At 73.4% G+C, this 56,771-nt stretch carries 48 protein-coding genes (1 of these 48 running past the window's edge); 14 read left to right on the top strand and 34 right to left on the bottom strand.

Annotated elements, in window-relative coordinates; all coding sequences use genetic code 11:
* The 4 genes from IE124_RS21250 to IE124_RS21265 form a co-directional block, all read right to left on the bottom strand.
* Positions 1–768: the 5' portion of a YlbL family protein gene (locus IE124_RS21250; protein WP_189509468.1), read on the bottom strand. Its footprint begins 321 nt before the window's first position; the window shows 768 of its 1,089 coding nt (coding positions 1–768); its start codon is at positions 766–768; its stop codon lies beyond the left edge, outside the window.
* A gap of 87 nt (positions 769–855) precedes the next feature.
* The gene (locus IE124_RS36020; protein WP_268246746.1) at positions 856–987 is read right to left on the bottom strand and encodes a hypothetical protein; all 132 of its coding nucleotides are present in this window, start codon (positions 985–987) and stop codon (positions 856–858) included.
* 245 nt (positions 988–1,232) lie between these two features.
* Positions 1,233–1,694 carry a molybdenum cofactor biosynthesis protein MoaE gene (locus IE124_RS21260; RefSeq protein WP_189509470.1) on the bottom strand — a complete coding sequence of 154 codons (462 nt, stop codon included), beginning with the start codon at positions 1,692–1,694 and terminating at the stop codon, positions 1,233–1,235.
* Between the two features lie 116 nt (positions 1,695–1,810).
* Complete coding sequence (locus IE124_RS21265; protein ID WP_150266262.1) at positions 1,811–2,920, bottom strand: SDR family oxidoreductase; 1,110 nt, start codon at positions 2,918–2,920, stop codon at positions 1,811–1,813.
* Positions 2,921–3,133: 213 nt separating this feature from the next.
* Here IE124_RS21265 and IE124_RS21270 point away from each other — a divergent pair, with 213 nt between their 5' ends.
* Positions 3,134–4,561: a zinc-dependent metalloprotease gene (locus IE124_RS21270; protein ID WP_189509471.1), complete on the top strand. Its 1,428-nt coding sequence runs from the start codon at positions 3,134–3,136 to the stop codon at positions 4,559–4,561.
* The gene (locus IE124_RS21275; RefSeq protein WP_189509472.1) at positions 4,558–5,082 is read left to right on the top strand and encodes an NUDIX hydrolase; all 525 of its coding nucleotides are present in this window, start codon (positions 4,558–4,560) and stop codon (positions 5,080–5,082) included. The genes IE124_RS21270 and IE124_RS21275 overlap by 4 nt, the downstream gene beginning before the upstream one ends.
* Before the next feature lie 58 nt (positions 5,083–5,140).
* On the opposite strand, the gene IE124_RS21280 is transcribed toward IE124_RS21275, so the two are convergent.
* The 4 genes from IE124_RS21280 to IE124_RS21295 form a co-directional block, all read right to left on the bottom strand.
* A complete protein-coding gene (locus IE124_RS21280) occupies positions 5,141–5,896 on the bottom strand; it encodes an AIM24 family protein (RefSeq protein WP_189509473.1) in 756 nt (251 codons plus the stop codon).
* Positions 5,897–5,913: 17 nt separating this feature from the next.
* Positions 5,914–6,594, bottom strand: coding sequence for an AIM24 family protein (locus IE124_RS21285; RefSeq protein WP_189509474.1), 681 nt, complete (start codon positions 6,592–6,594; stop codon positions 5,914–5,916).
* Between the two features lie 11 nt (positions 6,595–6,605).
* The gene (locus tag IE124_RS21290) at positions 6,606–8,258 is read right to left on the bottom strand and encodes a TerD family protein (RefSeq protein ID WP_189509475.1); all 1,653 of its coding nucleotides are present in this window, start codon (positions 8,256–8,258) and stop codon (positions 6,606–6,608) included.
* Positions 8,259–8,389: 131 nt separating this feature from the next.
* A complete protein-coding gene (locus IE124_RS21295) occupies positions 8,390–8,965 on the bottom strand; it encodes a M48 metallopeptidase family protein (protein WP_189509476.1) in 576 nt (191 codons plus the stop codon).
* 214 nt (positions 8,966–9,179) lie between these two features.
* On the opposite strand from IE124_RS21295, the gene IE124_RS21300 reads away from it, so the two are divergent.
* Positions 9,180–10,328 carry a TOMM precursor leader peptide-binding protein gene (locus tag IE124_RS21300; RefSeq protein WP_189509477.1) on the top strand — a complete coding sequence of 383 codons (1,149 nt, stop codon included), beginning with the start codon at positions 9,180–9,182 and terminating at the stop codon, positions 10,326–10,328.
* A gap of 41 nt (positions 10,329–10,369) precedes the next feature.
* Complete coding sequence (locus tag IE124_RS21305; RefSeq protein WP_189509478.1) at positions 10,370–11,731, top strand: ABC1 kinase family protein; 1,362 nt, start codon at positions 10,370–10,372, stop codon at positions 11,729–11,731.
* Between the two features lie 21 nt (positions 11,732–11,752).
* Here IE124_RS21305 and IE124_RS21310 read toward each other — a convergent pair whose 3' ends face one another.
* From IE124_RS21310 to IE124_RS21330, 5 genes are all read right to left on the bottom strand, one after another.
* On the bottom strand, positions 11,753–11,935 hold the full coding sequence (locus tag IE124_RS21310; RefSeq protein WP_189509479.1) for a hypothetical protein: 183 nt from the start codon (positions 11,933–11,935) through the stop codon (positions 11,753–11,755).
* Between the two features lie 114 nt (positions 11,936–12,049).
* Positions 12,050–12,373, bottom strand: coding sequence for a putative WhiB-interacting protein (locus IE124_RS21315; protein ID WP_189509480.1), 324 nt, complete (start codon positions 12,371–12,373; stop codon positions 12,050–12,052).
* A complete protein-coding gene (locus IE124_RS21320; protein WP_189509481.1) occupies positions 12,370–12,738 on the bottom strand; it encodes a WhiB family transcriptional regulator in 369 nt (122 codons plus the stop codon). The genes IE124_RS21315 and IE124_RS21320 overlap by 4 nt, the downstream gene beginning before the upstream one ends.
* 172 nt (positions 12,739–12,910) lie before the next feature.
* Positions 12,911–13,237 carry a hypothetical protein gene (locus tag IE124_RS21325; protein ID WP_229832667.1) on the bottom strand — a complete coding sequence of 109 codons (327 nt, stop codon included), beginning with the start codon at positions 13,235–13,237 and terminating at the stop codon, positions 12,911–12,913.
* A 176-nt stretch (positions 13,238–13,413) separates the two neighbouring features.
* Positions 13,414–15,591, bottom strand: a complete 2,178-nt coding sequence (locus IE124_RS21330) for an ATP-dependent DNA helicase UvrD2 (RefSeq protein ID WP_189509482.1) — start codon at positions 15,589–15,591, stop codon at positions 13,414–13,416.
* Between the two features lie 147 nt (positions 15,592–15,738).
* Between IE124_RS21330 and IE124_RS21335 the strand changes: the two genes are divergently transcribed.
* Positions 15,739–15,981, top strand: coding sequence for a mycoredoxin (locus tag IE124_RS21335; RefSeq protein WP_189509483.1), 243 nt, complete (start codon positions 15,739–15,741; stop codon positions 15,979–15,981).
* Positions 15,982–16,065: 84 nt separating this feature from the next.
* On the opposite strand, the gene nudC is transcribed toward IE124_RS21335, so the two are convergent.
* The 7 genes from nudC to IE124_RS21370 all read right to left on the bottom strand — a co-directional run bounded on the left by nudC (position 16,066) and on the right by IE124_RS21370 (position 28,099).
* Positions 16,066–17,031 (bottom strand): NAD(+) diphosphatase, encoded by a 966-nt coding sequence (gene nudC / locus IE124_RS21340; protein ID WP_229832649.1) that lies wholly within the window; start codon positions 17,029–17,031, stop codon positions 16,066–16,068.
* A gap of 35 nt (positions 17,032–17,066) precedes the next feature.
* The gene (locus tag IE124_RS21345) at positions 17,067–18,485 is read right to left on the bottom strand and encodes a dipeptidase (RefSeq protein WP_189509484.1); all 1,419 of its coding nucleotides are present in this window, start codon (positions 18,483–18,485) and stop codon (positions 17,067–17,069) included.
* Positions 18,486–18,495: 10 nt separating this feature from the next.
* Positions 18,496–21,906 (bottom strand): ATP-dependent helicase, encoded by a 3,411-nt coding sequence (locus IE124_RS21350; RefSeq protein ID WP_189509485.1) that lies wholly within the window; start codon positions 21,904–21,906, stop codon positions 18,496–18,498.
* Positions 21,907–21,992: 86 nt separating this feature from the next.
* Positions 21,993–22,859 (bottom strand): hypothetical protein, encoded by an 867-nt coding sequence (locus IE124_RS21355; protein WP_189509486.1) that lies wholly within the window; start codon positions 22,857–22,859, stop codon positions 21,993–21,995.
* 79 nt (positions 22,860–22,938) lie between these two features.
* Positions 22,939–23,694, bottom strand: a complete 756-nt coding sequence (locus tag IE124_RS21360; protein WP_189509487.1) for a hypothetical protein — start codon at positions 23,692–23,694, stop codon at positions 22,939–22,941.
* 140 nt (positions 23,695–23,834) lie between these two features.
* Positions 23,835–27,482, bottom strand: coding sequence for an ATP-dependent helicase (locus tag IE124_RS21365; protein WP_189509488.1), 3,648 nt, complete (start codon positions 27,480–27,482; stop codon positions 23,835–23,837).
* 251 nt (positions 27,483–27,733) lie between these two features.
* On the bottom strand, positions 27,734–28,099 hold the full coding sequence (locus IE124_RS21370; protein WP_189509489.1) for an MGMT family protein: 366 nt from the start codon (positions 28,097–28,099) through the stop codon (positions 27,734–27,736).
* 180 nt (positions 28,100–28,279) lie between these two features.
* Between IE124_RS21370 and IE124_RS21375 the strand changes: the two genes are divergently transcribed.
* The 3 genes from IE124_RS21375 to IE124_RS21385 all read left to right on the top strand — a co-directional run bounded on the left by IE124_RS21375 (position 28,280) and on the right by IE124_RS21385 (position 34,346).
* On the top strand, positions 28,280–30,988 hold the full coding sequence (locus IE124_RS21375; protein ID WP_189509490.1) for a lysylphosphatidylglycerol synthase transmembrane domain-containing protein: 2,709 nt from the start codon (positions 28,280–28,282) through the stop codon (positions 30,986–30,988).
* Positions 30,989–31,049: 61 nt separating this feature from the next.
* Positions 31,050–32,624 (top strand): alpha/beta hydrolase, encoded by a 1,575-nt coding sequence (locus IE124_RS21380; protein ID WP_189509491.1) that lies wholly within the window; start codon positions 31,050–31,052, stop codon positions 32,622–32,624.
* A gap of 123 nt (positions 32,625–32,747) precedes the next feature.
* Positions 32,748–34,346 carry an alpha/beta hydrolase gene (locus IE124_RS21385; RefSeq protein WP_189509492.1) on the top strand — a complete coding sequence of 533 codons (1,599 nt, stop codon included), beginning with the start codon at positions 32,748–32,750 and terminating at the stop codon, positions 34,344–34,346.
* An 83-nt stretch (positions 34,347–34,429) separates the two neighbouring features.
* On the opposite strand, the gene moeZ is transcribed toward IE124_RS21385, so the two are convergent.
* The 13 genes from moeZ to IE124_RS21445 form a co-directional block, all read right to left on the bottom strand.
* Complete coding sequence (gene moeZ, locus IE124_RS21390) at positions 34,430–35,608, bottom strand: adenylyltransferase/sulfurtransferase MoeZ (protein WP_150266301.1); 1,179 nt, start codon at positions 35,606–35,608, stop codon at positions 34,430–34,432.
* A gap of 63 nt (positions 35,609–35,671) precedes the next feature.
* A complete protein-coding gene (locus IE124_RS21395; protein ID WP_189509493.1) occupies positions 35,672–36,418 on the bottom strand; it encodes a spherulation-specific family 4 protein in 747 nt (248 codons plus the stop codon).
* Complete coding sequence (locus tag IE124_RS21400) at positions 36,406–37,377, bottom strand: NAD-dependent epimerase/dehydratase family protein (RefSeq protein ID WP_189509494.1); 972 nt, start codon at positions 37,375–37,377, stop codon at positions 36,406–36,408. Before IE124_RS21400 ends, IE124_RS21395 begins: the two co-directional genes overlap by 13 nt.
* A gap of 143 nt (positions 37,378–37,520) precedes the next feature.
* The gene (locus IE124_RS36025; protein WP_370468793.1) at positions 37,521–39,284 is read right to left on the bottom strand and encodes a hypothetical protein; all 1,764 of its coding nucleotides are present in this window, start codon (positions 39,282–39,284) and stop codon (positions 37,521–37,523) included.
* Positions 39,277–40,935: a glycosyltransferase gene (locus IE124_RS21410; RefSeq protein ID WP_189509495.1), complete on the bottom strand. Its 1,659-nt coding sequence runs from the start codon at positions 40,933–40,935 to the stop codon at positions 39,277–39,279. Before IE124_RS21410 ends, IE124_RS36025 begins: the two co-directional genes overlap by 8 nt.
* Before the next feature lie 190 nt (positions 40,936–41,125).
* Positions 41,126–42,778, bottom strand: a complete 1,653-nt coding sequence (locus IE124_RS21415) for a dipeptide ABC transporter ATP-binding protein (protein ID WP_229832651.1) — start codon at positions 42,776–42,778, stop codon at positions 41,126–41,128.
* Positions 42,775–43,764: an ABC transporter permease gene (locus IE124_RS21420; RefSeq protein WP_189509496.1), complete on the bottom strand. Its 990-nt coding sequence runs from the start codon at positions 43,762–43,764 to the stop codon at positions 42,775–42,777. The genes IE124_RS21415 and IE124_RS21420 overlap by 4 nt, the downstream gene beginning before the upstream one ends.
* A complete protein-coding gene (locus tag IE124_RS21425) occupies positions 43,761–43,934 on the bottom strand; it encodes a hypothetical protein (RefSeq protein WP_189509497.1) in 174 nt (57 codons plus the stop codon). Before IE124_RS21425 ends, IE124_RS21420 begins: the two co-directional genes overlap by 4 nt.
* Positions 43,934–44,914 (bottom strand): ABC transporter permease, encoded by a 981-nt coding sequence (locus IE124_RS21430; protein ID WP_370468796.1) that lies wholly within the window; start codon positions 44,912–44,914, stop codon positions 43,934–43,936. Before IE124_RS21430 ends, IE124_RS21425 begins: the two co-directional genes overlap by 1 nt.
* A 5-nt stretch (positions 44,915–44,919) precedes the next feature.
* On the bottom strand, positions 44,920–46,653 hold the full coding sequence (locus IE124_RS21435) for an ABC transporter substrate-binding protein (protein WP_189509499.1): 1,734 nt from the start codon (positions 46,651–46,653) through the stop codon (positions 44,920–44,922).
* A gap of 240 nt (positions 46,654–46,893) precedes the next feature.
* A complete protein-coding gene (locus tag IE124_RS35640) occupies positions 46,894–46,989 on the bottom strand; it encodes an Ms4533A family Cys-rich leader peptide (RefSeq protein WP_317598890.1) in 96 nt (31 codons plus the stop codon).
* A gap of 147 nt (positions 46,990–47,136) precedes the next feature.
* On the bottom strand, positions 47,137–48,666 hold the full coding sequence (locus IE124_RS21440) for a DUF3152 domain-containing protein (RefSeq protein WP_189509500.1): 1,530 nt from the start codon (positions 48,664–48,666) through the stop codon (positions 47,137–47,139).
* A gap of 8 nt (positions 48,667–48,674) precedes the next feature.
* The gene (locus tag IE124_RS21445; protein WP_189509501.1) at positions 48,675–49,640 is read right to left on the bottom strand and encodes an alpha/beta fold hydrolase; all 966 of its coding nucleotides are present in this window, start codon (positions 49,638–49,640) and stop codon (positions 48,675–48,677) included.
* Between the two features lie 142 nt (positions 49,641–49,782).
* Between IE124_RS21445 and IE124_RS21450 the strand changes: the two genes are divergently transcribed.
* From IE124_RS21450 to IE124_RS21465, 4 genes are all read left to right on the top strand, one after another.
* Positions 49,783–49,998, top strand: a complete 216-nt coding sequence (locus IE124_RS21450) for an Rv3202a family protein (protein WP_189509502.1) — start codon at positions 49,783–49,785, stop codon at positions 49,996–49,998.
* A 146-nt stretch (positions 49,999–50,144) separates the two neighbouring features.
* Positions 50,145–50,804, top strand: a complete 660-nt coding sequence (locus IE124_RS21455; protein WP_189509503.1) for a TetR/AcrR family transcriptional regulator — start codon at positions 50,145–50,147, stop codon at positions 50,802–50,804.
* A gap of 162 nt (positions 50,805–50,966) precedes the next feature.
* Entirely contained in the window at positions 50,967–51,194 is a 228-nt protein-coding gene (locus IE124_RS21460; protein ID WP_055641459.1) for a DUF3107 domain-containing protein, read from the top strand.
* 177 nt (positions 51,195–51,371) lie between these two features.
* Positions 51,372–51,641: a hypothetical protein gene (locus tag IE124_RS21465; protein WP_055641460.1), complete on the top strand. Its 270-nt coding sequence runs from the start codon at positions 51,372–51,374 to the stop codon at positions 51,639–51,641.
* 49 nt (positions 51,642–51,690) lie between these two features.
* Here IE124_RS21465 and IE124_RS21470 read toward each other — a convergent pair whose 3' ends face one another.
* On the bottom strand, positions 51,691–52,413 hold the full coding sequence (locus tag IE124_RS21470) for a ferritin-like fold-containing protein (RefSeq protein WP_189509504.1): 723 nt from the start codon (positions 52,411–52,413) through the stop codon (positions 51,691–51,693).
* 486 nt (positions 52,414–52,899) lie between these two features.
* On the opposite strand from IE124_RS21470, the gene IE124_RS21475 reads away from it, so the two are divergent.
* Both IE124_RS21475 and IE124_RS21480 read left to right on the top strand, forming a co-directional pair.
* A complete protein-coding gene (locus IE124_RS21475; RefSeq protein ID WP_189509505.1) occupies positions 52,900–55,680 on the top strand; it encodes a DEAD/DEAH box helicase in 2,781 nt (926 codons plus the stop codon).
* Positions 55,681–55,816: 136 nt separating this feature from the next.
* Positions 55,817–56,707 (top strand): alpha/beta fold hydrolase, encoded by an 891-nt coding sequence (locus IE124_RS21480; RefSeq protein WP_189509506.1) that lies wholly within the window; start codon positions 55,817–55,819, stop codon positions 56,705–56,707.
* Positions 56,708–56,771 lie beyond the last annotated feature (64 nt).

A 56,771-nucleotide genomic window follows, 5' to 3' on the forward strand; every position in this document is an offset into this window, starting at 1 on the left:
GGCACTGGGGCCGCCGACGTCGGCGAGGTTGATGTCGATGGTGAACGGGAAGACGTGGTCGGTCCCGGCCTGGATGCCGACGACGGCCCGGTCGCCCTCCTTGGAGGTGGCGGTCCTGATGACCACCTTCCGGGTGACGGTGGGCTCCTTGCGGGCCTTCTCGGCCTCGGCGGCCTCCTTGGCGGGGACGATCGTGAACACGACGTCCTGCCCGGGCTTGCGTTGGGTGACCTGTTCGGCGACGTCGCCCGGCTCCGTGACCTTCACGCCGTCGACGGCCCTGATGACGTCACCGGCGTGCAGCTTGCCCTCTGCCGGGGAGTCCTTGACGACGGTGGCGACGATGACGCGGCTGGTCACCGGGATGCCCAGCTCCCCGAGGGCCGCCACCTTGGCGCTCTCCTGGGACTGGCTGAACTCCTCGGCGTTCTCCTGGCTCGACTGCTCCTCGGTCTTGCCGTCCGGGTAGAGCGTGTCGTGCGGCACCACCACGTTGTCGTGGGCGAGCCAGCCGTAGACCGCCTCGACGGCGTTCATCTTGTAGTCCGCGCTGGTGACACGGACCGTCGTCATGTTGAGGTGACCGTCGGTCGGGTAGGTCTTGCGTCCGGAGATCGAGAGGACGGGCTCTCCCCTGGCCTCTCCCAGCGTGTTGACCGTGGGGCCGGGACTCATCTCCGCGTACGGCACCGGGATCAGGACGCCTGCGATGAGCAGACAGATCAACACCAGGGTGGAGGCGAGCATCGTCGCGGTGCGGCGTGGCATGGAACGACAGTACGGGACTCGCCTGTGCGCGCACCCCTGGGGCGGTCCGTACGGGGCGGTCCGTGCCGGGGCGGCCGGCGGGCCGCGTCAGCTGGACGGTGTGGACACGGGGGTCACCGTCGTGGCCGTCTCGCGCTCCTGGGCGACGGAGCCGGCGGTCGTGGTGTGGGACCGCTCCATCGCGTCCCGGAACCGTGCGTAGCCGGCGAGCTCGGCCACGTCACCTATCGTCTTGTTCCTCGAAGCCCAGCTTCCCCATATCGCCGCGCCGACGACTGCGAAAAGCGGAATCAGCAACCAGGCCAGCGCTGCCATCCCGACCTCCCATCCCCAATGAGTTGATCAGCAGACTATTCATCTGTGGCATCAACGCTGCTGCCTGGGGGCCGGTTACGCAAATCGGGCGTTCGGCTACACGCTGTCGGCGCGTCGCCTTGCGGGCCGGGACCGCTCCGGGCCGAGCCTCAGCAGGCCCCGACCCACTCCTCGGTGCCGTCGGAGAAGGTCTGGTGCTTCCAGATCGGCACCTCGTGCTTGAGGTCGTCGATCAGCTTGCGGCAGGCCTCGAAGGCCTCGCCGCGGTGGGGGCAGGAGACGGCGACGACGACCGCGATGTCGCCGATCCGGAGGTCGCCGACGCGGTGGACGGCGGCCAGCGCGCGGACCGGGTAGTCGGCGACGACCTTCTCGGCGACGCGGCGCATCTCCGCCTCGGCGGAGGGGTGGCAGGAGTAGCCGAGGGCGTCGACGTCCGCGCCTCCGTCGTGGTTGCGCACGGTGCCCACGAAGAGCGTCGTGCCGCCGGAGGCGTCGTCGCCGACGGCCTGGAAGACCTCGTCCACGGAGAGTGGGGTCTCCCGGATCGCGAGGAGCTTGATCGGGTCGGCGGCGGCCTGCTCGCCCGGGTGGTCGTGGGTGCGTGCCATGTGCCCCATGGTGCCGCACACCGCCGACATCCCGGAATTGCGGATTCGACCGGTCGTCGGAACCCTCCGTAGGAGGGTTCTACAGACCTCCCCTGCCGGGCCGCCCCCGGCGCGGGTCAGATCCCGCGCCGCTTCCGCATCTGCCGGACGAGCGCCGCCGTGCCGAGCAGCGCCACCGTCGCGCCGGCCGCGCCCGCCGCCGTCGCGTCCTTGCGGCCCAGGCGGCGGCCGGCGACCGTGTGGCGGCCCTCGACCTCCTCCAGGAGCGCGGTGAGGACCTCCTCGTTCGTCCACTTCGGGCGCCAGCCGGCGTCGTGCAGCCGTCCGACGCTGACCACCCAGGGGTGCATGGTGTAGGCGAGGTCGCCCGCCGGGGACGGCGTGAGCCCGATCCGGTGGAGGCGGGCCGCCGCCCCGAGGGCGACGGCGGAGGGGAGCTCCATGCGCCGGATCCCGGAGAGCTCCTCGACCTCCTCCTGCTCCAGCCAGCCCTCGCAGCCGACCGCGAACTCGCCGTCGACCTTTTCCAGGGCCGCGTACTCCAGGGCGCTCACCAGGTCGTCGACGTGGCAGAACTGCCAGGTGGGCCGGGAGCCGGCGACGACGAGCAGCCGGGGCGACTCGAAGTAGCGGGTCAGCGCCGTGTCCGTACCGCCGACGAGGACTGCCGGGCGGACGACCGTGACGTTGAGGCCGGGGTGCGCGCGGGGCGCCCTGCGGCCGAGGCGCTCGATCTCCAGCATGTCACCGACGCCGGTGGCCTCGGCCGTCGCCCTGAGCTCGGCGTCCTCGGAGAGCGGGATGTCGTTGTCGGGCAGGGCGCCGTAGACCATCGCGGAGGTGCAGAGCACCACGCGGTGTACGCCGGCGGCCGCGGCGGCGGTCAGGACGGTCTGCGTGCCGCGCACGTTGTAGGCCGTTCGGGCGGCGGGGTCGGTCTCCAGGTCGAGATCGACGGCGAGGTGCACGACGACGTCCGCGCCGCGCAGCTTCTCGGCGATGGCCGGATCGCGCACGTCGAGGATGTGCCACTTCGCCTCGGCGACCTCACCCCGGCGCTCGTCGATCGCGACGACCTGCTTGATCTCGTCGGACTCGGCGAGGCGCCTGGTCAGCAGGTCACCTACGCCGGAAGCGGCACCGGTGACCGCGACGACGGGTCCGCGCGCGGCGGACCGGGTTGAGTGGTTTCGCGCTGCGCGAACCTGAGGATCTGGGGAACTCACCGGGCGTCTCCAGCGGTTGTCTTCAGTACGTACACGCATGACGCGTACGGACCAGGTGGCGTCCATCCTGCCGCAGGGCACGGCCCGGCGGAGCACCGAGCCCATTTCCGGCCCGGATGTCTACGCTGGTGGTGTGCGGGGCCCGTGGATCGGGCCCTGGTCGGGCAGTCGCCGTCGGCAGGAGGCCGGCGGCCCTACGAGCCGAGGAAACCTGTGAGTGACACCCCATTCGGATTCGGCCTTCCGCCGGAGGAGCCGGAGAACGGCGACGAGGGCAAGAAGAAGGACCCTGCCGGAGGTGGCCAGGGCTCCGGCAACCCGTTCGGGGCGAACCCGTTCGGCTTCGGCGGGCTGCCCGGCATGGGCGCGCTGGGCGGTCAGGGCGGTGCGGACAACCCCTTCGCGGCGATGTTCGGCTCGCTGAACCCCAACGATCTGGGCGCGGCCTTCCAGCAGCTCGGGCAGATGCTGAGCTACGAGGGCGGTCCCGTGAACTGGGACATGGCCAAGCAGATCGCCCGCCAGGTGGTGGCCCAGGGCACCCCCGACGGCACCAAGGACGCCAGCGTGGGCCCCGCGGAGAAGGCCGCGGTCGAGGAGGCCGTGCGCCTCGCCGACCTGTGGCTGGACGGCGTGACCTCGCTGCCCTCGGGCGCGAGCACGGCCGTGGCGTGGAGCCGCGCGGAGTGGGTCGAGGCGACGCTGCCGGCGTGGCAGCAGCTGGTGGACCCGGTCGCCGAGCGGGTCGGCGCGGCGATGGGCGACGTCCTGCCGGAGGAGATGCAGGCCATGGCCGGCCCGCTGATCGGCATGATGCGCTCCATGGGCGGCGCCATGTTCGGCCAGCAGATCGGGCAGGCCGTCGGCGCGCTCGCCGGTGAGGTCGTCGGCTCGACGGACGTGGGTCTGCCGCTCGGCCCGGCCGGGCGCGCGGCGCTGCTCCCGCTGAACATCGAGGCCTTCGGCAAGGACCTGGGCGTGCCTTCGGACGAGGTGCGGCTCTACCTGGCCCTGCGTGAGGCCGCCCACCAGCGGCTCTTCGCGCACGTGCCGTGGCTGCGGGCGCATCTCTTCGGCGCGGTCGAGGGGTACGCGCGCGGGATCAAGGTCGACACCTCGAAGCTGGAGGAGGCCGTCGGCCAGCTCGACCCGACGCATCCGGAGCAGCTGCAGGAGGCCCTCCAGCAGGGCATGTTCCAGCCGCAGGACACCCCGGAGCAGAAGGCGGCCCTGGCCCGGCTCGAGACGGCGCTCGCGCTGGTCGAGGGCTGGGTGGACGCGGTGGTCCACGAGGCCGCGAAGTCGCGGCTGACCTCGGCCGACGCGCTGCGTGAGACGCTGCGCCGGCGCCGGGCCTCGGGCGGTCCGGCCGAGCAGACCTTCGCGACGCTGATCGGTCTCGAGCTGCGTCCGCGGCGCCTTCGGGACGCGGCGCGCCTGTGGGCCTCGCTCACGGACGCGCGCGGGGTCGACGGCCGGGACGGTCTGTGGGAGCACCCGGACATGCTGCCGACGGCGACCGACCTGGACGACCCGGACGGCTTCGTCCACCGGGAGCACCTCGACTTCTCGGAGCTGGACAAGATGCTGGGCGAGGCGGCGCAGGGCCGCACCGAGGACGAGGGCGACGACGAGAAGTGAGCCTGTACGACGACGCGGTCCTCGTGCTGAACGGGTACGAGGACCAGCCGGAGCTGCGTGATGTCTATCTGGGGCACCTCGCGGAGCACCCGGACGGCATGTACAAGCCCTGCGGGGCCGGGCATCTGACGTCCAGCGCGCTGGTGATCGACCCTGCGCGGGGGCGGGTGCTGCTGACGCTGCACAAGAAGCTGGGCATGTGGCTGCAGATGGGCGGTCACTGCGAGGAGGGCGACGCGACGGTCGAGGCCGCGGCGCTGCGGGAGGCGACGGAGGAGTCCGGGATCGCGGGGCTGACCCTGCTGCCGGGCGGTCCCGTGCGGCTCGACCGGCATCCGATCCCGGCGCCGTGCCACTGGCACCTGGACGTGCAGTACGCGGCGCTGGCCCCGGCCGGCGCGGAGGCGGAGATCAGCGAGGAGTCGCTGGATCTGCGCTGGTTCGCGTACGAGGACGTGGCGGGCGTGGCGGACACGTCGGTGGTCGAGCTGCTGAAGGGCACGCTGGCGCGGCTCGCCTGACGGAGTACGCGTAAGGGGCGGCCTCCCATGGAGGCCGCCCCTTACGTGTCTGCCGTGCTCAGTTCCAGGCGTTGTTCTGGTTCTGTGCGTGGGCGCCGTGCTGGCCGGCGCCGAACTGGGCGGCGATGCCCTGGCCGATGGCCGCGTGCTGCGGGGGCATGACCTCGCTGGGCTGGACGAGCGCGAAGCCCTGGCCGAGGAAGCTGAGCTCCCAGCCCTCGCCCGTGTCGCCGCGGCGGCGGCGCACGCTGGAGTTGGTCGTCTGCGCCTGCATCTGGACGCGCAGCCCGGTGGACCAAGCCACGATCGCGTCAGCGTCGACGCTGACGTACTTCTCGGGCGTGACCATCATCATCAGCGGCTGGCCGGAGGTCATGAGGGCGACCTTGCCGCGGCCGGAGATGTTGAGCTGGTACTTGCCGGAGCCGGAGATCCCGTACTGGCTGTCGACGGCGATGACCTCGGTGTGGAGGGTCGAGTCGAGCGCCAGGACATAGGAGCTGTCGACGGTCAGGCCTTCCTGGTCGACCTCCACGACGTGCACGTACTGCGCGAGGTTGGCGAAGTAGACCGTGCCCTGGCCGGAGCAGCGCATGAGGTCGAGACCCTCACCGGTGCGGGCGCGGGCCCGGCGCTGGTTCGGGGTCTGGTACTCGCCGTCGAAGTCGACGAGCCCCTGGTACGCGACCATGGCGCCCTTGCGGGCGAGGACGTCGTCCTGCCCGGTGAGGCTGACCCGCAGGAGCTGCGGGTTCTGGATGACGTACCGCTCCTGGCTCTGCTGTTCGGCGTGGTTGAAAAGCGGGCTCTGCATGGTGTTCTCGCTCCCCCTCAGCCCCGGACCCGAAGGCGGTCGGTGCTGTCCTCGCTCGGCTGTACGACGACGATGCCCTGGCCCGAGAAGGCCATCTGCATGGCTTCGCCGCTGCCCCGCCCGATGAGGGAGGAGGCCTTGAAGCTGCGCTTGCCCTTGACCTTCAGCGACGGCGACCAGGCGACGAGTGCGTCGGGGTCGACGTAGGTCTCGTCCTCGCCGCGGCCGCAGTCGACGACGATCGGCGTGCCGCGCGAGGTGAGCGCGACCCAGCCCGTGCCGGCGATCTCCACGTTGAACAGGCCCTGGCCGGCGAACTTGGCGAGTCCCTTCACCCGCTCGACGCCCCACTGGAGGTGCGCGTCGAAGGCGAGGAGGTTGGTGCCGTTGACCGAGATCGAGTCGTTCTGGAGGTTGATCACGACGACGTCGGCGCCGTAGTCGGCGAGGTAGAGCAGTCCGTCGCCGGAGGCCTTCATGATCGGCGCGCCCTCGCCCGTGGCCCAGTCCTTGGCGGCCTGGCGGACGGCGGGCGGGTTGGGCTCGTAGGTGATGAAGCCCTCGTAGGCGACCATCGAGCCGGTCCGGGCGTACAGGTCCTGGCCGGAGGCCATGGCGACCTTCAGCATGGTCCGGCCGTGGTTCTCCATCCGGGCCGCGACGGGGGTCGGGGCGTAGCCCGCGAGTTGCTGGTTCATGACGGGCTCCCTCAGACCTCGTAGGGCTGGACGACGATGAAGTTGCCGGGGGCGCCCCGGAACTGGAGGTTCACGGTCTCTCCGCTGTGGCCCGGGTAGGCGTTGCGGCGGAGCCGCACCTGGCTGGAGAGGATGACCTGGGACGCGGACGACCAGGCGACGACCGCGTTGCAGTCGGCGAAGGTGGTCGGCGTGACGGGCAGCACCACGGGCACGCCGTGGGTCTTCACGACGACGGTGCCGGTGCCCTGGAACTGCATGGTGAACAGGGCTCCGCCGGGGATGCCGTGGCCCTCGATGCGGCGGACCTCGTACTGGAGGGACTCGTCGAACGCGAGGACGTTCTCCGCGGAGACGCAGATGCCGTCGCCCTGGAGCTCGATCGGGTGGAGATGGGCGCCTTCCTCGGCGAGGAACACCTGGCCGCGGCCGTTGCACCGCATCAGCTGCATCTCCTGGCCGGTGGCGTTGCCGACGATCCGGCCGGCGAAGCCCGCGCCCTTGTGGGAGAAGTCGACCTTGCCCTGGTACATGACCATGGAGCCCTGCCGGGCGAGGACGGGGACGCCGCCCATGGCCAGGTCGACCCGCATGAGCTGCTGGTTCTGCGGGGTCCACCGGGCGCCGGTGGCGGTCTCCTTGTACGGCGCGAGCGCGGCGGCGAGCCCCGCGCCGGTGGCCGGGGCGCCCTGCGGGACGCCCGCGGGCTGCTGCCCGAACTGCGGCTGCTGCCCGTACGGGGCGGGGGCCGCCTGTCCGTACGGGGGCTGCTGCGGCGGCTGGCCCGGGCCGCCGGGGAACTGACCGGGGGCCTGGCCGGGGTACTGCCCAGGGGGCTGGCCGGGGACCTGGCCGTACTGCGGGGGCTGCGGCGGCTGTCCGTACGGAGCGGGGGCCGGCGCGGGCGGCGGGACCTGGGCGGGCGCCATGGGCGCCACCATCGTCGGCGCCGTGTGGACCGGCTGCGCCGGCGCGACGGGCGCGGGCGGGGCCGGCGGGGCCCCGAACGCGGGCGCCGGGGCGGGCGGCTGGGGCGCGGCCGGGGCGGGCGCGCCGAAGGCCGGGGGCGCCGCCGCCTGCTGCGGCGGGCCGAAGCCGGGTGCCGGGGCCGGGGCCTGCGGTGCCGCGGGCTCCTCCTCGGCGACCTCGCCGCCGAAGTTCCGCAGGAGCGCCTCCAGGCCTCCGTCGAAGCCCTGGCCGACGGCGGCGAACCGCCAGACGTCCTTGAGGTAGAAGTCGCCGAGCATCACCGCGCGCTCGGTGGAGAACTCCGCGCCGGTGAAGGAGTACCGCGCGACCTCCTCGCCGCCCGCCACGATCCGCAGGTGGCCGGGGCCGACCTGGGACATCTGGCCGACGCCGTCGATCGTCGCGGTGAACGACAGCTTCTGGATGTTCGCGGGGATGCGGTCGAGGGTGACGCGGAACGACTCGGTGTCACCGGACTGGGCCCCGAGCAGCTGGATGGACTCCTCGGGCGACTTCGGCTGGTTGAAGAAGACGAAGTAGCGGTCGTCGGAGAGCCGCTCGTCCGCGTCCAGTCCGAAGCAGCTGATGTCGAAGCTGAGCCCGGGAGCCGCGATCTGCACGCCCACGTACAGATCGGTTCCCGCCGTCAGATCACTGATCTTGGCCTTGTGGCCGCGTTGGAATTCCCTGGCCATGCGTAACGACCGTCCCCCATCCCGAATGGCGAATGCTCGCGCCAGGCTAACGGCTCGGTGCGACATTGAGACAGGGCAGGTCGTTTTCGGTACGGAATCGGGAAAGACGCGCGCTGCCGGTATCGGCGGCGTCACTCCTCGCGAGCGTCCGGGAGGTGCGGGAGTCGGGCGGCGGCGACCACGCCCTCCAGGTAGCCACGGGCCCGCTCGGTGCGGGGGTACGACTCCAGGAGCCGCCAGAAGCCGGGGCCGTGGCCCGGGACGAGGAGGTGGGCCAGCTCGTGCAGGAGGACGTAGTCGAGGACGTACTCGGGCATGCCCTGGAGCCGGTGGGAGAGGCGGATGCTGCCCTCGGAGGGGGTGCAGGAGCCCCAGCGGGTGTTCTGGTTGGTGACCCAGCGGACGGAGCCGGGGCGGGCCCGGCCGCCGTAGTACTGCTCGGACAGGCGCAGTGCCCGCTCGGTGAGCTCGCGGTCTCCGAGGACGCTCCGGCTCTCCTGGGCGGCGAGTTTGTCCAGCATGACGGTGACCCAGCGCTGCTCCTCCGCCTCCGACATGCGGGCGGGGATGAGCACGATGGTCCGGTCGCCCTCGCGGTAGGCCGAGACGGTTCTGCTCCGTCGCGCGCTTCTGCGGACCTCGACCGCACTCGTCCCCGGACCGCGGGGCGGCTTGCTGGTCACGCTGCGCTGTGGGTCGGCGGGCACGGCCCCGACGTTACCCGCTGACCGTGGGGGAAGTCCTCCCTCCGGAGGGGTTTCGGGAAGGTTCGGACCCCGCCGCGCACCATTTGAATGACTAATGCGCCGGCCTGTGGACAACTTTCGGCGGCGTTCGCGGCGGCGGGGCATTCTCGCTTCAGGACGACGGAAGGGCCGTTGTCGATCTTGAATGCGGTCACGGTCGGGAGGGGGCGGGGAAATGCATCCGATGGTGAAACCGGCGCTGCGACGGGCCTGGCGGAGTCTGCGGTGCGTCCAGTTCGGGATCACCCCCGCACACGCGGTGGTGCTGAGCCCGGTCGACGCGGGTACGGGAGACCTCCTCTCGCTGCTCGACGGCACCCGGGGGACGGAGCTGCTGCGGGCCGAGGCGCGGACGCTCGGCCTGCCGGACGGGCATCTGGAGGCGCTCCTCGACCGGCTGGCGGCGGCCGGCCTCCTCGCTGATGCGTCGGCCGGACGGCCCGGTAAGTCCGGGGTGGTGGACGCGGCGCTCGATCCGCTCCGTGCCGACCTGGCCTCGCTCTCGGTCGTCCACCGCGAGCCCGATCGGGCGGTGCGGAAGCTGGCGGCCCGGCGGGCCCTGCGCGTCCAGGTCCGGGGCGCGGGGCGGGTGGGGGCGATGGTGGCGGCCCTCTTGTCCGCGGCGGGCGTGGGCACGGTCGAGGTGCTGGACTCCGGCCGGGTCGAGCCGTGGGAGACCGCCCCGGGCGGGCTGCCGGCCGAGACCGTCGGCGAGCGCCGGGCGGCGGCGGCCCGGCGCCTGGTCCGCCGCTGGGCACGGGGCGGCACCCGTGCCGGACCGACGGGTGCAGCGGCCGGGCAGGGTGACGGGCGTGGCTCGCCCGGCTTGTCACTCGTCGTGGTGACACCGCGCGACGGTCTCGGCGCGTACGTCCCGGACCCCGTTCCGGCCGGACCGTGGATCACCACCGGCACACCCCACCTGTACGCCGGCGTGCTGGAGGCGACGGGGACGGTCGGGCCGCTCGTCCTGCCGGGCGGGACGGCCTGCGCCCACTGCCTCCAGGAGGAGCTGACGGACCGGGATCCCGTCCGGCCCCGGCTCCTCGCCCAGTGGCGCTCGGGCGCGCCGCATCCGCTGCCCGCCTGCGACCTGTCGCTGGCCACGGCCGTGGCGGGCCTCGCCGCCGCGCACGCGCTGGCCTTCCTGGACGGAGATCTGCCGGCGAGCACGGGCGCCCGCTGGGAGGTGTCGCTGCCACTGCTGGAGTGGCGGGCGGAGCGGCTGCGGCCCCACCCGGACTGCCCGTGCGGGGCGGCGCGCGGCGCGGAAGGGGAGCGCGCCTCGGCAGCCGGAAGGACGCAGGACACAATGGCGGGGTAACAGCCCTGCGCGACACGGCAGTCTGGGATTTGGAGGGGCGCATGTCTGATCTTCCCCGGAAGGCGGTCACCCGGACCGCCAAGTTGGCCGCGTTGCCGCTCGGCTTCGCCGGCCGGGCCACCTGGGGCCTGGGCAAACGGATCGGCGGCAAGTCCGCCGAGCTGGTCGCCCGCGAGCTCCAGCAGCGCACGGCGGAGCAGTTGTTCAAGGTGCTGGGCGAGCTGAAGGGCGGCGCCATGAAGCTGGGTCAGGCGCTGTCCGTCTTCGAGTCGGCGCTCCCCGAGGAGGTCGCCGGACCGTACCGGGCGGCGCTGACGAAGCTTCAGGACGCGGCGCCGCCGATGCCGACGTCCACCGTCCACGCGGTCCTCGACGAGCGGCTCGGCGAGAACTGGCGTGAGCTGTTCCTGGAGTTCGAGGACAAGCCGGCGGCGGCCGCCTCGATCGGTCAGGTGCACCGGGCGGTGTGGCACGACGGGCGCGAGGTCGCGGTGAAGGTGCAGTACCCGGGAGCCGGGGAAGCACTGCTCTCGGACCTGGCACAGCTGAGCCGCTTCGCCCGGCTCCTCGGGCCGCTCGTTCCGGGGATGGACATCAAGCCGCTGATCACCGAGATGCGGGACCGGGTCTCGGAGGAGCTGGACTACGCGCTGGAGGCGGCCTCCCAGCGGGAGCACGCGGAGGTGTTCGCGGACGATCCCGACGTGGTCGTGCCGGCCGTGGTGCACCAGTCGGAGCAGGTCCTCGTGACCGAGTGGATGGACGGGATCCCGCTCTCGGAGGTGATCGCGGACGGCACGGCGGACCAGCGGGACCGGGCGGGGCAGCTGCTGGCCCGCTTCCTCTTCTCCGGTCCCGCGCGCACCGGCCTGCTGCACGCCGATCCGCACCCGGGGAACTTCCGGCTCCTGCCGGGCGCCGAGGGGGACGAGGACCCGGCGAGCTGGCGCCTCGGCGTCCTCGACTTCGGCACCGTGGACCGGCTTCCGGGCGGACTGCCGGAGACGATCGGCGTCTGTCTGCGGATGACGCTCGCCGGCGACGCCGAGACCGTCTACGAACTGCTCCGCGCGGAGGGCTTCGTCAAAGAATCCGTCGCCCTCGACCCGGACGCCGTCCTCGAGTACCTGCTGCCGATCATCGAGCCGGCCGAGGCGGAGGCGTACCTCTTCACTCGTGGCTGGCTGCGCGCCCAGGCAGCCCGGATCGCCGACCCCCGCTCCCCCGCCCACCAGCTGGGCAAGCAGCTCAACCTGCCGCCCTCGTACCTGTTGATACACCGTGTGACGTTGAGCACCATCGGGGTGCTGTGCCAGCTCAACGCGACGGTACGGCTCCGGGACGAGCTGGAGGAGTGGCTGCCCGGCTTCGTCGCGCCGGACACCGACGAGGCCGCGTCCTGAGGGCGCCGGACTGAAGGCCGGTCACCACCAGGAGGAGTCGAGCCGGCCTTCGATCGCTCGGATGTTGGCGCGGGCGCAGTCCTCGCAGAAGTACTCGCGCCGGCCGTTCTCCACCGAACACGTCCAGGTCAGCGGGAGGGTGTCGGTGGTCTTGCCGCAGCGCGCGCAGGCGAGGGGCGCCTCGGGGATACGGGCGTCGTTCACCCTCGTGACGATAGCTCGGCGAAGGCGCCTCGGCCTGGGCAACGCACCGCGGGGGCCGGTCCGTTCGGACCGGCCCCCGCGGGGGCGCCCCTGAGGGCGCGGGGTGGGAACCCCTTAGTTCATGACGGCCATGGCCAGGGCGCGGCGGGCGCGCAGCGACACGCGCTCGGCGCGGCGCTGCATGCGCCGGGCGGCGACCAGGCGCATGGCCTGACGTTCCGCCTCGGCCTCGCGCTGGAGCTCATGCATATGGGCACGAGCCAGGGCTTCTGGGATGAGTTGCATTTCGCGGATCCTGTTCTGACGCGCGGTGTGCGCGGCGGTGGTGGAGAAGTCGGGGGTCGCGGAGCCGATGGGCTCGATCGCGGAGGAGGTCATCGGGGCCTGATTCTGGGGATCGTGCGTGTAGGGGCGGTCGATGGTTCCGGTGGCGCTCATGCCACGACCGGGTTCTTGCGCGGACGGCCACGGGGCCGCTTCCGAGCGACGACCACGCCCTGGACGAAGAGCTCGCCACCCCAGACGCCCCAGGGCTCGCGGCGCTCCTGGGCACCGGCGAGGCAGGCCGCCATGAGCGGGCAGGTCCGGCAGAGGGACTTCGCGTACTCGACGTCGGCCGGGGACTCCGCGAAGAAGACCTCGGGGTCGTAGGCGCGACACGGGACGGGGACGCCGAGGTTCTCGATGGCGTCGTCGAGCGCGGTGAGCGCGGTGAGGGGGGTCAAAGCGTGGTCCTCCGTGGAGCCGGGCAGGGAGATCGAATCGGAAGGCGGTACGGACGGGGCGTGCGCTTCGAGTTGCACGGTGGTCTTTCCTCGTCTGGTCGTTCCGGCCTGTTGGCCGGGCTTTCGGCTGGTACCGGGTGTTTTCTGCCCGAGGCCCCTTCGCTCCGTCATCCCCGTTCGGGGACAAACAGAAGGGCCGCGGATCCCGGGTGGGGTTCCGCGGCCCTGAAGGCGCCTGTCTGATCATGGATCAGACTGGATCACTCCAGGGTTCGAGCCCACGGAAGGCCCACATCATGTGGTGGTGCGTCGTCGTCTGCCGCTGCTGGATTCCGGCACCGGTCGCGGCAAAGGCATAGGCCGTGGCCTTGCCGGCTGCTACTGCTTCCAGTGCCTTGGTCGGTCGCTCATTGCGCTCGATGGCGGACGTGCCGAGACCGGACAGACCGGTGACGGGCAGACCACTGCCAAGGAACGCAGCGCCGGAGAGGCCGAGCGAGCAGGCGGAGGCGATGGAGCGATCGGTCATTTTGGCGGCGGTGACAATGCCGGCGGTGCTGGTCTTGATGTTGCTGATCACGGGGAATCGCCTCCTCTCGGCGTCTCGGAGGGCTCGGGTGCGAGCCGGACCCTCATATGTATTTGGACAAGTACAGCACGAAGACAGGGCTTCTTAGAAGCCGCCGTGTCCGTGGTTAAGAACCTATGGGGCTTGACGGGGCGGGCGCAAACTATTTTCGCGACGAGTTTTCCTCAGACTTCGTCGCCCCCCGCTCCTCCCTCCTCACCTGCGCAGATGGCCAGGACGTCGGCTCCGAAGCGATCGAGCTTGCGGATGCCGACGCCGGAGATCGAGGAGAGCTCCCCGTCGGTGGTCGGGACGCGCTCGGCGATGGCCATGAGCGTCTTGTCGGTGAAGACGCAGTAGGCGGGCTGCGCCAGCTCCCGCGCCTGCTCGGAGCGCCAGTCGCGGAGCCGCTCGTAGAGTCCCTCGTCCATGTCCGAGGGGCAGTCCTCGCAGCGCATGAGCTTCATCGCGCCCGCCTCGGTGAGCGTCGCCCCGCAGACCCGGCACAGGACCGGGCCGCGCGGCTTGCGGCGGCCGCCGGCGAGACCGCGCTCGATGCCTCCGGCAGCGGCGGCCGTGGCGGAGCCGAGGGAGCCGGAGCCGGGGCGCAGACCCTTGAGGAAGCGGCTGGGACGCCGGGAGGCGCGGCCGCCGGGGGCCCGGGACAGCGCCCAGGAGAGCGAGAGGTGGACGCGGGCCCGGGTGACGCCCACGTACAGCAGGCGGCGCTCCTCCTCGACCTGCTCGTCGGTCTTGGCGTAGGTGATGGGCATCATGCCCTCGGTGAGACCGACGAGGAAGACGGCGTCCCATTCGAGGCCCTTGGCCGCGTGCAGCGAGGCGAGGGTGACGCCCTGGACGGTCGGCGCGTGCTGGGCGGCGGCCCGCTCGTCGAGCTCGGCGACCAGGTCGGAGAGGGTGGCGCCGGGCTTGGCGCGGGCGAAGTCCTCGGCGAGCCGGACGAGCGCGGCGAGCGACTCCCAGCGGTCGCGGGCGGCGCCGGAGCCGGTCGGCGGCTGGGGGCTCCAGTTCTTGGTGGAGAGCACGGCCCTGACCTGTGCGGGCAGGTCCTCGGCGTCGTCGAGGAGGGAGTCGTTTCCGCCGGCGCGGGCCGCGCCACGCAGGGCGATGCCCGCTTCCCGTACCTCCTGCCTCTCGAAGAAGCGCTCGGCGCCGCGGAGCTGGTAGGGCACTCCTGCGTCGGCGAGGGCCTGTTCGTAGACCTCGGACTGGGCGTTGATCCGGTAGAGGACGGCGATCTCGCCGGCCGGGACGCCGGCGGCGATGAGGTCCCGGATGCGGCGGGCGGTGCCCTCGGCCTCGGCCGGTTCGTCGGCGTACTCCGTGTAGACGGGCTCGGGGCCCGGGTCCCGCTGGGAGATCAGCTCCAGGCGGTGCTCGGCGGCCCGGCCGCGGGCCTGGCTGAGCAGGCCGTTGGCGAGGTGGACGACCTGCGGGGTGGAGCGGTAGTCCCGGACGAGCTTGACCACCGTGGCGTTCGGGTGGCGGTTGCGGAAGTTCAGGAGGTGGTCGGGGGTGGCGCCGGTGAACGAGTAGATGGTCTGGCTGGCGTCGCCGACGACGCAGAGGTTGTCGCGGTCGCCGAGCCACAGGTCGAGCAGGCGCTGCTGGAGCGGGGAGACGTCCTGGTACTCGTCCACGACGAAGTGCTGGTACTGGCGGCGGATCTGCTCGGCGATGTCGTGCCGGTCCTGGAGGATGCCGACCGTGAGCAGCAGCACGTCCTCGAAGTCGATCACTGAGCGGTCGCGCTTGAGCTGCTCGTACAGCGCGTAGATCTGACTGATCTCGGCCGGGTCTCGCGGGGCGTCCCGGACGGACTTGGCGACCGCCGCCGGATAGTCGGCGGGGACCGTCTGGGTGACCTTGGCCCATTCGATCTCGCTCGTGACGTCGCGCAGCTCGTTCCGGTCGAGGCGGACGCGGCAGCGGGCCGCCGCGTCGGCGACGAGCTGGATCTTCCGCTCCAGGAGCCGGGGCATGTCGCCGCCGACGGCCTTCGGCCAGAAGAACTGGAGCTGACGCAGGGCGGCGGAGTGGAACGTCCGGGCCTGGACGCCCCCGGCCCCGAGCTGTCGGAGCCGGCCGCGCATCTCGCCCGCGGCGCGGTTGGTGAAGGTGACGGCCAGCACACTGGCGGGCTGGAGTATGCCCGCCCGCACCCCGTACGCGATCCGGTGGGTGATGGCGCGCGTCTTGCCCGTGCCGGCTCCCGCCAGCACGCACACCGGGCCGCTCAGGGCCCGCGCGACCTCGCGCTGCTCGGGGTCGAGCCCGTCGAGCACCGCGTCGGCCGTCTCCGGGACCTGCGGGAAGAGAGTGGAGTGCGTTGCTGCTGTCACCTGTCCATGCTGCCAGGTCCGGCGAGCGCGGTGCGGCGGCTTGTCCACAGGCGGGCGGCGCCGGTCATACGAATCCGGGGAATGGTCCGGCCCGGACGTACGTTCTCCCTCTCGGCACCCGTCCGCGAACAAGAGGAGCGCCAGGTCATGCAGGGCACTGTGACGATGTACAGCACCACGTGGTGCGGCTACTGCCGTCGGCTGAAGAGCCAGATGGACCGCGAGGGCATCGCGTACTCGGAGATCAACATCGAGCAGGACCCGGAGTCGGCGGCGTTCGTCGAGAAGGCCAACGGCGGCAACCAGACCGTGCCGACCGTCCTCTTCCCGGACGGCTCGACCCTGACGAACCCCTCGCTCGCGCAGGTCAAGCAGAAGATCGGCGTCTGAGCCCGGGACACCCTGGGCCCAGGACACACGAAACCCCCGGCGGGCGGCACGCCCGGCCGGGGGTTTCCTGTCGCGCGGACCGGCTCAGACCACGTCGCCCGGCTTCGGCAGCGGCTTGCCGTACCAGAGCTCGATCAGCCGGGAGGCGATCGAGATGCCGTACGGGGGCAGCACCTCACCGGACTCGAAGGCGGCGGCGAGGTCCTCGCGGGAGAACCAGCGGGCCTCGTGTATCTCCTCGCCGTCCACGTTTATCTCCGAGGAGGTGGCGCGGGCGAAGAAGCCCAGCATGAGGCTGGACGGGAAGGGCCAGGGCTGGCTGGCGATGTAGTCGACCTCGCCGACCGTGACGCCGGCCTCCTCGAAGACCTCCCGCGCCACCGACTGCTCGATGGACTCGCCGGGCTCGACGAAGCCGGCCAGGGTCGAGAAGCGGCCCTCCGGCCAGTGCACCTGGCGGCCCAGCAGGGCACGGTCCTGGTCGTCCGTGACCAGCATGATGACCGCCGGGTCGGTACGCGGGTAGTGCTCGGCGCCGCAGGCCTGGCAGCGGCGGATGTGCCCGGCGGCGGCGATGACGGTGCGCTCGCCGCAGCGCGAGCAGAAGCGGTGGAGCCGCTGCCAGTTCTCCAGGGCGACGGCGTGCACCATGAGGCCCGCGTCCCGGTCCGAGAGCAGCAGGCCCGCCTCGCGCAGCCCCGCGGGCCGGGCGGACTGGTCCATGCGGCCGGGCAGGGAGTCCTTCTGGAGCGCGAAGTACGACACCCCGTCGGCGTCCGTGCCGAGGAAGTAGCGGTGGGTCTCGGTGACCGGGGCCTCGAACGCCGGGGTCATGACGAGCTCGGTGGTGCCGTCGGGCCGGTCGTCGATGAGCACCTGCCCCCCGGAGACCACGAAGACCCGGGTCGTGGGGTGGCTCCAGGCCGCCGCCAGCCACGCCTCGTCGAGGCGGTGGTGAGCAGCCCGGTCGATGCCGGTCGGTGCGGTCAGCGAGATCGGGCGGTCCGGCCGGTCCGGCCCGACCGTTGACGCGTGCTTCAAGTTGCTCACAGGTGCTTCCAGCTCCCCCGGATCGGTGTGTGGGTTCAGCGCGCGGCGGTGTGGAGGGCGGCGGGCAGGTCGCCCCACAGGTGAGCCGTGGTCTCGACGCCCTTCATGAGGAGATCGAGCTCGATCTTCTCGTTGGGGGCGTGCCAGCCGTCGGACGGGACGGAGATGCCCAGGAACAGTACGGGCGCGTCCAGGACGTCCTGGAGGTCGGCGGCCGGTCCCGAGCCGCCCTCGCGGGTGTAGCGGACCTTGGCACCGTCGAAGGCGCGGCTCATGGCCCCGGCCACGGCCTTGAGGGCGGGGTGGTCGAGGGGGGTGAGGCAGGGGCGGGTCGGGGCCCCGAAGACGATCTCGTACCGGATGCCGGCGGGGACGAGCCCGGACAGCCAGTCCCGTACGGCGAGCTCGATCTTGCCCGGGTCCTGGCCGGCGACCAGCCGGAACGACAGCTTCAGCTGGGCGGAGGCGGGGACGATCGTCTTGCCGCCGGGGCCCTGGTAGCCGCCGCCGATGCCGTTGACCTCGGCGGTGGGGCGGGCCCAGACCCGCTCCAGGGTGGTGAAGCCGGCCTCGCCGAGCGTGCCGTGGGACTTGGCCGTACGCAGCCAGGCGTCCTCGTCGAAGGGGAGCTCGGCGACGAGGGCGCGCTCGGCGTCGGAGAGCTCGGTGACGCCCTCGTAGAAGCCGGGGATCGCGACGCGCTCGGTCTCGTCGTGGAGGGCGGCGACGATCCGGCCGGCGACGGTGGCCGGGTTGGGCACGGCACCGCCGAAGGAGCCGGAGTGGATGTCCTGGTCGGGGCCGTACAGCTCGATCTCGCAGTCGGCGACCCCGCGCATGCCGGTGCACACGGTGGGGGTCGTCTCGGACCACATGCCGGTGTCGGAAACGATCACGGCGTCGGCGGCGAGCCGCTCGGCGTGGGTCTCGACGAGCTCGCGGAAGTGCGGCGAACCGGACTCCTCCTCGCCCTCCACGATCAGCTTCAGGTTGACGGCGGGGGCGGTGCGGCCGGTCGCGGCGAGGTGTGCGCGGACCCCGAGTGTGTGGAAGAACACCTGCCCCTTGTCGTCGGCGGCGCCCCGCGCGTACATCCGGCCGTCGATGACGGTCGGCTCGAAGGGCTCCGTGTGCCAGCCGTCCTCGCGGGCCGCGGGCTGGACGTCGTGGTGGCCGTAGACGAGGACCGTCGGGGCGTCCGGGTCTCCGGACGGCCACTCGGCGAAGACCGCCGGGGCGCCGTCCGTCTCCCACACCTCGACCGTGGCGAAGCCGGTCTCCGTGAGCTTGGCGGCGAGCCACTGGGCGCTGCGGCGTACGTCCCCGGCGCGGTCCGGCTGCGCCGAGACGGAGGGGATGCGCAGCCACTCGGCGAGGTCGCCGAGGAAGGTGGCGCGATGCTGCTCGATGTACGTACGCACGGCGTGGACGGCGCTGTCCGGGGTCTCGCTCATGCCTCCGAGCCTATCCGGCGCCGGGGGGTGCCTCGGCAAGGAGGAGGGCCTCCAGCTCCGCACGCCCCGGCAGGCGGGCGGGGCGGGCGACCTCACCCGTCCGGACGTAGACGAAGGCGGCCGTGACGTCCTCGGGTGCGAGGCCGTGCTGCTCGGCCCAGGCGAGCCGGTAGATCGCGAGCTGGAGGGGGTCGGCGGTGCGGTGGTGGCTGGTCTTCCAGTCGACGATCTCGTACGCGCCGGTGTCCGGGTCCCGGTAGACGGCGTCGATCCGGCCCCGGACGACCCGGCCCGCGAGCGTGAGGTGGACGGGGACCTCGACGCGGTACGGGGAGCGGTGGGCGTACGGCGTGCGGCCGAAGGCCTCCTTGAGGGAGTCGAGGTCCCGCTCGTCGAGGATCTCGGGCTCTCCGGCGAAGTCCTCGCCGCCGGGCAGCTCCTCCGGGCCGAGGAACGGCAGCGGCAGCTCCTCGAAGCGGGACTCCACCCAGGCGTGGAAGCGGGTGCCCCGGCGGGCCGCGGGCTGCGGCGGCTTGGGCATGGGGCGGGCCAGGTCCTGGGCGAAGCCGTCGGGGTCGGCGGCGAGGCGCAGCACCTGGGAGGCGGACAGGTAGGCGGGCAGCAGGACGTCCCGGGTCGTCGCGCGGGCGCGGCGGAGTTCGGTGGTGAGCGCGGTGAGGTCGCGGTCCCAGGAGGCGATGGTGCGGGCGTCCTCGGGGGTGAGGTGGTTGTACGGCTCCTCCGAGGGCGCCTCGGGCTCCCTCGGCGGCGGGACCGCGTCCTTGTGGAGGTCCTCCGGGAGGGTCTCTTCGTCCCAGAAGGGTTCCTCCTCCTCGGGCCAGTGGTCCTGGGGGAACGGTTCCGAGCGGTGGGGCGCTGCGCTGGGGGCGTTGTGCCCACCCGTTCCGCCTTGCGGAACGTATGCCCACAACGCGGTGCGGACGAGACCCGCCGCCTCCTGGCGGCGCCTGAAGGACTCCGCGTCCAGTGGCAGTGGCCAGGCCCGGTCACGGTCCGGTTCCGCCAGGGACGGGTTCTCCGTGTCCGGTTCCGGTTCTTCCGCCCAGGACTCGATGTCGCCGTGGCCGGCCTCACAGTGTTCGTACAGGGCCTGGAGGAAGGCCGAGGGGCCCCGGGGCTTCTTCTGGGACGGGCCCCACCAGTGGGCCGAGCCGAGGAGGAGGGAGCGGGGGCGCGTGAAGGTGACGTAGCCGAGGCGGAGCTCCTCCGTGTGCTGGTGGTCCCGCATGGCGTTCTTGAACGACGTGAGGGACTTGGCGTCCCAGGAGTCGATCCCCGGCAGCGTCTCCGCGTCGCCGCGCAGGGCGTGCGGGAGCACCTGGGGCTGCGAGGTCCAGGCCTCTCGGGCGCGGGCGCTCGGGAACGCTCCTGCGACGAGACCGGGGGCGGCGACGACGTCCCACTCCAGGCCTTTGGACTTGTGGGCGGTGAGGACCTTCACCGTGTTCTCGCCGCCCGGGAGGGCGTTGTCGAGGCCCTTCTCGAACTGGACCGCCGTGCGCAGGAAGCCGAGGAAGGCGAGCAGGCTCGCCTCGCCGTCGAGGGAGGCGAAGCCGGCGGCGATGTCCAGGAAGTTCGAGAGGGTCTCGCGGCGGCGGGCGGCCAGCGCGTGCGGGGAGGCCGAGAGCTCGACCTCCAGGCCGGTCGCGGCGAGAATCCGGTGCAGGACGTCCATGAGCGGGTCGGCGAGCGAGGTGCGCAGGGCGCGCAGCTCGGCGGCGAGGCGGGCGAAGCGGACCCGGGCCTCGGCGGAGAAGGGCAGGCCGTCGTCGGCGGCGCCGCCGGAGTCCAGGAAGGTGTCGAGCGCGTCGGCGAGCGAGACGACCTCCGCCGGGTCGACGCCCTCGACGGCGGCGGCGAGCCGCTGCTCGGGGTCCGGGTCGCCGGCGCCGCGGTGAACGAGGAGGCGGGCGCGGCGGCCGAGGAGGGCCAGGTCGCGGGGGCCGATCCGCCAGCGGGGGCCGGTGAGGAGGCGGACGAGGGAGGCGTTGGCCCCCGGGTCCTGGAGGACCTCGCAGACGGCGACGAGGTCGGCGATCTCGGGCAGGTGGAGGAGGCCGGAGAGGCCGACGACCTCGACGGGCACGTCACGGGCGACGAGCGCGGCGTGGATCGCGGGGAAGTCGGTGGCGGTCCGGCACAGGACGGCGATCTCACCGGGCTCTCGGCCGGTGCGGACGAGGTGGGCGAGGGAGTCGGCCAGCCAGTCGATCTCCTCGGCGTGGGTGGGGAGGAGCGCGATGCGGACGCTGCCGTCCTGCTCGGCGCCCGGCGCGGGGCGCAGGGCCTCCACGCCCGCGTGCATGGCGCGCAGGGGGGCGGCGAGGCCGTTGGCGAGGTCGAGGAGCCGGCCGCCGCTGCGCCGGTTCTCGGAGAGCGAGTAGCGGCTCGCGGGGGTGCCGTCGGCGTGCGGGAAGTGCTCGGGGAAGTCGTCCAGGTTGGCGACGGAGGCACCGCGCCAGCCGTAGATGGCCTGGCAGGGGTCGCCGACGGCGGTGACCGCGTGTCCGGTGGCGATGCCGGTGGGGCCCTGGCCGAAGAGGCCGGAGAGCAGCAGTCGCTGGGCGACGGAGGTGTCCTGGTACTCGTCGAGGAGGACGACCCGGAACTCCTCGCGCAGCAGGGCCCCGACCTCGGGCCGGGTGGTGGCGAGCTCGGCGGAGAGGGCGATCTGGTCGCCGAAGTCGAGCAGGTCGCGGGAGCGCTTGGCGGCGCGGTAGCGGACGACGAGGTCGAGCAGCTCGCGACGGGCGGCGGTGGCCTCGGGGATCTTGCGCAGTTCGGCGTTGCTGAGCTTGGCGCCGGCGAGCGTGGTCAGCAGCTCGGAGTCGTACGCCCTGAGGTCCCGGGGCCGTACGAGGTGCTCGGCGAGCTCGCCGTCGAGGGCGAGGAGGTCGGTGACGAGGGTCGGGAAGGACTTGGTCAGCGCCGGGTACGGGCCGGGGGCCTCGCGCAGCACGCGCGCGGCGAGCTGGTAGCGGGTGGCGTCGGCGAGGAGCCGGGCGGTGGGCTCCAGACCGATGCGGAGGCCGTGGTCGGTGAGGAGCTGTCCGGCGAAGGCGTGGTACGTGGAGATGCGGGGCTCGCCGGGGGGCTCGTCCGGGTCGATGACGTCGGGATCGGTCACCCCGGCTCGGACGAGGGCGGTGCGGACGCGCTCGGCGAGTTCGCCGGCGGCCTTGTTGGTGAAGGTGAGGCCCAGGACCTGCTCGGGGGCGACCTGTCCCGTACCGACCAGCCAGACCACGCGGGCGGCCATGACCGTCGTCTTGCCGGAGCCGGCTCCGGCCACGACGACCTGCGGGGCGAGCGGCGCGGTGATGCAGGCCGTCTGCTCCGGGGTGAACGGGATGCCGAGGAGCTCCTTGAGCTGCTCGGGGTCGGTGAGGTGTGCGGTCACCTCAAAGAGGCTAACGCGGCCCACCGACAGTGCGGCCGCGCGCGGGATCCCCGACCGGCCGGGCGCGGCTCACGCTGTGGTCCGGATCACGCGCTCGTGCCCTCGTCCAGCTTCGACAGGTCCACCGTCTCGTCGGCGGGCGGGACGGTCACGTCCACGGGTTCGTCGAACTCGGAGAGCGTCATGGAGCCGGGTTCCTCGCCGCCCGTCTTGTCGATCTTGAGGATGTACGGCTTTCCCTCCTGGGAGACGGAGACGGTGGTGGTCTCGGGTGCGGCCGTCTCCTCGGCGCTCGTCTCGTCGCCGGTGTCTTTCTTCACGAGCGTCGCGACGGGGGTGCCGTCCACCTCGCCGTCGGGCCCGCGCTTCAGGTCGCCCGGCGCCCCCTTCTCCTCGTCCAGGGAGGCGAGGAGGCCTTCCAGGTCGCAGACCTCGCTGAGGTCACTGGCGCCCGCCTGCCCCGGGGCGATCTTCAGCCAGCGGCCCTTGACGAGCTCGATCGTGGCGTCGATCTGCCCCTCGGGCACGCCCTGGCCGGCCATGGAGACGCGCCAGAAGGCCTCGTCGCCCTTCATGTACGTGAAGTCGTCGACGCGGCGCAGTTCGGAGGTGCCGCCGCCGATCTTCATCAGGCCGGTGCACTCGTCGCGCTCGTTGACGGCGAAGTCGATGTCCAGCGCCTCGCCGTCGGTCACGACCCGGCCCGTCATGCGGAGCGAGGTCGCGGACTGGGTGGCGGTGACCGCCCGGTCCGCGATCTCCTCCGGGGTGAGGTCCGCGAAGGGATCCGGTGAGGGGGAGGGGGCGAGCGCCAACGCGAGGGGTGCGGCCTCCTGGACCGCCGCCCCGGCCGCTGTCGGGGGCGCCGCCCAGGCCGCCGCGGACGCGGGTCCCGCGACGGCGACGGCGGCACAGACGACGGCTGCGGCGCGGAGCTTTCGGTGGGACGCCATGCGAGCCTCCTCGCGGATTCCCCGGCCCCTGTCCACCAGGGTCGCCCCACGCGCGCGTGCCCGCGACCGGACGGGGCGGTCAGGAGGCGCCGGCGAGCTCCGCCATGTCGACGACCTGGTCGGCCGGGGGCGCGGTGACCGTGATCGGCTTGTCGTAGTCGCTGAAGGTGACCGTGCCGGGCTCCTTGCCGCCGGCCTCCACGACACGGAGGACGAACGGCTTGGCGGAGTCCTTGGCCACGTAGAAGGTGGTGGTCTCGCCCTTCGTGCCCTTCTTCGTCAGCACGGCGGCGGGCGTGCCGTCTACGTCGGCGTCCTCGCCGCGGGTCAGGCCCTTGCGCGGCGTGTCCTCGTCCATGTCCTTGACGATGGTCTTGAGGTCGCAGAAGGCGTCGGGGCCTTCGTCTCCGGCGGGCATCTTCATCCAGCGGCCCTTGAGCAGCGCGGTCATCGCGCCGTCCTCCTCCGAGGAGTCGCCCTCCCCGCCGGCGGTGGAGCTCCAGAAGGCCTCGTCGCCCTTCATGTAGCTGAAGCCGCCGGTGCCGATCATCTCGGCCTTGCCGCCCTTGGCGGCCTCCATCGTGCCCTGGCAGGAGCCCTTGCTGTCGACGGAGAGATCGACCGTCATCTCCTCGCCGTCGGTCTTGCCCTTGCCGTTCATGTGGAAGGCGGTGGCCGCCTTCGTCGTCGCGACCGCCTTGTCGGCGATGGCGTCGGCCGTGAGGCCGGCGAAGGGGTCCGCGGCCTTGTCGTCGCCCTGGGAACAACCCGTGACGCCCGCGACCACGGCCGCGCAGACCGTCGCCGCAACCCAGAGCTTCCGATTGGCCTTCATGCGTGTACTCCCTCAGCGTTCGTTCACAGCCGTCTTCACAGACTGTCTTCACGGCGGCCTTATGCGGGCCGCCGTGAAGACCGACGCGTGAGGGCGAGCAAAGGGTGCACGAAGCGGAGCGTGATGCTCCGCACATGTCGTCATTCGACGATCTGGCGGCCCTCCGGCTGGGCGCTGCACGAGGCGCGGAAGGCGCAGTTCGCGCAGTGCCCGCCGGTCGTGGGCGTGAAGCGCTCGTCGAGGACTCGGCCGGCGGCGGTGGCGAGCAGGTCCCCGACCCACTCCCCTTCCAGGGGTTCCTGGGCCTGGACCTTGGGCAGGGCGTCCCCGCCCTCCTTCTTCGGGGCGGCCTGCCTCAGCTGGACGAGTTCGGCGCCGCCCGGCTCCGGCCGGTGCCCGTCGAAGACCTCGTCGAGGGCTCCCTCCCGGACCGCGAGCTGGTAGACGGCGAGCTGCGGGTGGTGGGCGACCTCGTCCCGGGTGGGCGCGGACTTGCCGGTCTTGAAGTCGACGACGTACGCGCGGCCCTGCTCGTCGGTCTCGACGCGGTCCATGGAGCCGCGGATGCGGACCGCGTACTCCCCCGCCTCCAGGGTCACGTCGAAGCCGTGCTCGGAGGCGGCGGGGGTGCGGCCGCCGCGGTCCATGACGTGCCATTGCAGGAAGCGTTCGAGTGCCACGCGCGCGTGGGCCTTCTCCTGGGCCGACTTCCAGGGCGCGTCGAAGGCGAGGGCGTCCCAGACGGAGTCCAGGCGGGCCATCAGGACGTCGAGGTCGGCCGGGGTGCGGCCGGAGGCGACCTCGTCGGCGAGGACGTGCACGACGTTGCCGAAGCCCTGCGCGGCGGTGGCCGGGGCCGCGGCCTTGACCTCGCGCCCCAGGAACCACTGGAGGGAGCAGGTGGTGGCGAGGTTCTCCAGGGCGCTCGGCGACAGGGCGACGGGCGCTTCGCGGTCGCGCAGCGGCACCGTGCTGTGCGTCGGCTCGAAGAGTCCCCACCAGCGGTCCGGGTGCGCGGCCGGCACCAGCGGCTGGCCGTCCTCGTCGGTGAGCGCGGCGAGGGAGGCGAGGCGGTGGGCGGCGGCGTCGCGGAGCGCGGGCGAGGCGGCCGGGTCGACGGTCGTCGCCCGGAGCTCGGCGACCAGGGCGGAGACGGCGAGGGGGCGGCGGGGGCGGCCGGGCACCTCCTTCGGCTCGGCGCCGAACTCGGTGAGGAACCGTGAGGGCTGGTCCCCGTCCTCCGCCGGTGCCTTCACGGCGGTGACGACGAGGCGGTCGCGGGCGCGGGTGGCGGCCACGTAGAAGAGGCGGCGCTCCTCGGCGAGCAGGGCGCCCGGTGTGAGGGGCTCGGCGAGGCCGTCGCGGCCGATGCGGTCGGCTTCGAGGAGGGAGCCGCGGCGGCGCAGGTCGGGCCAGAGGCCCTCCTGGACGCCGGCGACGACGACGAATCCCCATTCGAGGCCCTTGGAGCGGTGGGCGGTCATGAGGCGGACGGCGTCGGGGCGGGTGTGGCGGCGGGTGAGGGTGTCGGCGGCGATGTCCTGGGCGTCGAGCTCTTCGAGGAAGTTGAGGACACCACGGCCGCCGACGCGTTCCTCGGCGCGGGCGGCGGTCTCGAAGAGCGCGCAGACGGCGTCGAGGTCGCGGTCGGCGTTGCGCCCGGCGGGGCCGCCGCGGAGGGCGGCGCGCTCCAGGCGGCCGGGCCAGGGGGTGCCGTTCCAGAGCACCCAGAGTGCCTCCTCGGCGGTGCCGCCGGCGTCGAGGAGCGTACGGGTCTCCTGGAGGAGCTTGCCCAGGCGCTGGGCGCCGCGGGCGTAGGCGGGGTCGTGGGCGACGAGGCGCTCGGGCTCGGCGAGGGCGCGGGCGAGGAGGACGTCGGAGGGGGGCGGGACCTTGTTGCCCGCGGCGCGCTCCTCGTCGCGGAGGGCGCGGCCGAGGCGGCGGAGGTCGGCGGGGTCGACGCCGGCGAGGGGTGAGGCGAGGAGTTCCTGCGCGGTCTCCACGGGGAGCCATCCGGCGGTGGCGGTGGCGGTGGCGTCGGTTGCGGGCTCCGGCTGCGCCGGGGCGTCGCCGTCGGGCGCGGGTCCGGGTGCGGCGGGCGCGGCGGGGGCGGACGCGGGCGCGGGCACGGGCGCGGCGGGCGCGGGCGCGTGGGGCGACGGGGGCGCCGACGGTGCGGCGCCGTGGGTGGTTGTGCCCACCCGTTCCGCCCCGGCGGAACGCATGCCCACAACGAGATCCGGCGAGAGCGCGGGCTCGGCCGCGGCCAGGTCCGACGAGAGCGCGGGCTCGGCCACGGCCAGGTCCGACGAGAGCGCGGGCTCGGCCACGGCCAGGTCCGACGAGTGTGCGGTGTGGTGGGGCTTCGCCACCGCGCGGAGGGCCAGGAGCAGGGGGGAGACCGCCGGCTCGTGGCGGAGGGGGGTGTCCGCGGCGTCCGTCTCGACCGGGACGCCCGCCGAGGTGAGGGCGCGGCGGAGGGACGGGAGGGTGGCGGCGGCTCGGGTGAGGACGGCCATGTCCTGCCAGGGGACGCCGTCCTCCAGGTGTGCCCGGCGCAGCAGGTCGGCGATGTTCTCGGCCTCCGCCGAGGCCGTGGGGTACGTGTAGGCCTCGGCCCGGCCGCCCGGGCGGGCCGGCGTCAGCTCGCGGTGCGCGCGGACCTTTTCGGAGGGGAGCCGGGTCAGCGGCATGCGCTGGGTGAGCAGCCTCGTCGCGCCGAGGAGCTCGGCGCCCGCGCGGCGCGAGGTGCCCAGGACCTTGACGGCCGCGCCGCCGAAGGCGTCCGGAAAGTCGAGGATGCCGTTCACGTCGGCGCCCCGGAAGGCGTAGATGGACTGGTCCGGGTCGCCGAAGGCGACGACCGTGGGCCCGCCCGTCGCCCGCTCGCCGCCCCGCACGGACGCCCGGCGGGCGGCCCCGGTCGCCTCGCCCGTGAGGGCGTGCAGGAGCCGGACCTGCGCCGGGTCGGTGTCCTGGTACTCGTCGACGTAGATCGCGTCGTACCCGGGCAGGCGGGCGCTCCTCGCGAGCGGTACGGCCCGGTGGACGAGTTCCGTGTAGTCGAGGACGCCCTGGAGGTCGAGGACGTCGAGGTACTCGGCGAGGAAGGCGGCCGCCGCCTTCCAGTCCGGGCGGCCGACGCGCTCCGCGAAGCGGGCCAGGGCGTCGGGGCCGAGGCCCAGCTCGCGCGAGCGCGCGAGGACGGCCCGGACCTCGTCGGCGAAGCCGCGGGTGGTGAGGCAGGCGCGGAGTTCGTCGGGCCAGGCGACCCGTCCGAGGCCCGCCTTCTCCAGGTCGATCTGGCCGGCGAGCAGCTCGCGCACGGCGAGGTCCTGCTCGGGTCCGGAGAGCAGCCGCAGCGGTTCGGCGAAGAGCTCGGCGTCCTGGTGGGCGCGGATCAGGGCGTAGCAGTACGAGTGGAAGGTCGTCGCCTGCGGCGGGCGGCGGCCGCCGAGCCGGGTGGCCATCCGGTCGCGGAGTTCGACGGCGGCCTTGCGGCTGAAGGTGAGGACGAGGAGCCGCTCGGGATCGGCGCCCCGCTCCATCCGGGCCGCGACCGACTCGACCAGCGTCGTCGTCTTTCCGGTGCCGGGTCCGGCGAGGACGAGGAGTGGTCCGCCCTCGTGGTCAACCACTTCCCGCTGGGCTGCGTCCAGCTGAGGGGGATCCAGCGGGGCCGGCGCGGTACGCACCAGTCGGTACGCGCCCGGGGTCCGCTGCCGGCCCGCACCCGGGTACGGCTGACCCTGGTGCGGCGTGTGCCGGGTGGTGGAGGAGGAGCTCACGTGGTTCGCCGGTCCTGGGGGAAGAGGTGGTGCGGGTGATGCGGATGTTGCGGGTGTCGCGCCCATGCGCCGCGGCCGTCGCCACGGCGGACGCGAACGTCGACGTTACGCGAAACGGACCGGCGCCGAGCCGTACTCCGGAGCGGATACGGCACCGCGCCCCGTACCGGAAGCGACACCTCATCCCGTACCGCGTCCGCCCCACCGGCCCCTTCCGCCTCGCCCGGCACACGGCCCCCGGGGCTCCGGACTCAGGTGTGAGATCCGTCCCAGCGCGCCCGCCGCATGTCGATCCTCGGCACGTGTCCCTCGGCAGCCCGGCCCGCCTCGCGCAGCGGAGTGCCCTCCGCGCGGTAGTGGTCGAGCGCCCGCAGCTCGTGCCCGGGAAGCAGGACCCCGTCCGAGCGGACCACGCGCCACCACGGGGCCGAACCGCCATACAGGGCCATCACCCGGCCGACCTGACGCGGCCCGCCCTCGCCCAGCCATTCGGCGACGTCGCCGTAGGTCATGACCCGGCCGGGCGGGATCCCGTCGGCGACGTCGAGCACCCGCTCCGCGTACTCGGGCAGTTCTCCGGTCTCCCCCACGGGTTCCTCCAGGCTCATCCGTCTCATCCTGCCTCACCCCACCGACATGGCCCTGATGCCTCCGCGCGGCGGCTCTTCGTGCCACCATCGTCCGGGCGGTGACTGGTGATACGAGATCAAGAGCGACAAATACACGAACAAGAGCAAGAACGAGAACAGCGGCAAGAGCGGGAACGACAAGACGCACATGCAGAGACGGACAGGGTGATGGGGCAGGACACGCAGCCTCCCGAGGAGGGTGAGGCCGGGCTCCCCGAGCGGGTCTCCGGGGACGAGCCCCTGCTCGCCGCCCGCGTGCACCGGCCCTCCGACCTGATGCGGCTGCTCGCCGGTCTCCTCGCCATCGGTCTCGTCATCGCCATCGCCGCCTTCGCGCACGGCACGACGTCGGGCCTGGAGGAGGACATCAACAAGGGCGCCGGCGGTGCCCCCGACGTCTTCGTCAAGATCGCCGGTCTCGTCTCCTCCATCGCCGTCCTGCTGGTCCCGGTCGCCTTCGCCATCGAGCGCCTGATCAAACGGGACGGCCTGCGCATCGCCGACGGCGTCCTCGCCGCGGTCCTCGCGCACGGCGTCACCCTCGCCACCGACCTCTGGGTCGCCCAGGGGGCACCCAGCACGATCCAGGAAGCGCTGACCCAGCCGCAGTCCGGGGGCGGGCTCACCGACCCGGTGCACAACTACCTCGCCCCGGTCATCGCGTACATGACCGCCGTCGGCATGGCCCGCAGGCCCCGCTGGCGGGTGTCGCTCTGGGCGGTGCTGCTGCTCGACGCCTTCACGATGCTGGTCGCCGGCTACACCACGGCGCTCTCCATCGTGCTGACCGTGCTGATCGGCTGGACCGTGGCCTACGGCACGCTGTACGCCGTCGGCTCCCCGAACGTCAGACCCACCGGCCAGACGCTCCTCGCCGGCCTGCGCCGGGTCGGCTTCCGGCCGGTCACGGCGCTTCGTGCCGAGGGCGTGCCGGACGCCGCGGACACCGGGGACCGGGGCCGCCGGTACATCGTCACCCTGGAGGCCGGGCCCCCGCTCGACGTCACCGTCGTCGACCGCGAGCAGCAGGCACACGGCTTCTTCTACCGGATGTGGCGGCGGATCACGCTGCGGACGATCACCACCCGCCGGTCGATCGTCTCGCTCCGCCAGGCCCTGGAGCAGGAGGCGCTCCTCGCCTACGCGGCCATCGCCGCCGGGGCGAACGCGCCGAAACTGATCGCCACCTCGGAGCTCGGCCCCGACGCCGTGATGCTCGTGTACGAGCACATCGGCGGCCGGAGCCTCGACTCGCTCGACGACAAGGAGATCACCGACGAGCTGGTCCGCGGTGCCTGGCGACAGGTGCGGGCGCTCCAGTCGCGCCGGATCGCCCACCGCAGGCTCGCGGGTGACGCGATCTTGGTGGATCGTTCCGGCAGGGTGTTCCTGACCGACCTTCGGGGCGGCGAGATCGCGGCCGGGGACCTGATCCTGCGGATGGACATCGCGCAGCTGCTCACCACCCTCGGCCTGCGGGTCGGGGCCGAGCGGGCGGTCGCGGCGGCCGTGGAGATCCTCGGGCCGGACAGCGTCGCCGACTGCCTGCCGCTCCTCCAGCCGATCGCCCTGAGCCGCTCCACGCGCGCGACGCTGCGGCGGCTGGCGCGGGAGCGGTCGCAGCGCGAGCGGGAGGCCGTGCTCGCGGCCTCCGAGGCGGCCAAGCACGAGCGGGAGCTCGCGAAGGCCGAGGCCGCGGCGGACCGGACGGCGGTCGAGACGCCGGGCGGGATGTCGGTCGCGACCTCGGACAGACCGGCCGCACAGGCCGGGGCCAAGGGCGGGACCAAGGCCGGGACGAAGGCCGAGCGGAAGGCGGACCGGAAGGCCGAGAAGCGGGCCCTCGACACGGCGCTCGACGAGGCCCGCGAGGAGGACCTGCTGGCACAGATCCGGCAGCAGGTCCTGCTCATCCGCCCGCAGGCGCCGGCGGAACCGGTCCGGCTGGAGCGGATCAAGCCGCGGACCCTGGTCAGCCTGATCGCCGGCGTGATCGCCGCGTACTTCCTCCTCGCCCAGATCTCCCGTACGCCGCTGTCGACGATCGGCGAGGCGGACTGGCGGTGGGTGACGGCCGCGGTGCTGTTCTCCGCGATCAGCTACCTGGCGGCGGCCATGAGCCTGCTGGGCTTCGTGCCGGAGCGGGTCGGGTTCTGGCGGACGGTGGTGGCGCAGGTCGCCGGCTCGTTCGTGAAGATCGTCGCCCCGGCGGCGGTCGGCGGCGTCGCCCTGAACACCCGCTTCCTCCAGCGCTCGGGGGTGCGGCCGGGGCTCGCGGTGGCCAGCGTCGGCGCCTCGCAGCTCTTCGGACTCGGGGCGCACATCCTGCTGCTGCTCGCCTTCGGCTATCTGACGGGGACGGAGCGGTCGCAGTCCTTCACCCCGTCGAGGACGGTCATCGCCGGTCTCCTCACGGTCGCGGTGCTCGTGCTCGTCGTGACGGCGATCCCGTTCATGCGGAAGTTCGTGTCGACGCGGCTGCGCTCGCTCTTCGCCGGTGTGGTGCCCCGCATGCTGGACGTGCTCCAGCGGCCGATGAAGCTGCTCACCGGCATCGGCGGAATGCTGCTGCTCACCCTCACCTTCGTGCTCTGCCTGGACGCCTCGATCCGGGCCTTCGACCACGAGAACCAGTCGCTCAGCTACGCGAGCGTGGCGGTCGTCTTCCTCGCGGGCAACGCGCTCGGTTCGGCGGCGCCGACCCCGGGCGGCGTGGGAGCGGTCGAGACCGCGCTCACCTTCGGTCTGGTGGCGGTCGGCCTCCCCATCGAGGTGGCGACCCCGGCGGTCCTGCTGTACCGGCTGCTGACCCTGTACATCCCGGTCCTCCCGGGCTGGATCTGCTTCAACTGGCTGACGAAACGCGAAGCGCTGTAGCCGCCACCCGTCCGGACCCCCGCCCCGCGCGGAGGTCCGGACACCGGCCCACGATGGGCCTATGCCGATCTCCGCCGCCCAGCGCGCCGCCCTGATCACCGCCACGACCGTGCTGCTCGTCGCCGGGTGCTCGGACGGCGGGGACGACGCGGCCGACACGACGAAGCCGAGCGGCTCGCCCGGGCTCTCGGCCCTGACGTCGCAGAAGCTGGTCTGGGCCCCCTGCACGGCACCGTCCGCCGCCGAGGGCGGCGGGCCCGCGCCCTCGCCGCTGCCCGACGGCACGGCCTGGGAGTGCTCCTTCCTCCAGGCTCCGCTGGACTGGGCGGAGCCGGCCGGCGAGACCATCGAGCTGGCCCTCATCCGGGCCCGGGCCCGGGACCCCGAAGCCCGCATCGGCTCGCTCGTCTTCAACTTCGGCGGGCCGGGCGGCTCCGGCGTCACCGGCCTGCCGGGCTTCGCGAACGAGTACGAGTCCCTCCGCTCCCGCTACGACCTCGTCTCCTTCGACCCGCGCGGGGTCGGCCGCAGCGACCCCGTCGAATGCGCGACCGACAAGGAGCTCGACGCCTACTACGCCCTCGACTTCACGCCCGACGACGCGGCCGAGGAGCGGACCCTGTCGGACGCGCAGAAGAAGTACGCGGCCGGCTGCGAGAAGGACGCGGGGCCGGCGCTCCCGCACGTCGGCACCGAGAACGCCGCCCGGGACCTGGACCTGATGCGCCAGGTCCTCGGCGACGACAAGCTCCACTACTTCGGCATCTCGTACGGCACCGAACTCGGCGGCGTCTACGCCCACCTCTTCCCGAAGAACGTGGGCCGGGCCGTCCTGGACGCCGTCGTCGACCCCGAAGCGGGCGTCGAGGAAGGCGCGCTCGGCCAGGCGAAGGGCTTCCAGCTCGCCCTCGACAACTTCGCCCAGGACTGCGTGGACCGCGGCGACGAGTGCGCCCTGCCCGGTACGAGCGTCGCCGAGGTCGAGTCCTTCATCACCGACCTGCTCGCCTCGCTCGACAAGAAGCCGATCCCGGGCATCGGCAGCCGCGAGCTGACCCAGACGCAGGCCACCAACGGCATCGCGCAGGCCCTCTACTCCAAGGAGTACTGGCCCTACCTGGAGCAGGGCCTCGAAGCGGCCGACGGCGGCGACGGCGCGCTGCTCCTCTCGCTCTCCGACTCGATGAACGGACGCGGCCAGACCGGCACGTACAGCAACATCCAGGCCGCGAACGCCGCCATCAACTGCGTGGACTTCAAGGAGCGCTACACCCTCGGCCAGGCGAAGGAGCGGCTCGGCAAGTTCCGCGAGGCCTCCCCGGTCTTCGGCGACTTCATGGGCTGGGCGCTCGCGAGCTGCTCGCAGTGGCCGGTGCCGGGCACCTGGGAGCATCCGGACGTCTCCGCGCCCGGTTCGGCCCCGCTCCTGGTCGTCGGCACGACCGGGGACCCGGCCACTCCGTACGAGGGCACTCGCGCGATGGTGAACGCGCTCGGCAAGGGCGTCGGCATCGAGCTGACGTACGAGGGCGAGGGCCACGGCGCCTACAACGGCGGCAACGCGTGCGTGAAGAAGGCGGTCGACGCCTACCTCCTGGACGGCAAGCTGCCGGCCACGGGGACCGTCTGCAAGTGAGTCCCCGGGCGAACACCGCCCAGGGGGTGTCTCGGGGAGCGCGGTGCCGGACCCCGCGAGCCCGGCACGATCGGCAGGACACCGCCTAGGATGGGCGGCCTTGCCGGGATCCTGGGGGAACACATGTCCATACGCGTTCGCATGACGGTGCTCGCCGTGACCGGTCTCCTCGTCGCGGGCTGCACGAGCGGCGGGGACGGCGTAGGCAGCGGGAGCACCACGGCCGCTCCGTCCGCCACCGGCCCGACGGCGCCGCCGACCACCGACGCCAAACCGTCGGCGGCCGCCCCTCCCCCCGCGCTCCCCGCCTCCCTCACCGGCCAGCGCCTCGGCTGGAAGCGCTGCGAGGCCCCTTCGGGCGGCACGCGGCCCGGTCCGGAGTGGCGGTGCACCACGGTCAAGGTCCCGCTCGACCACGCGAAGCCCGAGGGCGCCACGATCCCCGTCGCGCTGATCCGCAAGAAGGCCGGCGACGAGCGCGCCCGGATCGGCTCGCTCCTCTTCAACTTCGGCGGCCCAGGCGCCTCCGGCGTCGAGATCCTGCCCCAGGCGGCCGCGGAGTACGCGAAGCTGGGCGAGCGCTACGACCTGGTCGGCTTCGACCCCCGGGGCGTGGGCCGCAGCGCCGGCGTGGTCTGCCGGGACGACGCCGAACAGGCCGCCTCCGAGGCCTCGCTGGACCTCACCCCCGACACGGCCGCCGAGGAGGCCGCGTACCTCGCGGACAACACCGCCTTCGGCGCCGGCTGCGCCCGCCGCTCGGCCACCGTCCTCCCGCACACCACGACCACCGCCACCGCCCGCGACCTGGACCTGGTCCGGCAGGTCCTCGGCGACGACGAACTCCACTACTTCGGCATGTCGTACGGCACGCAGCTCGGCGGCACCTACGCCCACCTCTACCCCTCGCGCGTCGGGCGGCTCGTCTTCGACGCGGTCGTCGACCCGACCGCCGACTCCACCGGGCACGCCCGCCACCAGACGATCGGTTTCCAGCGGGCCCTGGACAACTACCTCAAGAGCACCGGGGAGGCCCCGAAGGCCGGGTCGGAGCGGATCGCGCGCCTGCTGCGGAAGCTGGACCGCGAGCCGCTGGCCGTCGGCGACCGCCGGCTGACCGAGGGCCTCGCGCTCACGGGGATCGCGGTCACGCTGTACGGGCAGGCCAACTGGCCCCTGCTCACGCAGGCCCTGCAAGAGGCCGAGCGGGGCCGCGGAGAGGCCCTGCTCGCACTCGCCGACGCCTACAACGACCGGGACGCGGAAGGCCACTACGCGACCCAGTCGCACTCCCAGCGGGCGATCTCCTGCGCCGACTCCAGCGAGCGTCCGACCGCCGCCCAGGCGAAGGCGCTGGTCCCGGAGTTCCGCGGGCTCTCCCCCGTCTTCGGTACGTTCCTCGCCTGGGACACGGCCGGCTGGTGCGCGAACTGGCCGGTGAAGGGCGAGCGGAAGACGCCGGAGGCGAGCGCCCCCGGCGCGGCCCCGATCCTCGTGGTCGGCACGACCGGCGACCCGGCGACCCCGTATGAGGGCGCGGAGAAGATGGCGAAGGAGCTCGGGGACGGCGTGGGCGTCCTGGTCACCAACGAGGGCGAGGGGCACGGCGCCTACGGCACGTCGCCCTGCGTGACGCGGACGGTCGACGCGTACTTCCTGGACGGCAAGGTCCCCGCGTACGGCATGACCTGCTCCAGCGGGACGGCTCGCAGCGGGGCGTGACCCGCAGGGGGCGTGACTCCCGGCGGGGCACACGGAAGGGCCCGGACCTCTCGCCGAGGTCCGGGCCCTTCCGTTCGGCCGAACTAGTAGACCGGCTTCTCGGGCTCGATCTGGTGGACCCAGCCGATCACGCCGCCGCCGACGTGCACCGCGTCCGCGAAGCCCGCGGACTTGAGCACCGCGAGGACTTCCGCACTGCGGACACCCGTCTTGCAGTGCAGGACGATCCGCTTGTCCTGCGGGAGGTCCTGGAGGGCGGTGCCCATCAGGAACTCGTTCTTCGGGATCAGTCGCGCACCGGGGATCGAGACGATCTCGTACTCGTTCGGCTCGCGGACATCGATGATGTCGATGTTCTCGCCCTCGTCGATCCACTCCTTGAGCTGCTTCGGAGTGATCGTCGAGCCGAGCGCCGCCTCCTGGGCCTCCTCGGACACGACGCCGCAGAAGGCCTCGTAGTCGATGAGCTCGGTGACGGTCGGGTTCTCGCCGCAGACCGCGCAGCCGGGGTCCTTGCGGACCTTGACCTGGCGGTACTGCATCTCCAGGGCGTCGTAGATCATCAGGCGGCCGACCAGCGGGTCGCCCACGCCGGCGAGCACCTTGATGGCCTCGGTGACCTGGATGGAGCCGATGGACGCGCACAGCACGCCCAGGACGCCGCCCTCGGCGCAGGACGGGACCATGCCCGGCGGCGGGGGCTCCGGGTAGAGGCAGCGGTAGCAGGGGCCGTACTCGGACCAGAAGACCGAGGCCTGACCGTCGAAGCGGTAGATCGAACCCCAGACGTACGGCTTGTTGAGCAGCACGCAGGCGTCGTTGACCAGGTAGCGCGTGGCGAAGTTGTCCGTGCCGTCGACGATCAGGTCGTACTGGCTGAAGATGTCCATCACGTTCTCGGCTTCGAGCCGCTCTTCGTGGAGGATCACGTTCACGTACGGGTTGATGCCGAGCACGCTGTCGCGCGCCGAGGCGGCCTTGGACCGGCCGATGTCGGCCTGGCTGTGGATGATCTGGCGCTGGAGGTTCGACTCGTCGACCTCGTCGAACTCCACGATGCCGAGCGTGCCCACGCCGGCGGCGGCCAGGTACATCAGCGCCGGCGAGCCGAGACCGCCGGCGCCGACACACAGCACCTTCGCGTTCTTCAGCCGCTTCTGCCCGTCCATCCCGACGTCCGGGATGATCAGGTGGCGGGAGTACCTGCGGACCTCGTCTACGGTGAGCTCGGCAGCCGGCTCGACCAGGGGTGGCAGCGACACGGGGACTCCGGTTGTCGGTATGTCAGTACGGTTGTTCTCCCCGTAACACTGCCACGCCCCTCCTCATTCCGAGACACCCGGTCCGATCCGCGAGACGATTTCGTCCCAGTAGCCGGGCAGCGAGTGAAATGGCGTGCTTTGTCCCGGACCTCCGGCGCGGTCGGTGAAGAAGATCGTCCCGGCACCCTGCCAGCGGGCGATCCGCAGCGCCTCCTCCAGGTGCGTGCGCGGGACCCCGTGCACGAGGTGGACGAACTTCGCCTCCGGGTAGTCGGCGGTCCACTCCGCCACCTGTGACCAGCGGTAGTCCACCCAGGAGCCGGAGAAGGTGACCAGCTGGTCGGCGGTCTCCGCGTACCCCGGGTGGGGGTGGGTGCCGTGCCCGAGGACGAGGTGCGCCGCGCCGCCGAGGACGGCCTCCAGGGTCGCGGTGAGCCGCCGGGTCCCGGCCAGGTCCGCCCGGTCGGCGGGGGCCCGGTCCAGGTAGTAGCCGTCCACCTTGTACCAGTCGAGGAAGCGGTGGGCGTCCGAGACCAGCTCCCCGAAGGGGCGGGAGCCGTGCGCGAGGTCCAGGTGCCCGAGGACCCGGACCCCGGCGTTACGGAGCTTCCCCGCGGCCTCCAGGCAGTGCGGGTCGGGGCGGCTCCCGGGGCCTTCCGCGACGTTGAGCACGGCCCAGTGCAGCGGGGTCCCCGGGCGGGTCAGCTCACCCCATTCGACGGGGGCGAGCAGCGGGTGGGCGTAGCCGGGGACGCCCACCCCCAGGGCCTGGACCGCTCCCGTGGCCGTGGTCGTCGTCAGATGCGACACGCCGCCTCCATCCAGATGTCGGCGAGCGACTCCTCCAGGTTGATCCGGGGCCGCCAGCCGAGCCGGTCGCGGGCGGTCCTGACGTCGGCCTGCTGCCAGGGGCCGCAGCCGTCGGGGTAGGGGTAGGGGGCGGAGGCCAGCTGGTCGGCGATGGTGCCCTCGGTGCGGGGCGCGCCGATCATGGGGCGCTGCGGGATGCCGTGCGGGGCGTCCAGCTCGTGGAGGTTGCCGGCGTAGCCGGCGACCCGGGCGAGCACGGCGGCGGCGTCCCGGAGCCGGACCGCGCGGCCGGTGCCGATGTTGACGACGCCCTGGGCTGCGGACAGGGATGCCGCGTGGACGGCCCTGGCCACGTCCCGTACGTCGACGAAGTCGCGCTGCACGCCGAGTCCGCTGAGCTTGAGCTCGCCGTCCCCCGCCTGCATCGCGCGGCGCATCGCCTCGGCGAGGCGGCCGAGGGGGGAGCCGGCGGGTGTGCCGGGGCCGACGGGCGAGAACACCCTCAGGACGACGGCGTCGAGGCCCGAGCCGAGGACGAGTTCGGTCGCGGCCAGCTTGGACACGCCGTATGGGCCGCCGGGGCGGGGCACGGCGTCCTCGGCGGTGGAGGAGCCGGGCTGGCTCGGCCCGTACTCCGAGGCGCAGCCGACCTGGACGAGCCGGGCTCCGCAGCCGCTGCGGCGCAGGGCCTCGCAGACGGTGGCGACGGCGATGGTGTTGTGCCGGGTCAGCTCGCGGGCGCCGCCGCGGGTGGCGCCCGCGCAGTTGACGACGACTCCCGGGTGGACGGCGTCCAGGAAGCGGGTGAGCGCTCCGGGGCTGCCGGAGGCGAGGTCGAAGCGCACGTCGGCGTCGTCGCCGCGGCCGAGGGCGGTGAGGTGGACGGCCGGGTCGGCGAGCAGCCGGTCGGCGACGAAGCGTCCGATGAAGCCGTTGGCTCCGAGCAGAAGCACCCTCATCGTGCGGCCCCTACGTGCCGACCGGCCGGTCCTTGGGATGGAGGGGTCATGATCTTCGGTCTCCTTGCGGGGTGATGAGAGAGGTGGCGGGGGCCCGCCCGCGGCGTCGGCTCCGCGGGTGGGCGGGGGGTTCACTGGGGTTCTCAGGGGGTGGCGTGGGCCGAGGCCCGGGCGAGGGCGCCGGTCGCGTGGGCCAGCAGGCCGAGCGCGGCGGCGCCGCAGACGAGGGTGGGTACGGCCCCCGGTCCGGCGGCTTCGGTGAGCGCGCGCACGGGGGCGGCGAGCGCTTCGAAGCCGGGGGCGGGGACACGGGCGGCGAGGACGCTCGCGAGGGCGAGGGCCTCGGCGGCGCAGGCGGCGGCGAGTGCGGCGGAGGCCGTCTCGGGGAAGCCGTGCACGGTGAGGAGCCGGGCGAGCAGCAGGAGCGCGCCGAGGGCGAGGGCTCCGGGGCTGAATCCGGTGAGGGCCAGGAGCCCCGTGAGGGCGAGGAGCTGGAGCGTCACGGTGCCGAGGAGCAGGGGCCTGGCCTGGGCGGCGAAGTCCGCGAGTCCCCGACTCTCGGCGATCCGGCGGCGGGCCGAGCTCGCGAAGAGGTGGGCGCCCCAGGCGGCGGGGGCGACGGCCAGGGCGAGGGGCAGGAGGGGGCCCGGGGTGAGGTCCCAGGGCCCGTCGGGGCCGCCCGTCAGCACCTGTGCCAGGAGTCCGTCGCCGGCGACCGCGTACGCGAGGAGCCAGAGGGTCCAGAGGCCGGCGGCGGGCACGGTCCGGCCGCCGGGGGCGCGGAGCGGTCCGCGCCGGACGGCGAGGACGAGCGCGCCGGTGAGCGCGAGGGCCCCGGCGGTGCCGACGGCGAGGCGTCCGGACCCGTCGGCGAGGGTGAGCCCGAGCCCGGCGAGCGCGGCGGCGGCGCCGGGCGCGAGGGCGGCGAGCACCCACGGGGCGCGGACCGGCTCGGAGGGCGCCGGGTCCGGGGGCGTGCCGGCGCCGCGGGGCACGCGCGCGTACAGCTCCTCGGCGAGCGAGAAGACGTCTCGGTGCCGGAAGCGGGCGGCGGTCCGGTCGGTGAACCCCTGCGCTTCGAGCCCGGCGGCGATCTCCAGCGGGTCGACGGCGCGCTCGCAGAGCTCCCGGTGCCGGTGCATGAGCACCTTGACCGGGTCGGCGGTGCCGCGCCGGGGCCTGGGGGCGGAGACCGAGAGGGCGGGCGCCGGCGCACCCGGCCCCTCGGCCGGCTCGGGGGCCGCGACGGCGGGCGTGAGGCCTTGGGCGGCGGGGGTGAGCCCTTCGGCGGCGGGGGTGAGGACGTCGCCGGCCGGGGTGAGGCTGTCGGTGGCGGGGGTGAGCCCTTCGGCGGCGGGGGTGAGGACGTCGCCGGCGGTGAGGGCTTCGGTGGCCGGGGCGCGATCCGCCACGGCCGCCCAGGCGAGACCGCGCTCGGGAGCGTCGGGACGGTCGGCGCCGCCGTAGGCGGACGGGTCGGCCGGTGGGGGTTCGGTGGTGACCGGGGCTATCCGGGACGGCGCGGCGGCGAGGGGGCCCTCGGCGTCCGGGGCGTCCGGGGCGTCTGGGGTGGCCGGGGCGTCTGGGGCGGCCGGGGCGTCTGGGGCGTCCTGCGCCGTCGGCGCATCCGGCGCCTTCGACGCGTCCACGACCGTCGGCACGTCCACGGCCGTCGACGCATCGGGTCCGTTCGGCGCGTCAAGAGCCGTCGGCGCATCCAGGCCCACCGGCGCGTCCAGGCCCACTGGCGTGCCCGCCGCCTCCTCCTCCCGGGCAGTCGCCGTGCCGGTCACGGTGCCGGACGGAGTCAGGGCCGGGGTCCCGAGGAGGGCTTCGGAGCGGGCGTCCCAGGCTCCGGGGCTCGTGGGGGCGGCGGGGCCGCGCATGGGGGTGCCTCCTTCAGGCATCGGGGGCTCCTGTGCCCGCGGTCACGGCCTGGTGCGTCCAGCTGCCGGGCACGTGGGCCTCGGCCGGGTGGGCGAAGGGCACGCCGTCCCCGGGGCGGTGGCGCACCGGCGCGTGGGAGAGGAGTTCCAGGTAGATGCCGCGGAACGCGGCGAGGTTCTGTTCGACGGTGAAGAGTTCGAGCGCGCGAGCGCGGGCCGCGGCGCCCAGCCGGTGGCGCCGCTCGGGGTCCCTCAGCAGCGCGAGGCAGGCGTCGGCGAGGGCGCGCGGGTTGCGCGGCGGGACGACGAGACCGGTGCCGCCGATGACCTCGACGACCGCGCCGACGTCGGTCGAGACGGTGGCGCGCGCGCAGAACATGGCCTCGACGAGGCTGGTCGGGAAGCCCTCGACGACGCTGGAGAGGACGACGACGGCGGCGGAGGCGTAGGTGTCCTCCAGGGTGGGCGCCTCGGGGCCGCCGAGCTCCTCGAAGGTGACGGGGTTCTCACCGACGGCATGCGCGACCGGGGCCTCGTCGGGGAAGAGCTGCGCCGCGAAGCCCTTGCAGTGGGTGAGGTACGTGTCGGCGCACGGCTCTGCGGTGGGGACGGCGACGATCCGGAGCCGGGCGTCGGGCTGCCGGGCGCGGAGGTCGGCGAAGGCATGCAGCAGGGCGACGAGGTCCTTGGCGGGTTCGACGCGGCCGACCCAGACGAGGGTGGCCGGGTCGCCGCTCTCCTCGTCCTCGCCTACCTCGGCGAAGCGGTCGGCGGCGATTCCGGGGTGGACGGTGCGGATGCGGGCACGGTCGGCGCCGCACTTCTCCTGCCAGCGGCGGGCGTGGGCGTTCCCGGGGGTGAGGAGCGCGGCCTGTCCGTAGGTCTCGGCGGCGATCCGGCCGTGGAGGGCGGCGAGGAGGCCGCGCAGGGGGGCGGAGCGGTCGGCGACGGCCGGCGAGAGGTAGTGGGCGCGGAGGTGGACGCCGTACTCGGTGACGAGGAGCGGTGTGCCGAAGAAGCGTTTGGCCAGGAGGCCGGGGAGGGCGGTCGTGCCGCCGGCCGTGGCGTGGCAGAGGTCGACGGCGCCGAGTGCCTCGTCCTCGTACCAGTCGAGGGAGAGCGGGCGCAGGGCGCGCTCCAGGTGGTCGGCGAAGGCGAGGTGGTCGGGGAGGCAGGCCGCCGCGGCGATCCGGCGTGCGCCGGGGGCGCGGCAGGCGGTTTCGAGGGCGCGGACGGCGTCGTCGGAGCGCAGGGCGCCGGGCAGTCCGCCGCGCTCGCGGGCGAGGTCGGCGAGGGCGTAGAGGCCGGTGGCGAAGGACGTCTCGTCGTGCTCGGCGCAGAGGCCGGTGGCGAGGGCGTGGAAGGCCTCGCTGAAGCGGCGGCGGTCACGGCGGCCGTAGGCCCGGCGGGAGGCGCGGTCGTCGCCGAAGGCGGCCCGCTCGATCCGGCTCGACACGGTCTCGGCGTCGGGGGTGGTGACGTCCCCCGTGCGGCCGGTCCGGGCGTTCGGCGGCAGGGGCAGCGGCCGTGAGGGCGACGGGGTGCCGGTGGGGCCGAGTGCGTAGAGGTCGAACTGGTGCTGCCCGAGCCCGTGTACGAGCCGTTCGCACCAGAGGCCGGCCTCGCCGGTGGCGTACGGGTGGCCACCTTCCGTGAGCAGTCCGATCCGCATGAGCACACCCCCGATCTCCCTTGACGACGGCCACCGTTGGTCCGGCGACTCGCAGCGGGAAGAACGTAAGCGGAGATAACCGGGGTGCGACGGACGGTTGTCCGTCGCACCACCGGAAGGGGTGAATGCACGTAACTTTCCCACCCTGGTCGCGTTCGGTCGCGATACGAGGCGGATCGGTTACGGAGTGTCAGGCGACGGCCAGTTCCTGACGCCTTCCTCGGCGCTCGGCCGCGAGGACCGGGTCGAGGGACGGGACGGCGGCGAGGAGCCGGCGCGTGTACGGATCCTGAGGTGCGCCGTACACCTCCTCGACCGTGCCCTGCTCGACGATCCGGCCGCCGTGCATGACGGCGACGCGGTCGCTGACCTGGCGGACGACGGCGAGGTCGTGGGCGATGAAGACGAGCCCGAGGCCCAGTTCGGCCTGGAGATCGGCGAGCAGCGCGGTCACCTGTGCCTGGGTGGTGACGTCGAGCGCGGAGACGGGTTCGTCGCAGACGACGACCCGGGGTCCGGCGGCGAGCGCGCGGGCGATGCCGACGCGCTGCCGTTGTCCGCCGCTGAACTCGTGCGGGTAGGCCGTGTACCGGTCGGGTTCGAGCCCCACCCGGTCGAGCAGCTCCCGCACCCGGGCGCGGATCCGGGTCTCGTCGCGCTGCCCCGCCGCGCGCAGCGGGTCGGCGATCGACTCGCCCACGGAGCGGCGCGGATTGAGGGAGGAGACGGGGTCCTGGAAGACCATCTGGAGCTCGCGGCGGTGCGGGCGCAGCTCCCGCTCGGACAGGGTGCCGATCTCCGTACCCCCGTAACGGAGCCGGCCCCCCGTCGGGTCGAGGAGCCGCACGAGCATGCGGCCGAGGGTCGTCTTGCCGCTCCCGGACTCCCCGACGACGCCCAGGGTCTCGCCGGCGTGGACGGTGAGCGAGACACCGTCGACCGCGGTGACCGTGCGCTTTCCGCGGCCGAACTCCCGCCGCAGGTCGACCGCTTCGAGGAGCGGCTCGCCCTTGGGCGCGGGGGCGGCGGGCCGCAGCGGCCCGTCGAGCCGGGGCACGGCGCCGAGCAGCCTTCGCGTGTACGGCTCCGAGGGCGCCCCCAACACCCGCGCGACGGGGCCGCGTTCGACCTCGCGGCCGCCGCGCATGACGAGCACCTCGTCGACGCTCTCGGCGGCCACGCCGACGTCGTGGGTGACGAGGAGCAGGGCTGTGCCGGTCTCGCGCCGGAGCTCGTGAAGCAGGTCGAGGATCTGGGCCTGCACGGTGACGTCGAGTGCGGTGGTCGGCTCGTCGGCGACGATGAGGCGGGGCTCGCAGGCGAGGGCCATGGCGAGGAGGGCGCGCTGGCGCATGCCGCCGCTGAACTCGTGCGGGCGGGAGCGGGAGCGGCGGGCCGCGTCGGGGATGCCGACCCGGTCGAGGACCTCCACGGCGCGGGCCCGGGCGTCGCGGCGGGAGCCTCCGGCGTGGATCCGGTGGACCTCGGCGATCTGGTCGCCGACGGCGTAGTAGGGGTCGAGGGCGGACAGCGGGTCCTGGAAGACCATGGCGGCGACGCCGCCGCGGAGTCTCCGCAGCTCGCCCGGGCCGGCGGCGGCGACGTCGATGCCGCCGACGCGCACGGAGCCGGTGACCCGCGCGCCGGTCCCCCGGTGGAGGCCGAGGAGGGCGCCCGCGACGGTGGACTTGCCGCTGCCGGACTCGCCGACGAGGGCCAGGGCGCGGCCTTCGCCGAGGCGGAGGGAGAGCCCGTCCACGGCCCGCACGGGGTCGCCTTCGCGGTCGAACTCGACGGTGAGGTCCCGGACTTCCACCAGGTGTTCTTCGCTGCGCGGGGTCACGTCAGGACCACCCTTCGGTCGGCGGCGGCGTACAGCAGGTCGGCGACGACGCCGGCGAGGACGACGGCCACGCCCATCACCATGACCACGCCCACCACCACCGGCAGGTCGATCTCGCGCACGCCGTCGATGAGGGTCTTGCCGAGCCCGGGGATGCCGAAGAGGGACTCGGTGAGCACGGCTCCGCCGAACATCGAGCCGAGGTCGACGGCGCTGATCGCGATGACGGGCGGTACGGCGCCGCGCAGGGCGTGGCGGGTGACGACGGCCCGCTCCCCCACGCCGTACGCGCGGAAGGTGCGGATGTGGTCCTCGGCGAGCGTCTCCAGGGTCGAACTCCTGGTGAGGCGCGCGTATTTGGCGGACTCGAAGAAGCCGAGGGTCAGCCAGGGCAGCAGCATGTTCCAGGCCCACTGCTCGGGGTCCTCGCCGAGCGGGACGTAGCTCGGGAAGGGCAGCCACTGGAGGTGGGCGCAGACGACCATGAGGAGCAGCAGCCCGAGGATGAAGACGGGGGTTCCGGTCCCGGCGAGGGTGAGGACGGTGAGGATCCGCTCGGTCGGGCCGCCCCGGCGCAGCGCCGACAGCAGTCCCGTGCCGACGCCGACGACGAGCCAGACGACAAGGGCGCCGAGGGCGAGCGAGGCGGTGGCGGGGAGCCGCTCCAGGACGAGCCGGGTGACCTCCCTGTCGCTCTGGTAGGAGAGCCCGAGGCACGGGGCGTCGCAGTGCACGACGGCGGTGCCGGTGGAGTAGTCGCGGCCGGCGAAGACGCCCTGGAGGAAGTGCAGGTACTGCGCGAGGACGCTCTCGTTCAGGCCGAGTTGCTCGCGGACCTGGGCGACCTGCTGCGGGTTGCAGCGCTCTCCGCAGGCGAGACGGGCGGGGTCGCCGGGCGCCAGGTAGAAGAGGGCGTACACGAGGACCGAGAGCGCCAGGAGGACGAGCGCGGCACCCGCGAGCCGCTTGAGGACGTAGCGGGTCATCGGGAGGTCTCCCTAGGGGTGGTCATCGGGAGGTCTCCTCGCGTGGTCATCAGGAGGTCTCCTCGCGTGGTCATCAGGAGGTCTCCTCGCGTGGTCATCAGGAGGTCTCCTCGCGTGGTCATCAGGAGGTCTCCTCGCGTGGTCATCAGGAGGTCTCCTCGCGTGGTCATCAGGAGGACTCCTTGCGGGTGCCCACGCGCAGCCGGCTCGCCTCGCGCGGGTCGAGGGCCGTGCGGACCGCGTCGCCGAGGACCGTGAAGGCGAGCACGGTGACGAAGAGCAGTCCGGCGGGGAGCAGGACGTACGCGGGGTCGGCGCGGAACCAGGTCTGCGCGGTCGACAGCATCTGCCCCCAGGACGGGGTGGGCGGGGTGACGCCCACGCCGAGGAAGGAGAGGGACGCCTCGACGACCATGTTGGTGGGGACGAGGATCGCCGCGTAGGTGATGACGGGCGCGGCGAGCGCGGGCAGGAGTTCGCGGCGGGCGGTCCGTCGGCGTCCCGAGCCGGCGAGCCGGGAGGCGGCGACGAAGTCGAGGCTCTTGAGGGTGAGCGTCTGGGCGCGCACGATCCGGGAGGTGCCCGCCCAGCCGAGCAGACCGATGACGAGGATCAGCAGCAGCGGGCGGGGGAAGTCCCGGGGGACGACGGCGGTCAGCGCGATGGCGAGGACCAGCATCGGCAGGGCGACGAGCACGTCGGTGATCCGGCCGAGGAGGCCGTCGACCCAGCGGTTGCCGAGCCCGGCGGCGAGGCCGACGACGACGCCGAGGGCGACCTGGACCGCGGTGGCGCCGACGGCGACGAGCAGCGAGATCCGGGCTCCGTAGAGGAGGCGGACGAAGAGGTCGCGTCCGGTGCCCGGTTCGACGCCGAGCCAGTGGTCGGCGCTCGCCCCGCCGAAGGAGCCGTACGGGACGCCGCCGCGGGCGGAGTCGACGAGGTCGTCGTGGTACGCGTAGGGGTCCTGGCCCGTCAGGGCGGCGAGCAGCGGCGCGGCGAGGGCGAGGAGGACGAGCAGGAGGAGCACTCCGGCGGAGACGAGGGCGGCGGGGCGGGTGCGCAGCCGCCGCCAGGCCTGCCGGGCGGCGCCCGGGGCGGGGGTGACCGCCCCGGGCGCCGAGGTGTCGGCGCGTGGTGCGCCGGTCAGGGCGGTCACTTGACCGAGACCTGCGAGATGTCGAGGACGCCGGTCCAGTCGCTGATGACGACGTTCTTGATGTCCTTGCCGACGAGCCGCTTGTAGACCGGGTGGAAGAGCGGTACGTCGAGCGCCTGCTCGCCGATCTTCTTGTCGAGGGCGCCCCAGCGGACGGCGGCGGCCTTGAGGTCGGTCAGCTTGTTGATCTCGTCGATCTCCTTGTTGACCGCCGGGTCGTTCAGCTGCGCGTGGTTGTAGTTGGAGCCGTTGGTGACGATCTGGCGGCCGTCGAAGATCGGCGCGAGGAACGGGCCGCCGGCCGGCCAGTCGGCGCCCCAGCGGGAGAGGAAGAGACCGGGCGCGTCCTTGACGCTCCAGCGCTTCTCGTTGAAGGAGTTGGGCTCCTGGCCGTCGAGCTTGACCGTGATGCCGGCCTTGCCGAGGGCCTCCTGGACGGCGGTGGCGATCTCGGGGCTGGTGGCGCGGTTCTGGGCGGTGGAGTGCAGGAGGGTGACGGTGAGCCCGTTCGGGTGTCCGGCCTCCTTGAGGAGTTGCCTGGCCTTGGCCGGGTCACCGGTCTTGCCGGCCGGGAAGTGGTCGTACGGCGTGAAGCCGAAGGACTTCTGCTCGGGCAGGAAGGTGGTGGCGGGCTCGGCGAGCGCGGAGCCCCCGGCGGCGTTGACGACGCTGGTGCGGTTGACCGCGTACGCGATGGCCTGGCGCACCTTCGGGTTGTCGAAGGGCTTCACCTTGGGGTTGAAGGCGAGGTAGTTGGTGAAACCGAAGTGGCCGGTGCCGACGCGGGCGGCGAGCGCCTTGTCGGAGCCGATCTGGGCGAGTTCGGCCGGGCCGAGGTTGGTGTCCGTGGTGACGGCGGCGGCGTCGGCCCCGGAGGAGGTGGCGAGGCGCTGGTTGATGACGGCCTCGTCGAGGCCGGACCGGACGTCGACGCGGTCCGGGTAGGCCTTGCGCTCCTCGTCGGTCTTCGGGTCCCAGTGCTCGTTGCGCTCCAGGACGAGCCGCTCGCCGTCGTTCTCGTTCTCGACGACCTTGTACGGGCCGGAGGAGACGGGGTGCTCCTCGTACTTCGCGCCGGTGTCCTTGGCCTTGGGGACGGGCGCGAACTGGGTCTGCGTGGCGACGAAGGGGAACTCGCCCTCGGGCTTCCTCAGCTTGAAGACGATGGTCCGGTCGTCGGGCGTGACGACGGACGCGAGACCCTTCTTGTCCTTGTAGGGGCCTTCGTACGTGTCGCCGCCGACGAGCCAGTCGCGCAGGTAGGGGGCGCCGCCGGAGAGCTCGGCGGCGAAGGAGCGCTCGATGCCGTACTTGACGTCGGCGCTGGTGATGGGCGTGCCGTCCTCGAACTTGAGGCCCTCCTTGAGGGTGTACGTCCACTCCGTGGCGTCCCTGTTGGGCCGGCCGAGGTCGGTGGCGAGGTCGGGGACGACCTTGCTGCCGGCCGCGCCCGCCTCGCGGTTGCGGGTGGTGAGCGTACGGAAGACGAGGGAGGGGACGTTGCCGCCGCCGGAGGTGTAGAGGCGGGCGGGGTCGAAGTCGGACTGGGCCTCGCTGTTGAGGACGGTGAGCGTGCCGCCCTTCTGCGGGGTGCCCGCGGCCGCCTTGCCGGCGGCGCCTCCCTTGGCGCCGGTGTCCTCGGGTCCCGCGCAGGCGGCGGCGCCCGTGGCCAGGACGAGACTGACGGCAGCCGCTGCCACGCGGCGCGAAATGACGGACGATTGACGCATCGGAGAAGACCTCTCGGAGAACTGCGGGCGGGAAAAGGGAATTCCACGCGGGCAGCGGCGAGCGGCTGATTCCGGGAGAAATGACGAGCACCGGAACCGGAACAGCACAGGGGAAAGCCGCGCCTGCGGGAGGAGAACACCCGGGCGCGGAAAGGCATCGGCGGTGACGGAAATACGGAAAAGGGCCGACGTGCGCTCGGGAGGGGGTACCACCCGGGCCTCTGGGCCCAGGAGGGAGCGTCAGCTACAGAGAATGTCGGCGACGGCGTGCCGGGTCACGCCGATGAGCGCCAGCTCAATGGCGGCGCGATCGAAGGCGACGTGACGGTGCGACATGCCGAGAAATATGAACGAACGCCCGAGCGATGTCAACGCGCATTGCGGATTTTGCGAGACGCGCGTCTCACCATGTGATCATCGCGCGGGCGGACGGGCACTCGGCCCGCCGCCCGGCGCGCGAAGCCCGGCAGAACAGACGGAACATCAACTTCCGGGATACACCCAGGGGTTGGGGCGACAGACGATTCCATCGACCTTCAGCGACTTCGTCTGCTGCTGCATCACGGGCGCGAGCGCACCGGGAGTCGCGCAGCTCACGTGTCCGTGGCCGAGCCGGTGCCCGACCTCGTGGTTGATGAGCATCTGGCGATACGCGTACATGGCCTTGGGCCCGAAGGTCTCCGAGCCCTGCGCCCAGCGGAACGCGTTGATCATCACGCGCTCGGTGCTGGCGGAATCGCAGGACACGTTGTCGACGGTCGTGTCGAGTCCGGACTTCCGGCACCAGTCCCCGGTGGTGCCGGGGCTCGCGAGCGTGATGACGAACTGGGGCTCCCCGGAGGAGATCCGCTCGAAGGTCATCGCGCCCTGACCGGCCCAGCTGCGTTCGTCGTTGAGCGTCTTGTGCACGGCCGACGCGAAAAGCTCCGGGTCGAGCCCGATTCCCTTCTCGATGTCGATCCGGTAGCGGACGAGGCGCCCCTTGCCCGGCGCCTTCTGGAAGCCCGGCACGGCCGCGAACTCCCCGGAGCCCTTCAGCTTCGGGTCGATCGGGAACTGACGCGTCATGAGCTGCTCGTACGTCGGCGCCGGGGCCGACGCGGACACGGAGGGCGCGGCGGTCGACGGACGTGACGGGGTGATCCGGTCGTCGGACCGGGAGGCGGTGTCGTCGCCCACGGCGCGCTCGGCCGGCCCCTCGGCGGCATGGGCCACGCCCGGCGCGTCCGCCCGGTCGGCGACCTGTCCGGCGACGACGACGGCGAGGACCGTGGTGACGGCGGCGGCCGCGATACCGGTCAGGGTGCGTCCCTTGAAGGTCCGGCCGGCGGTCCCGTCGGCCGGGGTCCCGTCGCCGTTCTCCGTGCCGTCGTCCGCTCCGGTCGCACTCTCGCGCCGGGGTCCTGGGATGAACGGGCCCTGGGGGTCGGCCTGTTCGGCCGGGGGCGCGTCCTGCTCGGGCGCGGCGGCCCGGTGCGAGCCGCGCCGGTGCCCGTAGCCCTCGGGCCGCGGGCCGGCGCCCTCGTCGTGCTGCGGATGGCCGCCCCGCACGGGAGTGGTGCCGTACGCGGGGATGCCGTATGCGGGCGTGCCCGGGGTCCCGTGCGCCGGGGTGTCGAAGACCCCGCCGCCGTACCCCTGACCGCTGGAGGTCCGGCCGCCGTACCCCTGGCCGGCGTACGACTGGGGTCCGTAAGGAGTTGCTCCGTACTGCGGGGTCCCGTGCGCCGGCGTTCCGTACGGGGGTGTCCCGTACTGAGGCGTGCCGTGCGCCGGCGTGCCGGTGGCGTCCTGGCCGTCGCCCGGTGCCCTGCGGCGGCGCCCCGTCCCTCCAGCCTGCCCGGGTGCTCCCCCGGCCTGCCCGGTGCCCGCGGTCCGGGGCTGCCCGGTCCCCGCGGTCCGGGGCTGTCCGGCCGCGCCCTGCGGCGCCGCACCCGTCGTCCGTCCGGCCGCCGCGCGCTGCTCGGCGCCGGGCACCGAGGGCGCGGGGCCCTTGCGACTATGTCGTCCCACGCCCCGGATCAGCTCCCGCCGTCTTCGGCGATCAGTTCCCGCGCGGCCTGGGCGACCGTCTCGGGGTACTCCATCATTGCCACGTGCCCCGCCTCCGGCAGGGTCAGCAGGCGCGAGCCACGGAAGGCGGCGGCCGCCTTCCGGGCCATCCTGTACGAGACGAGCTGGTCGCGCCCGCCGTAGACGAGCAGCGTCGGCGCGAGCACGCGCTCGGCCTGCCGCCACAGTCCGTGCTGCCCGCCGAGCGTGTAGGCGTCGACGATGCCGCGCGAGGAGCGGGCCATGGCGTCCCAGAAGTACGGGAGCTCAAGGCGCCGCTCCATCTCCTCGACGGCGTGCAGGAGGCCCTCGTCGGTGACCCGGCCGGGGTCCCCGTAACAGAGCGAGAGGACCCCGCGGACCCGCTGCTCGGGCGTCCAGTCCCGGGAGAGCCTGGCGAAGAGCGAGGCGACGCCGGGCACCGCGAGCATCACGGTGGGCCAGGCGGTGCGCTGGGCGCGCAGCTCGGGCAGGGCCGGGGAGATGAGTGTGAGGGTGCGGACCAGGTCGGGCCGGACGGCGGCCACGCGGGTGGCGACGGCGCCGCCCAGCGAGTTGCCGAAGAGGTGGACCGGTCCGCGGCCGCCGGCGTCCAGGAGCCGGATGACGGCCCGGGCGTGTCCGGTGACCGAGTAGTTGCCGTCGTCGGGCGGCGGGGAGTCGCCGAAGCCGGGCAGGTCGACGGCCTCGCCGTCGACCTGGTCCGCGAGCAGCGGCATGAGCGCCGACCAGTTCTGCGAGGAGCCGCCGAGGCCGTGGACGTACAGCGCGGGCGGCAGACCGGCGCGGGCGCCGGGGCGGGCGCGCACGGTGAGGGTGAGTCCGGGCAGGGCGACGGAGCGGAGCTCCTCGCCGTCGGCGACCCGTACGGGGCGGATCCGCGGTGCCTGCGGTGCGGCGGCGGTCCGGGTTTCCGGCAGCTCGGTCGAGGACATGGCCGCAATATTACGAGACGATCACGCGAGGGCGTGTGTGGGTGCCGTCACAAGTGCGTGTGCGGCGGGGCGCGTGTGCTCCTACGCTCGAAGTGAGGGCCATCGGAGAGGACCGCGGACCCCGCGCGCCGGAAGGAACCGCATGACTGTCGATCCGACCGAGCCGGACACATTCGCCGAGGAAGAGGACGTCGTGCTCGACCAGGAAATCCCCGAGGCCGACGCCGCGGAGCAGCACACCGAACTGCAGCAGCGCGAGGACGAGCGCCCCACCCATATCGAGCACGAGTCGGCGAACGAGGCCGACGCGTCCGACCAGGCGCGCGTCGTCACGCTCGACGAGGACGACTACCGCTGATTTGTTCGGTTTAATCTTGAATCGACTGTCGACCGGGGCGTCCGGTCCATGAAATTCTGCGTTCGCACCGCGCACAGCCGGGTTACCCAAAAGTACGATGGCGACGCGGCGCGACAGCGCGCATGGATCGATTCTTGGGAGGCCGCGTGAGCGCCATCGAGCAGACAGAGGCAGCACGCCCTCGGGGCACGCGCCTGCCGCGACGTGCCCGACGGAACCAGCTGCTCGGCGCGGCCCAGGAGGTCTTCGTCGCCCAGGGGTACCACTCCGCGGCGATGGACGACATCGCCGAGCGCGCGGGTGTCAGCAAGCCGGTGCTCTACCAGCACTTCCCCGGAAAGCTGGAGCTCTACCTGGCCCTGCTCGACCAGCACTGCGAGGCCCTCCTCCTGGCGGTGCGCACGGCCCTGGCCTCCACCACGGACAACAAGCTCCGCGTCGCGGCCACGATGGACGCCTACTTCGCGTACGTCGAGGACGAGGGCGGCGCCTTCCGGCTGGTCTTCGAGTCCGATCTGACCAACGAGCCCGCCGTGCGCGAGCGCGTGGACCGGGTCAGCCTGCAGTGCGCCGAGGCGATCTCCGACGTCATCGCCGAGGACACCGGGCTCTCCAAGGACGAGTCGATGCTGCTCGCCGTGGGGCTCGGCGGCGTCTCCCAGGTCGTCGCCCGCTACTGGCTGTCCAGCGAGTCCAAGATCCCCCGCGACAAGGCCGTGGGCCTGCTGACCTCGCTCGCCTGGCGCGGCATCGCCGGCTTCCCGCTGCACCCGGTCGACGGACAGCTGAGCGCCGAGGGCCACTGAGCCGCGCGACCGGCCCCTCCCCCGCCCGGCCCCGGGGCATTCCCGCGGGCTGTTCGCTCCTGGCGTGCCGCCGCTGAGCCGTACGCGTCCCCTCACCGGGCTAATGTGTGCAGCGTACGGCGCGGAAGTCGCGCAACGCTGACCGTTCGGAGGGACATAGCCGTGGAGGTCAAGATCGGCGTGCAGCACGCACCCCGGGAGATCGTTCTGGAGAGCGGGCAGTCCGCCGAGGAGGTGGAGCGCGCGGTGGCCGACGCTCTGGCCGGCAAGGCGCAGCTGCTCAGCCTCTCGGACGAGAAGGGCCGCAAGGTCCTCATCCCGTCCGAGAAGATCGCGTACGTGGAGCTCGGCGAGCCCGCCGTGCGTCGGGTGGGCTTCGGCGCCCTCTGAGTCCCGGATCTACGGGAAGGCCCGGCGGACCGTCACGGTCCACCGGGCCTTTCGTGTGCCCGCCTCCGGCCGAACGGCCACGTCAGGGGGTACGGGGAGGATTGCCGTCAGAGCGCCGGGGGTAGGAAGGGCTACGACCGCAACAGCCGCCCCGCAGCACCCGCGAGGTGATCCGCCGTGTTCCTGGAAGCCCTCGGTTCCGCTCTGCTCGGCTTCGCCCTGGCCTGGGCCGCCGTGCACCGGCTGGCCGACCGCCTCCCCTCCCGGGGGACCGTCCTCATGACCGGCGCGCTGGGCGGCGTCTTCGGCGCGCTCGTCACGCACGGGGCGCTGGGCCCCGGCCACTTCCTCGCCACCCTCATCGGTGCGGTGGCGGTCGCGGCGGTGCTGCTCTCCCTGCTGATCCGCCCGGCCTCGCGCCGGCTGCGACGATCAGCGGCGGCGTGAACAGCGCCGCTCGTCGACGTACGAGAGGAAGCTCCGGAGCCGCCGGGCTTCAGGCGGCCAGCCCGAGCGCGGCCATGCGCTTGGTGTGGGCCTCGGTGATCCGGGAGAACATCCGGCCGACCTCGGCGAGGTCGAAGCCGTCCGCGACACCGCCGACCAGCATCGTCGACAGCGCGTCGCGCTCGGCGACCACGCGCTGGGCCTGCGAGAGCGCCTCGCCCATCAGGCGGCGCGCCCAGAGCGCGAGCCGGCCGCCGACGCGGGGGTCGGCGTCGATCGCCGCACGGACCTTCTCCACGGCGAAGTTGCCGTGGCCGGTGTCGTCGAGCACCGACAGGACGAGCCCGCGGGTGTCGGAGTCGAGCCGGGCCGCGACCTCCCGGTAGAAGTCGCTGGCGATCGAGTCGCCGACGTAGGCCTTGACGAGGCCCTCCAGCCAGTCCGACGGTGCGGTCTGGCGGTGGAAGTCGTCGAGTGCCTTGGCGAAGGGCTCCATCGCGGTGGTCGGCTCGGCGTCCACGGCCGCGAGCCGGTCCCGCAGCTGCTCGAAGTGGTGGAACTCGGCGGCGGCCATCTTCGCCAGCTCCGCCTTGTCTGCGAGGGTCGGCGCCAGCTTGGCGTCCTCGGCGAGCCGCTCGAAGGCCGCCAGCTCTCCGTAGGCCAGTGCGCCGAGGAGGTCGATCACGGCGGCGCGGTACTGGGGCTCGGCGGATGCCGTGGCCCAGTCCTCGGCGGCGATCCCGGTCGGTGTGGCGTTGTCAGGCGTCTCCATGGAGCGCACAATAGCCCGCTCCCGCCGCCGGGAAGGCCCTGGTCAGTCAGTGTGACCGTGCCCTCATCACGTTTTCTCCCAACACACATGCGCGATTCCGGGGTACAGTGATAAAGCGCCTGCTGAGTATGCGGACATGTTTTCGCACGTTCGGACGTACACGGTGGGCCGACTCATGAATGAGGATGCCCGGTCGGTGGCCCGATCGGCTCCGGCCCGACAGCCCTTCCGGCGGACCCGCGGAAGGGTCACCTCAGCGGTACGACGCTCGAGCGACGGCAGTGGTCCCGTGCCACCTGGCCGGCTGTGATCTCCCGATCCGGCAGCCAGTGTTCCGGCACGGTACGACCCCCAGCGTTCGCCTCGTACCGCGTCCACAGAAGAGGCAGCACCCTGACTACGACTTTCCGAGAGCTCGGAATCCTTAGCGAGACGGCCGAGGCCCTTGAGGCCGTCGGTATCGTCAACCCCTTCCCCATCCAGGAGATGACCCTCCCGGTCGCCCTCACCGGCACCGACGTCATCGGCCAGGCCAAGACCGGCACGGGCAAGACCCTCGGTTTCGGCCTCCCCATCCTGGAGCGCGTGACCGTTCCCGCGGACGTCGAGGCCGGCCGGGCCAAGCCCGAGCAGCTGACCGACGCCCCGCAGGCGCTCATCGTCGTCCCCACCCGCGAGCTGTGCCAGCAGGTCACCAACGACCTCCTCACCGCCGGCAAGGTGCGCAACGTCCGCGTGCTCGCCATCTACGGCGGCCGTGCCTACGAGCCGCAGGTCGAGGCGCTCAAGAAGGGCGTCGACGTCGTCGTCGGCACCCCCGGCCGTCTGCTCGACCTGGCCGGCCAGCGCAAGCTCGACCTCTCGCACGTCAAGGTCCTCGTCCTGGACGAGGCCGACGAGATGCTCGACCTGGGCTTCCTGCCCGACGTCGAGAAGATCATGAACATGCTTCCGGCGAAGCGTCAGACCATGCTGTTCTCGGCGACCATGCCGGGCGCGGTCATCGGCCTCGCCCGCCGCTACATGTCGCAGCCGACGCACATCCGCGCCACCTCGCCCGACGGTGAGGGCGCGACCGTCGCCAACATCAAGCAGCACGTCTACCGCGCGCACAACATGGACAAGCCGGAGATGGTCTCCCGCATCCTGCAGGCCAACGGCCGCGGGCTCGCGATGATCTTCTGCCGTACGAAGCGCACGGCGGCCGACATCGCCGAGCAGCTGGAGCGCCGCGGCTTCGCGTCCGGCGCGGTCCACGGCGACCTCGGCCAGGGCGCCCGCGAGCAGGCGCTGCGCGCCTTCCGCAACGGCAAGGTGGACGTCCTCGTCTGCACCGACGTCGCCGCCCGCGGCATCGACGTCGAGGGCGTCACCCACGTCATCAACTACCAGTCGCCCGAGGACGAGAAGACCTTCCTCCACCGCGTCGGCCGCACCGGCCGCGCCGGTGCGAAGGGCACGGCCGTGACGCTGGTCGACTGGGACGACATCCCGCGCTGGCAGCTCATCAACAAGGCGCTGGAGCTGGACTTCCACGACCCGGTCGAGACGTACTCCTCGTCCGCGCACCTCTACGAGGAGCTGGACATCCCGGCGGGCACCAAGGGCATCCTGCCCCGCACCGAGCGGACCCGCGCGGGTCTGGGCGCGGAGGAGCTGGAGGACCTGGGCGAGCCCGGCGGACGCCGTGGCCGCGGCCCGAAGGCCGACCGTCCCGAGAAGACGGAGGAGCGCCCGGCTCGTACGCGGACCCCGCGTCAGCGCCGGCGCACCCGTGGCGGCAGCGACCTCGATGACGCCCCGGCGTCGACGGCTCCGGCCACCACCGTGTCCGCCGCTCCGGCCGCCGCGGCCGCCGCGGTCGCCGCGGTCGCCTCGGTCGCCTCGGTGACCGAGGACGCCCCGGCCGAGTCCGGTCCGCGCACGCCGCGCCGCCGTCGCCGTACCCGTCCGGGCGGCCCCGGCATCGCGCAGGTCGCCCAGACCGCTCCGGTGGCCCAGGCGGCTCCGGTCGTGGAGGCCGCTCCGGTGGCCCAGACCGCTCCGGTGGCCCAGGCCGCTCCGGTCGTGGAGGCCGCTCCGGTCGCCAAGGCCGCTCCGGTCGTGGAGGCCGCTCCGGTCGCCAAGGCCGCTCCGGCCCCCGTCGCCGAGGAGCCGAGGGCTCCCCGTCGCCGGGCCCGCGCCGCCCGCCCGGAGGCCGTGACGGCCGCGCCCGTCTCCCCGGCCCCCGCGGTCCAGGAGGCTCCCCCGGCCCCGCGTCGTCGCCGTCCGCGTGTGCGGCCGGTCGAGGACACCGTCTCCTTCCAGACGGTCGAGACCGCCGCGGCCGCCCTGCGGAAGGCCCAGATCGTCGAGGCGCCCGCCGCCCCGGTCGTCGAGGCCCCCGTCGAGACCCCGGCCGAGCCGAAGAAGGCGCCGCGCCGCCGTACGGTCAAGAAGGCCGTCGCGGAGCCGGTCGTCGAGGCCGTCGCCGCTCCGGTGGCCGAGCCGGTCGTCGCCGTCGCCGAGGTCGTCACCGCTCCGGTCGTCGCCGTCGCCGAGGTCACGGCCGAGGTTCCCGCCCCGCGCCGTCGCCGCGTGGTCCGCAAGGCCACCAACGCCCCGGTGACCGTCGAGGCGCCGGTGGCCGAGGCCCCGGTCGCCGAGCCGGTCGCCGCACCGGTCGCCGAGGAGGCCCCCAAGGCTCCCCGCGCCCGCCGCACGGCCCGCAGGCCCGCGGGTTCCCCGGTGACGGCCGAGGCCCCGGTGGCCGAGATCGTCGTCGAGTCCGTCGCGGCCCCGGTGGTCGAGGAGGCCCCCAAGGCCCCGCGTGCCCGCCGTGCCGCTCGCAGGCCCGCCGGTTCCCCGGTCACGGCCGAGGCCCCGGTGGCCGAGATCGTCGCCGAGGCGGTCGCGGCCCCCGTGGCCGAACCGGCCGCCGAGCCGGTCGCCGAGGAGGCCCCCAAGGCCGTCAAGGCCCCGCGTGCCCGCCGTACGACCAAGAAGGCCGCGGCCGCCGAGGTCGTCGCCGAGGTCGTCGAGGCCCCCGTGGCCGAGCCGGTCGCCGAGGAGGCCCCGAAGGCTCCCCGTCGACGCGCCACGAAGAAGGCCGTCGCCGCCGAGGCGCCCGACGCCTCGGAGCCGAAGAAGCCGACGCGTCGCCGTACGACGAAGAAGGCCGCTGCCGCCGAGGCCCAGGCCGTCGACGCCCCGGCCGCCGAGGAGGCCCCGAAGGCTCCGCGTCGCCGCACCACGAAGAAGGCGGCGGCGGCTCAGCCCGAGAGCTGATCCCGCCCCGTCACGGCCGTGCGGCCCGGTCCCTCCCCAGGGGCCGGGCCGCGCGGCCGTTCGCGTCGAACCGCCCGCACGGCCGCCGGGCCCCGGCGCCCGCGTGCGTCCCCGCTCCCGCCGTTACAGTCCAGATATGAGCAAGCCCCGTTCCCTCGCACTGCCTCCCCGCACCCGTGCCCGCCGGCTGGTGACCGCTCGGGGCGACTTCGCCGTCCTCGACGCGACTCCCGAGGGCGAGCGGCGCGGGACGGTGCTGCTGCTGCCCGGGTACACCGGCAGCAAGGAGGACTTCCTGGCGCTGCTCGGGCCGCTGAGCGAGGCCGGGTACCGGGCGGTCGCGGTGGACGGACGCGGCCAGCACGAGACCCCGGGCCCGCGCGGCCGGGCCGCCTACCGGCGCAGGGCGCTCGCGCTCGACGTGGTCGCACAGGCCGCCGCACTCGGGGACGGGCCCGTCCATCTGCTCGGCCACTCGTTCGGCGGCCTCGTCGCCCGCGCCGCGGCCACGCTCGCCCCCCGGGCGTTCCGCTCGCTCACCCTGCTCTCCTCGGGCCCCGGCCGGGTCGCGCGACCGCAGCGGATCCGGGTCCGGGTCCTGCGGGGCTCGCTGGCGCTGCTGCCGAAGGAGCGGGTCTGGCAGGCCACGCGCTGGCTGGACAGCCGGGGCGAGGAACCGGGCGCGGTCGACGCGCCGGAGATCGTGGGCTTCCTGCGGCGGCGCTGGATGCGGACCCGGATCGCCCAGCTCGCGGGCGCCGGCCGGCTGCTCCTGAAGGACCCGGACGGCACGCCGGAGCTGCTCGGGCTGCGGATGCCGCTGCACTTCGCGTACGGGGCGGACGAGATGGTCTGGCCCCCGGCGGAGCTGGCCGCGGCGGCGGCCCGCGTCGGCGCGCACCACACGGTGGTCGAGGGCGCGGGCCACTCCCCGAACGTGTCGCACCCGCGCGAGCTGACGGCCCGGCTCACCGGCTTCTGGGAGCGGGTCGCGGCCCGCACGGAGGCCGGCGCCGTAGCGCCCTAGCTGTATTGATCACGAGCGTTGTTGACACTCGGCAGGTCTTGAACATGGCGAAGACCTCCGGTGT

This window comes from Streptomyces narbonensis, assembly GCF_014649015.1.
Lineage (GTDB): Bacteria > Actinomycetota > Actinomycetes > Streptomycetales > Streptomycetaceae > Streptomyces > Streptomyces narbonensis.

Bases quoted from the DNA above. Each gene is read 5' to 3' on its own strand.
- IE124_RS21410 (WP_189509495.1), bottom strand. From the start codon at position 40,935: ATGCGGATCGGACTGCTCACGGAAGGTGGCCACCCGTACGCCACCGGC.
- IE124_RS21300 (WP_189509477.1), top strand. From the start codon at position 9,180: ATGCATCCGATGGTGAAACCGGCGCTGCGACGGGCCTGGCGGAGTCTG.
- IE124_RS21480 (WP_189509506.1), top strand. From the start codon at position 55,817: ATGAGCAAGCCCCGTTCCCTCGCACTGCCTCCCCGCACCCGTGCCCGC.
- IE124_RS21285 (WP_189509474.1), bottom strand. From the start codon at position 6,594: ATGAACCAGCAACTCGCGGGCTACGCCCCGACCCCCGTCGCGGCCCGG.
- IE124_RS21445 (WP_189509501.1), bottom strand. From the start codon at position 49,640: ATGTCCTCGACCGAGCTGCCGGAAACCCGGACCGCCGCCGCACCGCAG.
- IE124_RS21260 (WP_189509470.1), bottom strand. From the start codon at position 1,694: ATGGCACGCACCCACGACCACCCGGGCGAGCAGGCCGCCGCCGACCCG.
- IE124_RS21470 (WP_189509504.1), bottom strand. From the start codon at position 52,413: ATGGAGACGCCTGACAACGCCACACCGACCGGGATCGCCGCCGAGGAC.
- IE124_RS21375 (WP_189509490.1), top strand. From the start codon at position 28,280: ATGGGGCAGGACACGCAGCCTCCCGAGGAGGGTGAGGCCGGGCTCCCC.
- IE124_RS21345 (WP_189509484.1), bottom strand. From the start codon at position 18,485: ATGAGCGAGACCCCGGACAGCGCCGTCCACGCCGTGCGTACGTACATC.
- IE124_RS21305 (WP_189509478.1), top strand. From the start codon at position 10,370: ATGTCTGATCTTCCCCGGAAGGCGGTCACCCGGACCGCCAAGTTGGCC.
- IE124_RS21315 (WP_189509480.1), bottom strand. From the start codon at position 12,373: ATGAGCGCCACCGGAACCATCGACCGCCCCTACACGCACGATCCCCAG.
- IE124_RS21380 (WP_189509491.1), top strand. From the start codon at position 31,050: ATGCCGATCTCCGCCGCCCAGCGCGCCGCCCTGATCACCGCCACGACC.
- IE124_RS21290 (WP_189509475.1), bottom strand. From the start codon at position 8,258: ATGGCCAGGGAATTCCAACGCGGCCACAAGGCCAAGATCAGTGATCTG.
- IE124_RS21420 (WP_189509496.1), bottom strand. From the start codon at position 43,764: ATGACCCGCTACGTCCTCAAGCGGCTCGCGGGTGCCGCGCTCGTCCTC.
- IE124_RS21280 (WP_189509473.1), bottom strand. From the start codon at position 5,896: ATGCAGAGCCCGCTTTTCAACCACGCCGAACAGCAGAGCCAGGAGCGG.
- IE124_RS21355 (WP_189509486.1), bottom strand. From the start codon at position 22,859: ATGGCGTCCCACCGAAAGCTCCGCGCCGCAGCCGTCGTCTGTGCCGCC.
- IE124_RS21435 (WP_189509499.1), bottom strand. From the start codon at position 46,653: ATGCGTCAATCGTCCGTCATTTCGCGCCGCGTGGCAGCGGCTGCCGTC.
- IE124_RS21400 (WP_189509494.1), bottom strand. From the start codon at position 37,377: ATGAGGGTGCTTCTGCTCGGAGCCAACGGCTTCATCGGACGCTTCGTC.
- IE124_RS21475 (WP_189509505.1), top strand. From the start codon at position 52,900: ATGACCCTCCCGGTCGCCCTCACCGGCACCGACGTCATCGGCCAGGCC.
- IE124_RS21370 (WP_189509489.1), bottom strand. From the start codon at position 28,099: ATGAGACGGATGAGCCTGGAGGAACCCGTGGGGGAGACCGGAGAACTG.
- IE124_RS21425 (WP_189509497.1), bottom strand. From the start codon at position 43,934: ATGACCACGCGAGGAGACCTCCTGATGACCACGCGAGGAGACCTCCTG.
- IE124_RS35640 (WP_317598890.1), bottom strand. From the start codon at position 46,989: ATGTCGCACCGTCACGTCGCCTTCGATCGCGCCGCCATTGAGCTGGCG.
- IE124_RS21335 (WP_189509483.1), top strand. From the start codon at position 15,739: ATGCAGGGCACTGTGACGATGTACAGCACCACGTGGTGCGGCTACTGC.
- IE124_RS21385 (WP_189509492.1), top strand. From the start codon at position 32,748: ATGTCCATACGCGTTCGCATGACGGTGCTCGCCGTGACCGGTCTCCTC.
- IE124_RS21360 (WP_189509487.1), bottom strand. From the start codon at position 23,694: ATGAAGGCCAATCGGAAGCTCTGGGTTGCGGCGACGGTCTGCGCGGCC.
- IE124_RS36025 (WP_370468793.1), bottom strand. From the start codon at position 39,284: ATGCCTGAAGGAGGCACCCCCATGCGCGGCCCCGCCGCCCCCACGAGC.
- IE124_RS21450 (WP_189509502.1), top strand. From the start codon at position 49,783: ATGACTGTCGATCCGACCGAGCCGGACACATTCGCCGAGGAAGAGGAC.